Genomic DNA, 56,821 nt, shown 5'->3' on the forward strand with positions numbered 1-56,821 from the left:
CGGGCAGAGCGGTGAGGTGGTCCACCGCCCGCCGGGCACGGGCGGCGCTCGCGGGGCCGCCGTCCAGGTGGAGATCGCTCAGATGCGCCAGGACGGTCATGCCCCGGCCTTCTCCGCCACCCGGTCCGGCGCCTTCCCGTGCTCCGCCGCGGCCCGTGTGCCGGCCCGTCTGCCGGCATGCCAACGGGCCCAGGTGCCCACGCACATGGCGGCGGACAGCACCAGGATCCCGATGAGGGTGTGGTGCGACTGGTGCAGCCGCGGGTCGAGGAACTGGGCCGCGTAGGTGATCACCAGGTTGGTCCCGAACAGCATCGAGACGGTGATCGGCTCGGTCCGCACGATGCCCTGCTGGAGCAGGTACAGCGAGACGATCACCCCGAGGAAGCCGATCGCGAGGATCGCTCCGACGTTGCCCGGCGAGTACGCCCCGAAGCTGCCGCGGACGAGGAGAAGGACGAGCGACGCCACGATCAGGGCCACGAAGCGGGACGCCATCATCTGCGGCACCGACATGCCGGCGTCGCCCAGCCGCTTGGTGTAGTAGGTGACCCCCGACAGCGAGACCGAGGTGAGGACGCACACCACGGTGCCGAAGACCAGCTCGCCGGCCGGCAGGTCCCCGATGGCCGACGATCCGCCGGACGCCGTCGCCAGCAGGTAGCCCATGGCCGCCAGCATCGCCCCGGCCGCGGCCAGTTCCAGCGGCAGGGCCTTCGTCCCGGGGCGGAGCTTGAAGCCGAGCACGATCGTGATGGTGGGACCCAGGCCGATGATCATCGAGTTGGCCATGGCCGGCTCGAAGACGGTGAACGCGTACAGGACCGAGATCCAGCAGACCGCGGTGGAGAGGTTCAGCATGATCACCTCGGGAAGGCAGCGGCGCACCGCGGCCTTCAGCGCCTGCCTGTCGCGCAGGGCGAGGAAGTAGAAGGCCTGGGCGACGACGAAGGAGTTGAACGCGATGAACTCCGGCGACAGACCCTGGACGAGGGCACCCTCGAAGACCGACTTGGTGGAGTTGATGACGCAGTAGCCGAGGACCAGCAGCGGACCGGCGGCCACGGCGAGGCGGCGGCTAGACGACATCGTAGAAACCCTCGCCGTCCAGGTGGCGGGCGGTCATGTAGTCGTGGGTGACGGTCCCTTCGACCTCGTGGAGCAGGTGGACGAGCAGCGGATGGGTCAGGTCGTCGACCGTCCGGGACAGCTCCTCGCCCGGCTGCACCTTCACCAGTACGTCGTGGAAGCTCTCCAGGGCACGAAGGTCGGACAGCTTGGGGTAGCCGGCGAGTTTGCCGCCCTCGGGCGCGATCATGTTGACGCAGACCGCGTGCCGGGCGACCTCGTAGTCGCTGTGCCGGCGGGCCTCGAAGGCCTGCGGGTCGGTGTGGGCGAGCACCGTCCACTCGAGCTGGCTCTCGCCGATCGCCGCCCGCGTGAGCAGCGGCAGCATGGCGCCGCAGACCCGCGCCCCGGTCTCGACCAGCCGGGGACCCTGCGGGGTCAGCTTCAGTTCGGTGTGCGCCGGGCCGTTGCTGATCCCCAGAGCGTCGAGCACGGAGAAGGCGTAGCCGGTCAGCAGGTCCTGCTCCGGCCCCCGACGGGCCATCAGCGCCGAACCGCCGAGCAGGTCGCGGACCCCGTTGACCCCCAGGTGCTGGGCCTTCCACAGGTCGCACACGTAGTGCCTGCCGTCGAGGCTGACCGTGTTGACGTAGTACTCGGCCCCCACCAGGTACTCCTGGGCGACCACCGCGTCGTTGCGCAGTCCGAGCGCGCTGTCGGCGCCGACGAGCGATGCGAAGGCGGTACGGACCTGTGCGGCGGTGTCGCAGAAGAACACCCCGTCGCTGAGCGAGCTGCGGACCGGCTTGAGGACCACGGACCGGTCGGCGTCCCCGTACCAGGCCAGCAGGGTGTCGAGATCGGTGGCGAGGATCTGGTCGGCGGTCGGCACGCCGGCCGCCTTCACGGTCTCCACCATCTTGAACTTGTCCCGCCGGGCGGCGCTCAGCGCGGTCCCGTTGGTCCGCAGGCCCAGCGACTCGCTGAGCACATCGGCCAGTTCGACGCCGATCTCCGCGCCGGCCAGCAGTGCGACCGGGGCGTACGGCTCGAGGGCGGCCAGCGTCTGCGCCACGTCGCCGCGGTGGACGACGGTGGTGAGGAAGTCCTCGGGCCGGAAGGAGGCGCCGAAGACGGCGGGTGGTTCCTCCGTGCTCTGCACGTGCAGGCAGTCGTAGCCCTGGGCGTGGAAGAGCGGTGCGAGATGACTCGCGCTGGAGAACGCGTCGACGACGGCGACGACGGGACGACGGCCCTGAGGGGCGCTCATAGGAGTCTCCTTCATGACGGAGCGGGGAGAGGGGGGCGGGGCGGGAGGGGAGGGCGCCGGTGGTGCGCGCGGGCGGGGCGGCGGTGTTCAGCCGGTCAGGGCGTCCACGGGTTTCGCGGGCCGCCGGTCCGGCCGCGGGCCCGTGTCCCGGCCGTCCGCGACGGGGGCGAAGACACCGCGGGCCACGGCCCGCCCCAGCCACCAGCCGGCGATCTGCGAGGTGACGACGGCGGTGAGCACCAGGGTGGTGAACAGTGAGGCGTTGACGATCCCCGCGTCGAAGGAGACCGTGGCGAGCACGATGCCCGGACCGCCCCGCGCGTTCAGCGCGACCGAGAGGTCGAGGGACTCCGGCCCGGGCCGCCCGGCCAGCCGGGCCCCGCCGTACACGCTGACCGCCTTCGCGGCACAGGCCACCAGGATGAACCCCGCAGTGAAGACGGGGTCGAAGGAGTGGACCAGGTCGAGTTCGAGGCCGACGATCGCGAAGTACACCGGGACGAAGAACCCGGACGCGAATCCCCTGACGTGCCCGAGGGACTCGCTGCGCGACGTCTGCCCGGTCATGCCGGACAGCAGGCCCACGACGAACGCGCCGAACATCGGCGCGACCCCGAGGAAGACACAGGCGGCGGACGCCGCGAGAACGGCCGCCATCCGCACCGCGACCCGGCCCTGCGCGCTGCCCGCCGTCCCGGCCCCGGCACCCGGCCGGCGCCGCAGCGCCGCGGCCGCCAGCATCATCAGGCCGAAGAACGCCACCGACGCCACGAGGTGGTAGACGGCCGAGCCGTGGGCCGAGGTGACGCCCAGGGCGCCGGCCAGACCGAAGCCGTCCTCCCGGCCGCCCGCGACCATGCCCAACGCCACGGACAGGACCACGTTGAGGACGATGTCCTCGACGACCGCCACCGACAGCACGATCCGCGCGAACCGGGTCCGGACGATGCCCAGGTCCAGCATGATCCGCGAGATCACCGGGATGCTGGTGACCGCGACGGCACAGGCGACCACCAGGGTCAGCGCCGGCACGTCGGCCGCCGGACCCATGACGTCCGCGGTGTCGACGGCCCGGACCACGACCAGTCCCAGCACGAAGGGAACCGCCATGCCCGCCACCGCGATCACGGCCACGGACCGGCCGTCCCCGCGGGAGAAGACCGTACGCATCTCCATGCCCGCCGTGAACATCAGCAGCAGCATGCCGATCTGATGGACCAGCGTCAGACCCGAGGCCGCCGGCCCCGTCGCGGGAAAGAGCCAGCTCTGCACCTCGGGCAGCAGCAGGCCCAGCACCGTCGGACCGAGGAGCAGCCCGCCGAGGAGCTCACCGACCACCGGGGGCTGCCGGAACCGGGCGAAGAGCCGCCCTCCCAGATGGGCGGCCGCAACGAGCAGGGCCAGCGCCGCCAGAACGCGGAAGAGATCAGTCTGGGACACGGGCGTCCAGACTGAAACGGGAGGCCACGGCCGACGAGGAGCCCGTGTACTTGCCGTCGTAGCCGACCGCCTCGCCCTGCATCGACCAGAAGGCCAGCTTGCCGATCATCATGCCGGGATACACCCGCACCGGATGGGCGACCTTCATCTCCAGCGTCCAGGGGAACACCGCCCCGCTGTGTCCGAGCGGGGCGGAGAACTGGATCCAGATCCCCAGCGTCGAGGCGGACCGGCAGGCGTAGAGCGTGGCGGCGTAGTGCGGGCTGCCCATCGCCTCCATGGTGCCGCCCAGGTAGAAGCGCCCCGGTTCGAGGACCATCCCCTCGGGCCCCATCTTCACGTGCTCGGCCCTGGGCGGCTCGAAGCAGTCGATGACGTCCTGCTCGTACCAGAGGATGTCGTCGGCGAGCCGGAAGCCGTAGCTGTTCGGCTCGATGCGTTCCGCGTCGAAGTCGTCGATGTGGATGCGTCCGGCCCGTACCTCGGACAGGATCTCGGCACCGCTCAGAATCACAGCCAGCTCCCCAGCAGTTCGTCGACGGCACACCGGTACTCGTCCGGGCCCGCGCTGTTGTCGATCACGGCATCCGGCTCGATCAGGCCGATCTCCCGGGTCGAACGGTCCGCGCGCGACGGGTCGCCGCGGCCCGCGAGCCGCACCTGCCGCACCTGTTCGTCACAGGTGATCCGCACAACGCGGAACCCGTGGCCGCGCAGCGCCGGGGCGTCCACGTGCGGGTCGCGCAGGTCGTCGTTGACGACGACGTCCGCGTCGGCCGAGGAGAGCCGGGCGACGAAGTCGTCGGCGAGCGCCCGCGGCCGGATGCGGCGCATCGCGTCGGCGAGCGCCTCCATCAGGACCTGGTCCTGGGCGCCGTCGGGAAGACGGCCGCCCGCCGCGCGGTACACCTGCTCCTGGAGGTCGTACAGCGGCTTGGCGAGCTTGACCCGGGCGTGCGTCAGGCCCTTGGCGCGGGCGAACTCCTCGATGAGGGCGGCGCAGGTCGACTTCCCCGCACCGGCCAGGCCGACGACGGATATCCGCAGGCGGCGGGCCCCGGCCGTCGTCACCGGCCCTCCTGCTCACCGGCGGAGCCGGCGGGCCGGCGGCCGAGGACGGCGTCCACGTCGACGTCGAGGGTGCCGCGCAGCCGCACCATCTCCACCGGGTCCAAAGCGGTGCGCAGCGCGGACAGCGACCGGTAGAACTCCGCGTAGTCGGGGACCAGGTACGACTGCCAGGTGAAGAACGTCGTGTCGACCTGACGGTCCACGATCTTGTTCAGATACGCCCAGCGTTCGTTGCCGTCCGTCAGACGCCGGACGGTCAGCGGCTCCCCGGGCCTGACCTCGGGCAGCAGCAGCGCGGCCAGCCGCCTTGGTTCGGGCGTGAACTCCGTGCCGAGCCAGGACTCGAACACGTCGGGGTCCATGAGGATCTTGTGGCCGCTCCCGTAGGTGTCGAGCCGGTCGTCGACGCCGTCGCGGACGAGCTGCTCCAGACGGGCGTCGGCCCGGATCGTCCCCACACCCACGTACGGGTAGTCGCGCCACGGGTGGACGAGGACCCGGCCGTCCTCGACGGTGCAGAACAGCTTGTCGCCGGTGAAGTACCGCCAGCCGGGGCGGCGCAGGGCGGACAGCAGGGTGGTGGTCTTGCCCGCGCCCTTGGGCCCGGCGATGATCACCGCCTCGTCGCCCCGGTACAGCCCGGAGGCGTGCAGGACGACCGTGCCGAGGTTCTCCTCGTGCCGGATCACGAGATCGCGCACGAAGTCGAGGACCTGGACGGTGGACCCCTCGGTGAGGCGGACGGCGAAGGTGTTGTCCTCGGCGGTGTCCACGGGCGCGTCGAGGAGCGTCGCCCGGTTCACGTACCGGCGGCGGCCGCCGGCGTCCACGACGTGCGCGTCGAAGTTGAACTCGGCCGCGTTGCTGCGGCGCACGACGGACCGGGGCAGCTCCCACACCTCGGGGGCGACGTCCGCCTGCGGGTCGTAGGCGTGCACGTCGATCCGGAACGTCGCCTCACGGGCGGGCTCCGCGGAGATCAGATGCCGGAAGAACCGGCGCACCGGCTCGAAGACCGGCTCGGCGTCCGCGGCCACGTCGAAACGCACCGTGGTGTGCAGGAAGTTCAGATACAGACTCATGGCAGGTCGTTCTCTCTCGGTCATGCGGCACGGGCCGCGAGGGAGCGCAGCAGCGCGTCCGCATGGGCTTGGAACGACTGGGACCAGATCGGTTCGAGGAGGGGAGCCAGACCGTCGATGCCCAGCTCGAAGCCGATGGCGAGCGAGACCCGGACGCCGCCGGGCACGGCGTCGACCGCCCACTCGCCCGACAGCTCCTCCAGATCACCCGTCAGCTGCTCGAAACGCAGGCGCAGGCCCGGCCCGGCGGCCTCCCGCTGGACCCAGGTCACCTCGCTGCCGTTGAGCAGCACCTTCCACTCGTCGAACCGGAAGGCCCGCTCCCGCGCGGCCGGCCGGGGGCTCACGGCGACCACGTGCCCGGCCCGCGACGCGGTCCTCCCGCTGTCCTTGACGAGCGCCCACACCTCGTCGGCGGTCCGTCCCTCGAGCAGCGTCTCCGCCCGAATCTCGGGCATGTTCACCTCACCTCTCCGCGTCAGGCGGCCTTCATGAACGGGGCCAGGAATCCGATGTCGAGCCCGGCCGCGCGGGCGAGGCGGGCCCAGACCCGCAGGGTCAGCAGCATGTCCCGCTGCCCCTCGGCGACGAGCCGGTCCGGCAGCTGTCCCGGAAAGGCCTCCAGCAGCCGCTCCCACAGCACATGGACCTGCCCGACCGCACAGCTGTCGCCGCCGAACTCCTCGTGCAGGGCGAAGACCTCGGCCAGTTCGGGCCCGGTGGCGTCGACCACCTCACGCATCCCGTACTCCAGGGCGAGCGCCAGGCAGTGGGCGTCGTCCACCGCGACCCGGCCCGCCAGCCGCTGGTCGATGTCCAGCAGCTGCTCCAGGAAGCGCAGCTTCGCCGCCTGCTGCATCTGCGGCTGCTCCGTGCCCCCTTCGAGGTCCTCGACGTAGGCGCGCCCCTCGGCCAGCATCAGCCAGGCGGCCTGCACCCACGCCTCGACGGCCTGCGGGCCCGCCATGACGTGCCCGGCCCGCACCGAGGGGAACACCGCCAGGTCCGCGGCCGTCCGCGAGACGCCCGGCGTGCGATTGTCTGTCATGTGCTGCTCCTTGTCCGTGTACGAGGTCACCGGCCGGCCCGCGCACCGCGGTAGCCGATCCGCAGCCGGGCCGCGCCCGCGCGCAGGGCCCGCAGCAGCGACGCCGCGGCCTTCGGGTCCAGCCCGGACAGCTCCTCCAGGCCGACGGGGGAGCCGGTGAGCGCGAGGTCCCTCTCCGCGCCGACTGCGGGGAGCACCACCGCGGCGCGGGAGTCCAGCAGGAGCGACGCCCCGGGCAGGTAGGGCTGTACGGAGCCGGTGACCTCGGCGCCCACCGTGACCGACCGGGCGGTGCCCGTGGCTCGTACGGCGTCCAGGACGGCAGCGGTGAACGCCCCGGCCAGCGGCTCGCCCGCCGCGGCCGGTCCGAGGGCGGCGCCGATCCCCTTGCGCAGCCGTTCCACGTCGGAGGCGACCGCCTGGAGCCGCTCGTCGTGCCAGCCGCCCCCGGCCACCAGCCGGCTCCAGCGCAGCACGTACCACTTGCGGGTGGTGTAGACGTCGCCGTGGTGCGAGAGCAGCGCGTCCATCAGGTGCAGCAGCACGTTGTACGCGTAGCCGACCCGGCCTCGGCTCTCCCCGGCGGCCTCGGCGAGCACGGCGTGCACCGCCTGCTCGACGGCGGTCTGCAGGGAGGCCCGGCTCCAGACGCGGCTGAGCGCGGGCAGCCACGGCAGGAACGGCGCGGTGCCGTCCAGGGTGATGCCGTTGACGATGCGCTCGGTCTGCTTGCGGCGCGGCTCGCGCTGCTTGTCCCAGGCGCGGAAGCCCGCCACGGTCTCCTCGGCCGGCAGGCCGGCGAGCCGGTTCAACTCGTCGAGGCTGGAGGCGAGTTCGTTCCGGCCGAAGGAGACGACCTCCAGGTGGTGACCGTTCTCGAAGATCTTGGTGGCGATTCGGGGGCCGTCGATGCCGGCCTCCTGGACGCGGATGAAGTCGAGGTCGCTGGTGGAGTTGGCCAGCCCGTGGACGGGGGAGCTGGTCAGCAGCAGCAGACCCTCACCGACCTGGTCGCGCATCAGGGCGGACAGCCACGCGGGGTCCAGCCGGCGGCCCGCGAGGAAGGCGGTCACCTCCGCATGGCGCCGTGCGGTCAGCTCGTCGGGGGACAGGGCGTGGGGAAAGCCGGAAGGCATACCGTCACCTCTCGTCGGTCGGTTCGGACATGCCGGTGGTGCGCGGGCCCGCCGCGGCCCGGGCCACGCCGAGCCGGTCGAGGACCAGCGCCGCCGGCCAGGTGTTGTCGATGACGCCCGCGTCGACGCCGGCCGCAATGCCCGGCCCGACGGCCGCATGGACCGCGTGGAGCCTGCTGTCGCCGGTCGCGACGACGTGTGCCCCCGTCTTGGGGAGCGGCCGCACCACCGGCCCCTCGCCCAGCAGCCGGGCGGCCGGCTGGTAGTCGTCGGCCGGCACGACGTAGAGGACGGCGGGATCGGCGGCAAGGTCGGCCGGCCCGGTTCCGTTCCGGCCGAGGAAACCGGCCACCACGGGCCGGCCCGTGCCGGGGTCGGTGAGGGCACTCAGCACGGCGCAGGCCCGCTCCATGGCGGCACGGGCCTGCGCCGGGTCACCGGCCGGGCCCGGATTCGCCCACAGGGAACCGTTGTTCGCCGGGTGGTAGAACACCGCGGAACCGTCGGCGTCGAGGCTTCCGTCCGGGGCGGCGCGGGCCAGACCCGCGCGCACCAGCACGTCGTTCAGATGCACCGCACGGGTGGAGCCGACCATGCCGTGGTCCGCTCCCAGGACCACGCAGTCGTCGTCCCCGGCCCGCTCCAGAACCCGGCCCAGCACGGCGTCGGACCACTGGTAGCAGCGGCGGACGTACGACCACACGGCCTCGGCGATGTCCGGACGGTGGGCCGCGCTCCGCTCGTCGCACCAGCCCAGCAGCTCGTGGCCCACGTCGTCCGTCATCGGCAGGTAGACGACCACCAGATCCGCGTCGTGCGTCTCCAGTACGGCGTCGGCCGCGGCGCCGAACGAGCGGGCCACGCACTGGACCGAGGACAGGAACACCTCCTCGGCGAAGCCGTCACCGCCCTCCGCCAGCCGGGGACCGAAGACCCCCTCGCGGTAGAGCGGACCCACACCCTCCCCGGCGAACGGCGGGCACCGGTCGAGCCGGTGGAGCGTCTTGGGGTTGCGCCCGGCGGCACGGGGCGACCAGACACCGGTGTGCACCAGCAGCAGCCGTCCGCCGGCCGGGACGCAGGCGATCCAGGTGCCGTGCTCCCGGTCCAGCTCCAGCGGCTGCCACCCGGCCCCGGGGCCGAGCAGCAGCCCCTCGCCCTCCGCGCCGCCCACGACCCGCACCCGCACCCGCCGGGAGGACTCCGCCTCCACCGCGACCCGGAACGCGCCGATCTCCCAGTCCACGCTCCCGCCGCCGGGATCCAGCACCCGCACCGCGTGCCGGGCCGAGCGGCGGCTGTACGCCTCCACCGCCCCGTCGATGTGCGCACCGACCCGGCTGTCGTGCCCGAAGACCCACGGGGCGTGCACCAGAGCACTGCTCAGACCGTGTTCCGCCAGGGTCTCCCAGACCGGCGGCACCGCGGGGAAGTCCGGGGAGAAACCGCTGACATGACTGGCGAGGCCCTCGCCCGCCCCGGGCACCGTGTACCCCGTGACCTTGTGCTCGGCCGGCCAGGTCCCCGTGAACAGGGTCGCCAGCGACGGCGGGGTCTGGCAGTTGGGGAACGCGGGCCGGGCCGCCGCGAAGACGCCCCGCTCACGCATCCGGCTCAGCGCCGGCAGCGCACCCTCCCGCTCCAGCCGGTCCACGACCCAGTGCGCCCCGGCGTCCCACACCACCCAGTACACCGTCATGCGCCGACCAGCTCCCGTACCAGCGCGGGCAGTTCGGCCACCGAGCCGATCTCGTGCGCGGCCCGGCCGGTGAGCCCCTCCGCCCGCTGGTCCGCGTACTTTCCCGTGCGCACCTGCACGGTCCGCAGACCCGCGGCCAGACCGCCGGCGATGTCGGTCGTGGCGTCGTCGCCGACCACCACGCAGGATGCGGCCGGCACGTCCAGGGAACGGGCCGCGAGCTCGAAGAAGTCGGCGGCCGGCTTGCCCAGCACCCGGGCCGTGGCACCCGACGCGTACGCCACGGCCGCCACCACCGCCCCCGTGTCCAGATGGTCGCCGTCGGCCCGCTTGAAGTAGCGCCCCGTCTGGAGCGCGAGGAGCTCGGCCCCCTCCCGCACCGCGCGGAACGCGCCGTCGAGCGCCGCGTAGTCCAGCGAGTCCCGGCAGTCGCCGATCAGCACATGGCTGTACGGCGGTTCGGCGGCCAGCGTCGGCAGCACCGCCCGAAGCTCCCGCGAGACCAGCGGATACGTCCGCGCCCCGGCCGCGGAGAGCAGCCGCGCCGCCGCCACCACCGGCGTGAACAGCTCGTCGGCCGCCACGACCAGCCCGTAGCCCGCCAGTTCGGCCCGGATCCCCTCCGCCGGCCTGGAGTCGGTGTTGGTCAGGAACCGCAGCCCGACGCCGAGGCCGCGCAGGGCGGCCACCGCCTCCACCGCACCGTCGATCACGGCTCCCCGCGCGTACAGGGTGCCCTCCAGGTCGAGCAGGACCGCGCGCACCGCGACGCCCGTCATCGGCCCGCCTGCCACGCCAGCTCCGGACGGGCCGCCACGGCGTCCTGGAGGAACGTCCGCTTGGAGTAGAAGCCCCGCTCGTCGCTGAGACCGCGCGCCCGCAGGAACGCCTCCAGCCAGGCGGCGATCTCGCCCATCTCCGCCAGCACCTCGGCCTCGTCCGGCTCGACGGCGACACGGCTGCGCAGGTACTCCAGCTCGCACTGGTTGAGCGTCACCTCACGCGCCCCGACCAGGCTGCAGTGGTCGAAGAAGATCCCGTAGACGTGCCCGGTGCGCACCGACTCGAAGTTGATGTCGTAGCGGACCCGGCGGAAGGACGGCAGTCGCACGGCCCGGACCTTCAGCTCCTCCCGGATGTGCCGCTCGAACCCGCCGTCGTCCGCGAGGTCGAGGCCGTACGTGTGCGTCTCGCGGCGCTCGAAGGCGTCCTGCGCGTACCACTTGCGCTTGAGCAGGTGCCTGCCGTCGGTGGTGGGGATGAAGGAGGCGTAACCGCGTTCCTCCTCGGGGCCGGTGATCTCGAAGAGGTGGTTCAGGTAGTCCCACGCCTGGAACTCGTCCCGGTACTCGGGGACGTAGCCGGGCAGCGCATTGCCCAGCAGCTCCCGGTACAGCTCGACCGTCAGGGTCCAGGAGTCGACGGGCGGGGCGAGCGTGTACTTGTACTCCAGCTCCTTGCCGTCGAAGCACTTGCGGTAGCAGCGCTGGTGGTTGTTGAGGAAGAGGAACCGCTCGGCGTGCAGGCCGGCCGCGGCGGCCAGCCAGTCCAGCTCCTCGATCCCGGCGGCGGCCACCGGCTCGGGGGTGATCCGGATGAAGCAGGCGTCCTCGGCCAGGAAACGGATCTGGCTGTGCACATGGGCCTGTCCGCCGTCCGCCGTCACGTAGAACAGCGGCACCAGCGGGCCGTCCTCGACACCGGTGACCGCGGTCACCGCCGTGCGCAGCTCCGCGCCGGCGAGCATGCCGGGGAAGAGGTCGCGGCCCTCGGCCTTCGCGGTGTGCCGGCGGGTGCCGTCGACCGTGCGGGCCGACAGCTCCAGCGGGCCGAGCCGGTCCCAGCGCAGCACGACCGTGTTGCTGGGGAAGGGTTCTTCCACCGGGGCGTCGAGCTCCGCGAGGACGATCGCGTCGGAACCGGACAGGGGGGCCGTGCCGTTGAGCAGATGGAGCCCGCCCAGGACCAGCCAGGCGCGGCGTCCGGCGGCGTCCGTCACCGGCGCGGACTGCGCGGTCCGCTCGGACTGCGTGATCGGCGCGGACTGTGCGGGGGTGCGGGTCACGTTCATTCTCCCTTGCGGCCGGTCGTGGCGACCGTGCCGTCGCTGATCACTGCTTCGGCTCCGTCGATCCCGGCGGCCGTGACCGCGGGAACCCGGGCCTCGCGCAGCAGGATCGCCAGGTGCCCCAGCGCCGATCCCTGGTCGAAGACGAAACCGGCGACGTGCCCGATGAGCACCGAGAGCACGGCATAGGGCCGGGCGGCGCTGATGACGGGCTTCTCGTCGCAGGCGGCGACGAGGTCGAGGATCCGGGCCAGGCCCTCGTGCTCGCTGACGTCCTTCGACTTGTCGATGCTCACGGCCGGGCCGATGGAGAGCCGGCGCAGCAGGGCGTCGTCGTCCAGCCGCAGCAGCGGCCCGCGGGCCGTGCCGGGCGAGATGCAGACCTCGCCGTGGGAGACGGTGACGGTGTCGTCGCCGCCGAGCACCGAGTGGTCGACGAAGTAGAGGGTGCCCCGGTCGAGGACCCACTCCAGGGTCACCGGGCCGTGCTCGGCGTGCATCGCGGCGGTGAAGCGGGCGATCTCGTCGAGGTGCGGACGCAGCACGGTCGCGGCGGCAGGGAAGCGCACGTTGTCCGGGTCGTCGTAGCCGGCCGCCACGTCCTCGACGACGATCGTCTCGCCGCCGGCGGTGCCGCGGTTGAGGGCCATCAGACCCTCGTCCGTGTACTCGACGACCAGCCCCGACCCGCCCGCCCGGCGGGAGATCACCCCGAGCTCGCCGCGGATGAAGTCGCGTACGACCACACTGTGCAGAGCGGTGCCGTCCGCGGTGGCGCCGGTGGTGACGGCGAGCTGCCCGATCACCTCCTCCTTGGGCACCACGATCTGGCGCAGCGTGTCGCCGAAGTCGAGCACGCACTCGTCGCTGCCGCCGGACAGTGTCCGCCGCAGGGACGCGGCGCTCGCCTCACCGTGCAGGCCGCGGCCGTTGAAGCGGATGACCCAGCCGGCCCCGGTGGACACCCCGTGCTCGTGGGCCATCCGGTGGGCGGGACCGCGTTTGGCGGTGTAGCCGCTGTGGACGGCGGCCACCGCGCCGAGACCGAAGCCGGCGGGCAGCCCCTCGGTGTACAGGCCGTGCGCCTGGACGAGGGGCTGCGCACAGACGGCGCTGACCTCGCGGGCGGCGGTCAGCGGCCGGACCTGGACGAGGTGGACGCCGTCGGCGTCGGCCGCCCACTCGACGTCGACGTCGTGGCCCCGGCTCTCGCGCAGACGGCGGACCAGCGCGACGACCTCGGTGAGCACGGGGCGGTCCGCGGCGCCGGGGCCGGCCGGAGTGCGTTCCACCTCGGCCGAGTCGGTACGGCGGGGCACGGCGACACCGGCGACCAGTTCGTCGGCGAGCCCCTCGACGTACTCGACGACGACCCGCTCGTCGTCGGCGCCGTCGGATCCGGTGAAGGCGACACCGGCCAGCGCGGGCCGGATCAGCCGCTGCACGATCACCGCCAGACGCGGCGTCGCGGTGAAGTCGCCGGCCCGGACACGGGCGGCGACCGCCGGAGCCTCGTAGTACGAGCGCCAGCACTGCTCGACGGCGTCGATCACCGCGTCGGCACCCCGCACGCCCAGGACGGACTGGTGCACACCGGCCAGGCTGGAGCCCTCGGTGTCCTCGTCCAGGCCGGAGGAGCGGACCGCGAACTCCACGTCGCCGTCGCCGAACAGCTCGTGCAGACGGGCGGCCAGAAGTGTGCGGGCCTGCTCGGGGACACGGATCTCGCCGCCGATCTTCTGGATGCGCGAGACGGAATCGGTGAAGAAGGCGCCGACGGTGGCCTTGAGGTCGCCGAACGCGTCGGCGAGCGCGGCGTTCTGCCCGTCGGTGAGAGCGTCGGTGAACTCGCCCGCCGGCACGCAGAACGCGGTCGGCACCCTGAACGTCCGGCTGGAGCGGCTGAGCCCGGCGAACTTGGGGCCCACCTCGTTCGGCTCGAAGGTCGCGCCGAGTCCGGGGAAGCGCTGACGGGCGAACTGCCGGTCGAAGTCGACATGGATGTCGCTGGACCGGGGACCGACGGACCCCTGGTACTTGCCGTCGTAGAGGACGATCTCACCCTGCGGCCGCCACCACATCATCTGACCGATGCTGATGCCCGGATACACCCGCACCCGGTTCATGCTGTAGAGCTGGAGCGTCCACTGGCCCGTGTAGCCGATGTCGCCGAGGCTGGCCGACAGGTTGATGAACAGGCCGAGCCGGGCGACCGAGGAACGGGCCGCGAAGGTGGGAGCGTAGTGCTCGCTGCCGAGGGTCTCGACCGTGTGGGCCAGGTACAGCCGGCCGGGCTCCAGGACGTAACCGTCGTCCGGGATCTCGATCTCTTCGAAGTCGTTGGTGCGCCGCGCGTCGAGCGGCATGTCCTGGTAGACCCGCAGGGTCCTGCCGAGGCGGAAGTTGTAGCTGTTCGGATTGACCTGCTCGGGCGTGAACGGTTCGATCGTTATGCGACCGTTCGTGCGCTCGCGTTCGATCTCGGTCCCGGTGAGGATCATGGGCAGCCTGTTCGCTAGTTCCGGGCACGCCGGCAGAGCGCCGGGAGGACCGGCCGTCTGCGGAGGCGGACCCGGAGAGCCGGGTGAGGTGTGCAGTGCCTGCGGGCCGAGATCTCCGGGGACGGCGGCCTGCGACCACGCGGTGGCGCGGGCGGGGCGGCGAGGGGAGGTCCGGGAGGCGGAACGTGACGGCCACGGATGGTCAGGCGGTGGTCACCGCGGAGCTCGACACTGGGCCCCGGCAGGTGTCGTACAGAAGACGGCGCCCTATCCGGTGGCGGCCGTGGTGGCGGTCAGACCTGCGGGGTCCGGGCCCCAGTCGTCGTCGAACGGCCGGAAGGGGTCGGGGTCGGTGATCTCCTGCCGGGTCGTGCAGGAGGCCTCCACGCCTGCCAGTTGGCGCACATAGACGCGCTGGCTCTCGTCGAGGCGCAGGGTGCGGGCGATGGAGTCGAGGACTTCGCCGGAGACGTTCTCGGCCCGGCCCTGCTCGATCCACGTGTACCAGGACACGCTGACGCCGGCGAGGAGTGCCACCTCCTCCCTGCGCAGGCCGGGGGTACGGCGCACGCCGGTGTCCGGCAGGCCGACCTGGGCGGGGGTGACGTGGGCGCGCTGGGCGGCCAGGAAACGGCCGAGCTCGGCGTGCTGGGGCGAGGGGGGCTGGTTGCCGGGAGATCGGTCCTTCATGGCGGGGACGCTAGATGCGTGCGGGCGCAACGATCAACGCACTTGAGTCCCGCTCGTGTCCCGCCGGAGCCCGGCCGGATGCCGAAGCACACCTCCCGCACCCGCCAACTCGCTGCTGACCTGCTCTTTTCCCGCCGGTGCGGGGGGACTTGGCCAAGTGGTCGCCCCACCGCACGGCCGCGACTGTGGCAGGTCCCCGGGCAATTCTCGGCACTCCGCACAATCGCGGCAGGCCCGTGGCCACCGTGTGCCGCCACGGTGGTCACGGGCCTGCCGCGTCGCGTCGTCGCGGGACGCGTCCGGAGCCCGTGTCAGCCGTCGTCGCCGCCGTCGCCGGGAGCGTCGTTCGGCGTGGGCTCCTCAGCCGGTGCCGTGCCCTGTGCCGGTGCCGTGACCCAGTCGATCAGCGCGGGCCAGCGGTCCATCATCTGATTCATCGTCGTACTCCCTGGCCGGTGCGTTCGGTGTCGGTGTCGGTGTCGGTGTGTTGGGTGTGTTCGGCGGCGAGGCGGTCGACGGCGAGGCGGGCGTAGAGCGCGGCGCCGTCGGCCAGGACGGCTTCGTCGAAGACGGCGAGCGGGGAGTGGTTGTCCGGTGCGGTGTCCGGGTCGGCGCCCGGCGCTGTGGCGCCCAGGAAGACCATGGCTCCGGGGACCTCGTCGATCACGAGGGAGAAGTCCTCCGAGCCGGTCATGGGATGGGGCATGTGCTCGTAGCGCTCCTCGCCGTGGAGGTCGGCGACGGTGCGGCGGACGAAGTCCGTCTCGCGCGCGTCGTTGACGGTGACGGGGTACAGCTCGTCGAACCGCACGTCGACGTCCACTCCGTGGGCGGCGGCGACACCCCGGCAGACCTGGACGGTGCCGTCCTTGAGGCGTGCCTGGGCGGTGTGGGAGAACGCCCGGACCGTGGCCTCGAAGGTGGCGGTCTCGGGGATGATGTTCTGCTGTGTTCCCGCGTGGAAGGAACCCACCGACAGCACGACGGGGTCGAAGACGTCGAAGGCCCTGGTGATCCATGTCTGCAGCGCCATGACCGTCTCGCAGGCCACCTGTACCGGGTCCTTGGCGCGGTGGGGCGCCGATCCGTGTCCGCCTGCTCCGCGCACGGTGACGCTCAGGGTGTTCGCGGCGGCCATCAGCGGTCCCGAGCGGGCGGTGAAGCGGCCGCTGCGGTATTCGCTGGAGGTGACGTGGAGGGCGTACGCGGCGACGGGAAGGGTGCCGGTGGTCTGCAGGAGCCCCTCGTCGATCATGTGCCGGGCGCCGTGGAAGCCCTCCTCGCCGGGCTGGAACATGAACACCACGTCGCCGGCGAGGTGGTCGCGGTGCCGGGCGAGGAGCCGGGCCGCACCGCAGAGCATGGCGGTGTGCAGGTCGTGTCCGCAGGCGTGCATGGCGCCGTTGCCGGAGGCGTAGGGCAGGTTGGTGCGTTCGGTGACGGGCAGGGCGTCCATGTCGCCGCGCAGCAGGACGGTCGGTCCGGGGCGGGCGCCGCGCAGCACGGCGGTCACCGAGCTGAGGCCCTGCCCGGTGGTGATCTCGAGACCGAGGCCGTCGAGGCCGCTCAGCACGGTCTCCTGGGTGCGCGGCAGTCGCAGACCGGTCTCGGGTGCGGCGTGCAGGGTGCGCCGCAGCTCGACCAGGTCGCCCTGCAGGGCGTGCGCGTCCTCGCGGAGGTTCATGGTGGCCTGGCTCCTGTGGTGTGGGCCGGTGCGGTGGGCTTGCGGTGTGCCGTCCGGGCGTGGCGTTGTGGCGTTGTGGGCGCGGCGCTTGGGGCGGTGCGGTGCGCCGTGGTGCGGCACATGTGCCGCACGGGGGTCAGGAGCGGCCGGGCCGGGTGGTGCTGAGCGGCCGCCGGTCGCTGACGTGGGCGAGTGCCGGGTGCCGTGTCCGGGCCGGCGCCAGGGTGCGCCGGCCCGCGAGTGCGGGGGCCTGCTCGACGGCGGCGGGGGAACGCGCTCGGCCGTGCGGTTCAGCAGGACACCAGGTCGTCGTGGTGTGAACGGGCCCGGGAGATCTCGGCCTCGATGACCTTCGCCAGTGTGTGGACGCCCTGGCGGATGCGTTCGGGCGTGGGGTGCGAGAACGACAGGCGCAGGTGCTGGTTGCCGCCCAGTTCGAAGAACCCCGTACCCGGCACGTAGGCGACACCCTGGTCGACGGCGCGGGGCAGCATCGCCTTGGCGTCGAGGCCGTCGGGCAGGGTCAGCCACACGAAGAAGCCGCCTTGCGGGACGGTCCAGTGCACCCCGTGGGGCATCGCGCCGGTGAGGGCGAGGAGCATCGCGTCCCGCCGCTGCCGGTATGCGCCGCGGGCGTTCTCCAGGTGGGCCTCCCAGGACCGGGTCCGCAGGAAGTGGCTCACCGCCCGCTGGGCCAGCGCCGAGTGCGAGAGCATCGCGCTCTCCGCGGCGAGGACCAGCTTGTCCTTGACGGGGCGGGGGGCGAGCGCCCAGCCGACGCGCATGCCCGGCGCCAGGGTCTTGGAGAACGAGCCGAGATGGATGACCCCGTCGGCGTCGTCGGCGCGCAGCGCGCGCATCGGTGCGTCGCCGAAGTGCAGCAGACCGTACGGGTTGTCCTCCAGGACCAGGACCCCCGCCCGGCGGCAGATGTCGAGGACTTCGCGGCGGCGCGCGGCGCTCATCACGGTGCCGGTCGGGTTGTGGAACGTGGGCACGGTGTAGAAGAACTTGGCCGGGCGTCCTTCCGCGGCCAGCACCGCGAACGTCGCCTCCAACGACTGCGGTATCACTCCGTCGTGGTCCATGGAGACCTGGGCGATCCGGGCCTCGTGGGCGGCGAACGTGCTGAGCGCCGTGACGTAGGTCGGCGCCTCGGCGACGACGGTGTCGCCCGGGTCCACGAGGATGCGTGTGACCAGGTCCAGGGCCTGCTGGGAGCCGACCGTGACCATGACGTCGTCCGCGTCGGCGTCGATCCCTTCCACGGCCATCACCTCGCAGATCTGCTCCCGCAGCCGCACGTCGCCCTGCGCGGAGCCGTACTGCAGGGCCCCCGGCCCGTCGTGTGCGAGGACTTCCTGCAACACCTGTGCCATGACGTCGCCCGGCAGGACGTCCGGGTTGGGCATCCCGCCGGCCAGGGACACGACGTCGGGGCGGGCGGCCATCGAGAACAGGGCACGGGTCTCCGACGGCACCATCCGCCCGGTGCGGGCGGCGAAGGGCAGGAGCCTTTCGCCGCGGGCGGTGGGCGAGGACTGCGGGACGGGTGCGAAGAACTGCATCACGGCTCCTATGGCGCGACAGGGAACGGACTGGAAGAGGGACAAGAGGAGGGACAAGAGGACGGACTGGAGGACGGGCAGGGGGACGCCAGGGAGGGGCAGAGGTCACGCGGCGGACAACTGCTCGGCGGGCTCAGCGGCCGCGGCGGGTTCCGCGCGGGGCTTGAAACGCAGCGCGGCCCAGATGCCGCAGACGACGAACGGGGCGAGCGTCGCCGCCGTCGTCAGATACGCGGCGGGCAGGGAATGCCGTGTGGCGACGGCCAGGACCGGCATCAGACAGGCCGTTCCCGCCCCGATGGCCAGAAGGCGCAGCGACGCCATCTTGCCCTTGTCACGGGCGGCCGCATGCTGCTGCAGGGAGGTGAGCAGCCAGGTGATGCTGTTCAGGTTGGCGAAGCCGGCCAGGAAGTACGCCCCGAAGTGCACCGGGGCGGACGTGGCGAAGGCGAGCAGCACGGCCAGCCCGGCCTGCGAGGCGACCCACAGCGGCAGCAGGGCGCGGCGCACCGTGTACCGGGTGAAGAACGTCGCCGCGATCATGCCCGCCCCGAAGGTCGCCTCGAGCGCCGACACCGCCCACGACCGGCCCTCGTAGAACGTGCCGACCAGCGGCACCACCAGGGTGCTCAGACTGTACGAGAACACGAAGTCGCCCGCGCACATGACGACCATGGCGAACACGACCAGTTCCCCGCGGTGCCGGCGGAACAGCTCCCGCCAGTCGCCCAGCATGTCCGGCAGCGCGGTACGCAGCGAGCTCGTCCTCAGCCGCCCGGAGACCTCGGCGCCGCCCGTCCGCAGCCGCGCCACGACCGCGGCCACCGTCAGCGACATCGCCACGTCGACGAGCAGAGCCTGGGTCGGCGTACCGACCACCAGGACCAGGCCGAGCACGGCCATCCCGGCGAGCCGGCCGGTCTGCACCGCGATCCCGATCATGCTGTTGAACGCCACCGCCCGCTCGCCCTCGAAGCGGTGGGCGGTGAACTTGAAGAACGCCGTGCGCTGCACGTTGTCGAACACGGCGAGCAGCACCGCGGCCGTGCCGACGACCAGCATGAGGCTGCGGACACCCGACGCCAGGGCGGCCACGATGGCGGCGACGGTGAGGGCGCGCAGGACACTGCACAGCACGTAGATCCGCTTCGAGTCGAGCGCGTCCACCAGCGGCCCGCAGAAGGGCAGGACGGCGATCGCGCCGATGCCCTGCAACGAGAAGATCAGGGCGAAGGCCTGCGCGTCGCCCGTCCTGTGGAACAGGGTCTGCCCCAGTGCCAGCGTGTACAGGCCCATCCCGATGCTCGACAGCAGCATCGAGCCGAGCATCGTGCGCGCCGTGGAGTCGCCCCGGATCATGCGCGGCCCAGCCGTACCGTGGCCTTGCCGATGTTCTTGCCGCTCAGCATGCCCAGGAACGCCTCGACGATGCGGTCGAAACCCTCGGTGACCGTGTGCCGGTCGCTGATCTCGCCCGACTGCAGGTACGGGACGAGGAACCCCTCCAACTCCCCTTGGACGTCACGGTGGTTGCGCACCAGGAAGCCCTCGAGCCGGACGCTCTTCTCCACCAGGTCGAACAGATTGCGCGGAGCGGCCGGCGGCTCGGACGCGTTGTTGTACTGCCCGATCGCCCCGCACCAGGCGATCCGGCCGCCCTCGCGCATCGCACCGATGGCGGCCTCCAGATGCGTGCCGCCCACGTTGTCGACACAGACGTCGATCCCGCCGGGTGCCGCCTTCGCGAGCTGCTCGCCGAGCCCGCCGTCGCGGTGGTCGAAGGCCGCGTCGAAACCCAACTCCTCCACCAGCCACCGCACCTTGGCCGGCGATCCGGCGCTTCCGACCACCCGCCCCGCGCCGAGCAGCCGCGCGATCTGGCCCGCCGCACTGCCCACTCCTCCCGCGGCCGCCGTGATGAACACCGTCTCACCGGGCCTGATCCGCGCGATGCGGGTCAGCGCCACATAGGCGGTCAGACCGGTGCCCCCCAGGATTCCCAGGAACGCCTGCGGCTCGACGCCCTCGATACGCGGCAGCACCCGCACCTCGTCCTCACGGACCACCGCGTGGGTGCGCCAGCTGTGACGGTGGAACACCAGGTCGCCCACGGCGAGTCGGGGCGTTTCCGAGGAGACGACACGGCCGATGGAGCGGCCCTCGAGAGGAGAGTCCAGAGGCCAGACACCGTCCATGTTCTCGCGCATGTACGGGTCCACGGACAGCAGAACGTTCTCCACCAGGGCGGTGCCCGGGCCGGCGGTGGGCACGGCCTCCTCGACGAACGCGAACTCGGCCGGGGTGGGCACACCGGCCGGGCGGCGCACCTGGTGGACGTAACTGGCCTTGGGGGACATGAGGAGCTCCAAGAAAGCAGGGGTGGGAAACGTGGAGGGACGGGCCGGCGGCCGGCCTCAGGCGAGGCGGCGGTCGATCACGGTCTTGATCTTTCCGCTGACGGCGTTGCGTTCGAGCTGCCCCTCGGCATGACATTCGACGACGAGCTCGAAGACCTTGAGCCCGTCGTCGTAGGCCTGCAGATCACTCAGGACGGGGAACGCCTCGGTGAGGAACTTGCGCACCAGCTCGGCGTCCAGGACCTCGGGCGACTCGGTGCGCAGGATCAGCGTCTCCGTGCCGTCGAGGGTGATGAGCTCGGCCTGCAGCTGGGAGATCCTGAACTCCTCGAGCGCGCGGGCCAGATCGCCGTAGTGCACGGTCCAGGACTTGATCCGGATCTGGCCGTCGCTGCGCCCGAGGTACTCCAGGACACGACCGCTCTCCCCGCAGGCGCAGGTCTGACGGGTGATGCGGCCGACGTCGCCGATGCGGTAACGGATCAGCGGGCCCTCGAACTTCTGCATGGCGGTGATCAGCAGATGGCCGCTCTCGCCGGCCGGGACCGGCATGCCCGCGTCGTCGACGACCTCGATGAGGTTGTAGTCGTCGTTGACGTGGTGGAACGTGCCGCCCAGATGACCGCACTGGTAGCCGAGCTGGGCGCCGTCGTTGGCGGCCAGGATGCTGGAGATGCTGCGGGTGCCCAGCTCGTCACGCAGCCAGGTCTTGTCGGACTCCGTCATCGGCGTGCCGCCGTAGACGACCTTGTCGATCCGCAGGCCCGGATCGCGCTGCTTGGCCTCGCGCAGCAGCGGCAGGATCAGCGCGGGCATGCCCAGCAGGACGTTGGCGTCGAAACTGCGCACCAGCATCAGCAGCATGTCGACGGTGATCTGCTGCCCGGCCGAATAGGCCTCCACGGGCATCCGGGTCAGCTCGCTGCTGGTGGTGATCAGACCGCCGTACAACCCCCCGCCGAGCAGGGTGTTGACGACCCGGTCACCGTTGTCGATGCCCAGGGCGCGCATCAGCGGGACGGCCTCGCGGACCATGTTCTCCCAGTCGGTGCGCGAGTAGACGATGTAGCGGGGCTCCCCGCTGGACGCGCCGCTGCGCAGGACCTCACCGCTGGGCCGGGCACCGCTGGACATGGCGCGGGCGCGGGGCAGGGAGAAGTTCTCCAGGTCCTCCTTCTCCAGGATCGGCAGCCGGGACAGGTCCTTCACACCGGTGACCCGCGGCAGGCCGCGGTAGTGCGGAGTACGCCGGGCGCGGCCGACGAGGTAGCGCAGACGGGCGTCCAGCCGCGCCTGCCGTTCGTGGTCGCCGTCCCGGGCGGCGGCCAGCGTGGTCCCCGCCAGGTAGGTGTCGTCGAACAGCTGCCGGAACCAGGCGGAACGGCAGTCGACGGCGGCGACCGGCGCGCCCGATCCGGTGGCCCGGTCGGTGACGTGCACCCGGACGGCGGCCCGGCCCGGCCGGGGCCGGTCCACGTACAGCATGCCGTCGCCGAGGCTCACTTCACCGGCGGCCACCAGGTCGGGGACGTCGACGAGGCGTCCTTCGACCTCGGCCCCCGCGGTGACGGTCCGGGCACCGGGCAGCGGCAGGCCGCTGTCGCGGAGCACCGCGACGATCGCGTCCCACAGCTGCGGCCTGCCGGTGCGGATCACCACCTCGTTGCCCACGGCCCAGGCGAGCAGCAGACCGCGCAGGGTGTTGCCGGCGGCCGCGTCGTCGTCGAGGACGACCGTGCCGACGGGGGAGTAGGCCCACACGTCGTCGGTGTCGGTCAGCGGCCGGAACGGGAACTGCGAGAGGCCGCCCAGTGCCTCGTCCAGGGCGTCGGTCAGGGCCTCGCTGTCGAACAGCGGCGCCAGGCCGAGCAGATCGGCCTCGCGCAGCAGCGTGGACAGCGCCGATTCGGCGTCCCCGCTCAGGGACAGCTCGGCATGCTCGACGGCGAGCAGCAGATCGGTGGGGTAGAAACTCATGACGTCGTGCTCCCGGCAGGGCTGGCGGCGGATTCGGCGGCGGTCCGGACCGTGATCGTGGCGGCGCACTCCCGCAGGAACGCGCCGAGGACCTCGGGGTCGGTGTGCGAGGCCTCGATGAAGACGGGCACCTCCCACTCCTGGTAGGTGATGTGGTCGGGCAGCGCCTGGTCCGGCGCCAGCAGATGGATCCGGTCCACGCACGGATGCAGGCGCAGCCGGTCGGGAAGATCGACGGCGTGGCCGTCCGCGCCCGGCAGATGATGACCGGGAAAGGCGAGCCAGCCGTGGTGGCGTCCGCTCGGCTCGCTGGGCTCGGGCCGGTCGACACCCAGCCGCACCGCTATCTCGTGCGAGGGCAGATGGACTCCCGAGTGACGGGCGTGGGCGGTGACGACGCCGGCACCGCCCACCCGGTTGGCGATCTCCAGGAAGACCAGCTCGTCGTCCGCCGTGTGGAAGAGCTCCAGGTGGATACAGCCCTCGTCGATCTCGAGTGCCTCGACGACACGTTCGGTGATACCGCGGTGCGCGTCGCTCACCCGCACCTGGTGCGAACCCAGCGGCATCCCGTCCGCGTACTCCACGGGCTTGTTGACGTAGCGGCTGACCGACAGCTCGAGCAGACGCCCGTCACAAAGCAGCCCGTCGACGTGCAGGATGTCCCCGTCGATGTGCTCCTCGAGCTGGATGCCGTCCCGGTCCGGCAGCAGCGCGTACGCCGCCAGCGCGTCCCGCGCACTGTCGAAGATCATGACGCCCTGGCTGGACGCCCCCTGACGGGGCTTGAGAACGGTGCGCCCGCTCCACGGCAGCGCCTCGCCCTCGGCGACCGACGCGACGAACCGCGGGTAGCGGATACCGGACCCGGCCAGCGCCTGCTTCATGCGCACCTTGTCGCGGACCTTCTCGATCCGCTTTGCCGACGGGCCGGCGAGCCCCAGATGGTCGCGGATGTACGTGGCCTGAAGGATGCCGAACTCCGACAGGGACAGAACCTTGTCGTAGCCGTCACCCGGCGCGGTCCGCGCCGTGACCCCGGCGACCAGGTCCTCGCCGTCCCCGAGAGCGATACGGGTGCAGCGCAGGTCGTCGGGGACCTCGGCCAGGTCGGCGGCGCGACCGATGTAGGTCACCTCGTGCCGGTCGTGGTCGACGCCCAGGTGATACGAGATCTTCCGGTAGGGAACCTGGTGGACGACGAGGATCTTCATCCCGAGAACTCCAAAGCGGTGATGCCCCAGCTGAATCCCATGGAGCTGGTGGCCAGCAGAATCAGGTCGCCGCGGTGCAGCTTGCGCTGCTCGGCGAGGTCTTGCAGCGCGATGAGGGTGTCCGCGCCGCCCATGTGACCGAGACGGTCGTAGTTGAAGACGCTGCGCTCGGCACCGATGTCCAGCTCCTTGAGCATCCGCTCGTGCATCCGCCGGTCCCCGTGATTGATCAGGAAGTAGGAGACGTCGAACATGTCCCGGCCCAGGGCGCTCAGCGTCCGCTCGACAAGGCGCGTGAAGTTCTCCACGTACGCGTCGCCCAGACCGCGCCGGTGGGCACCGCGCCGGATGACGACCTTGTCGTCCCGGATCTCGCCCCGGTAGTAGTCCGACCAGCTCGGGTCGGTGCGCATCTCGGAGTGGAGGAGCCGGAAAGAGATGTCGTGATGTGCCAGCAGCACCGCCGCGCCCGCATCACCAAAATTGAACAGCTCCTTGGAGCTCGGATCACTGTAGTCAACCATCCTGCTCAGGCGGTCCCCCATGAGGACCAGCGCGTACTCGCCGGGGCGCAGCTGACTGCTCTCGGTGGCCAGCCACGCGGCGGTCAGCCCGGCATTGCAGAAATTGGTCACTTCGAAACAGTGCGCGTATCCGATGCCCAGCTCGTGGGCGACCTTCGCGGCCGGCGACCAGAACGGCGCGTCCCACTCGCCGGAACCGGCGTAGATGACCTGCCGGATGTCGTCGCGCTCCACCCCGGCCCGGTCCAGCAGCCTGGCCGCGGCCCGGTGAGCGAGCTGCCAGGCCTGCTCGCCGTCACCGAGCACCGGAATCGATTCGGTGTGCGTGATGGCCGCGAGGTCCGCGACGGCGACGCCGGAGGAGGCATGCATGCCCTGGACGTCGACCGTCGCGGACGGAAAGCACACGTCGAAGTCGACTATGCCGCCCACGCTTCCCTCTCGTCGATGCTGACACGGTGCACCAGACGGTCCACGCCCGGCTCGACCGCGGTGGCCGCGTGATAGGTGGTCTCCGTCTTCCAGATCACCAGGTCCCTCGGCGTCCACCGGTGGGTGTAGACGTGCGCGGGATCCTGGATGAGCTGGTCGAGCACCGCGAAGAACGCCTCGTTCTCGTTGGCGTCGAAGCCGACCACACGCTCCATGTACTCCGGCGCGCCGTACAGATAGCGCCGCCCCGTGCTCTTGTCGGTCTTCACGAGCGGGTGCTCCACCGGCGGGTACTCCTGCTCCACCAGCGCCTTGAACTCGGCTATGGACAGGCCCGCGTGGTCGGCCGAGATCCGCTGCCGCTTGCTGACGGTGTGCACCGCCGTGCGGCCCTCGACCTTCTCCTTCCACTCCTCGGGCAGCCGGTCGTACACGTCGCAGGCGTTCGCGTACAGGGTGTGGCCGCTCGTCCCGGGAACCTCGACACCGTGCAGCATCGTGTACGGCGCCACGTCCTTCATGTACGAGGAGTCCTGGTGCCAGAAGTTGCCGACGCGGGCGACACCGACCGCCTTGTTGTTCTTCTGTTTGTTCGAGGAGATCATGATCTCCTCGTGCTCCGGATGCCGGTACTTCGCCATCAGGAACGCCTTCGGCCTGCCGAGCCGGCCGGCCAGCTCGATCTGCTGCTCGGGCGTGATGTCCAGCGAACGGATCACCACCAGCTCCCGCTCGTGCAGCAGGGTCGCGACCTTCTCCCAGTTCTCCGGCCGGCCCAGGTCCTCGTACGTCACACCGGTCAGCTCGCTGCCGATGAACGGCGTGATGTCGTTGGTCTGCATGAATGTCTCCTTCAAGATGAAACAGGTCAGTTGTCGGCCGCGAGGCACTGCGCGAGCGCCTGCACGAACCGGTCGATCTGCGCCGGGGTGCGGAACGGCGCGACGGTCACCCGGAACCGCTCGCCCCCGCGCGCCACGGACGGGAAGTTGATCGGCTGCACGTAGATGCCGAACTCGTCGAGGAGCCGCTTCGAGATCCTCTTGACCCGGGCGCCGCCGGGCACCAGAACCGGCACCAGATGGGTCGGCGCCGCGACGAAACGGATCCCCGCCTCGCTCAGCCGGCGCCGCATCAGATCGGCGCCTGCCCGCAGGTTCCGGCGAAGTTCCACACCCCGCGGGCCCTGCAGCACACTCAGACTCATCAGCGTGGCGTCCAGACTGGAACGCGGGATCGTCGTGGTGAAGATGAAGCCCGGCGCGTGGGAGCGCACATAGTCCAGCGCCGTGTCCGGGCCCGCGACGTAACCGCCCGTGGTGCCCACGGCCTTGCCGAAGACGCCCTGGATGAACGTCACCCGGCTCTCGCCGATCTCCTCGCAGATACCGGCCCCGGTGGCGCCGTTGACACCGATGCCGTGCGTCTCGTCGAGGAACGTCCATGCGTTGTACCGCTCGGCGAGGTCGCAGATCTCCGAGATGGGGGCGATGTCGCCGTCCATGGAGTACACGGACTCGAACACGATCATCTTCGGACGGTCCAGCGGGTACGACGCCAGCGCCGCTTCGAGCTCGACCACGTCGTTGTGGGGGAAGATGTGCTTGGTGTTGCCGGCGCTGCGCACCCCCTCGATCAGGGAGCGGTGATTGAGCGCGTCCGAGAAGACCACCGTGTCCGGCTCGGCCTTCAGCAGCGTCGACAGCGTCTCCACATTGGCGACGTAGCCGCTGGTGAACACCAGCGCGCGCTCCTTGTCGTGCCAGGCCGCGAGACGCTGCTCCAGCTCGACGTGGGCCTCGCTGGTCCCCGCGATGTTGCGGGAGCCGCCGTTGCCCGTGCCGTGCCGCAGTGTCGAGGCGATCTGGGCCTGCATGACGTCCGGGTCCTGGCTCATCCCCAGGTAGTCGTTGGTGCACCAGACCTGAATGCGGCGACCCTGGTGCAGGGCGTGACCGCGGTCCTCCGCGAGGTAGGAGCACGCGACGAACTCGCGGTACAGACCGTCGGCCTTGAGCGTGTCCAGGTTCTTCTGCAGCCCCGCGAACGCATCCGGCGCTCGTACAGCGAGGGTTGGGGTCACCGCGTAAGTCCTCTCAACTCGGTGTTCGTTCCTGCGTCGTGACTTCACTCTGGGCCCGTCGACCACCCCCAACCAGTGCGTGGTCCCCATACGCGTGGCCCACATATGGGTGGCCCGCATATGAGTGCCACCACCACCCGGACAGCCGTGCGGCCCGAGCGCCGGGCGCGCATGCGCGGGGGAGAGGGGCCGGCGGGGCCGCGCCCCCCGCGGCACCCGGGAGCCGCGATTGTGCGGAGTGCCGAGAATTGCCCGGGGACCTGCCACAGTCGCGGCCGTGCGGTGGGGCGACCACTTGGCCAAGTCACCCCGCACCGGCGGGAAAAGAGCAGGTCAGCAGCGAGTTGGCGGGTGCGGGAGGTGTGCTTCGGCATCCGGCCGGGCTCCGGCGGGACACGAGCGGGACTCAAGTGCGTTGATCGTTGCGCCCGCACGCATCTAGCGTCCCGACCATGAAGGACCGTTCTCCCGGCAACCAGCCCCCCTCGCCCCAGCACGTCGAACTCGGCCGTTTCCTGGCCGCCCAGCGCGCCCATGTCACCCCCGCCCAGGTCGGCCTGCCGGACGCCGGCGTGCGCCGTACCCCCGGCCTGCGCAGGGAGGAGGTGGCACTCCTCGCCGGCGTCAGCGTGTCCTGGTACACGTGGATCGAGCAGGGCCGGGCCGAGAACGTCTCCGGCGAAGTCCTCGACTCCATCGCCCGCACCCTGCGCCTCGACGAGAGCCAGCGCGTCTATGTGCGCCAACTGGCAGGCGTGGAGGCCTCCTGCACGACCCGGCAGGAGATCACCGACCCGGACCCCTTCCGGCCGTTCGTCGACAACTGGGGCCCCTATCCCGCCTACATAGCCGACCGGTACTGGAACGTCCTGGTCGCCAACCACGCCGCCCGGACCCTCCTGGGCGTCGACGACGAGGACAACCTCCTGTGGCAGCTGTTCACCAGCGGCGACACCCCCGCCCGCCACCCGGGCTGGGAACAGGAGACCGCCCGCGAGACCGTCGCCCGTTTCCGCAGCCAGTCCGCCCACTTCGCGGACGACGCCCGCATGCGCCAGCTCCTGCGCCAACTGCACTCCGCAAGCCGTGAGTTCGCGCGCCTGTGGAACCTGCACGAGGTCACGGAGGACGCCTGCGGCCCGGCCCTCCTGCACCACCCCGAGACCGGGCCCCTGCAGTTCAAGCGCACCACCCTCGACTTCACCGACCGCATCGCCCTGCGCCTGACGGTGTACGTCCCCCAGCCCGGCACCGGCACCGCCCGGGCCGTCGAGAGCCTTTTCCGGCGCCTGCCGGGCACACCGTCACAGGACGACGGGCACGCCGGCGAGCCGCAGCGCCTTTCCGGCCTCGTCGAGACGGCCGCCTGATGCACACCGTCCCCGTCGCGCGGATGACCGGCCCTCGGGCACGCCGTCATCCGGGGACGGTGCGTGCAGGCGCAACGGCCCTCCCGCACGTTGAGGGACCGCCGCCACCGCGGCGCCCCGGGGCGACGCTCCCGCCTGCCGGCCCATGACCCCCCGGCCCATGACCCCGGGACCCGCCCCCGGACCCGGATCCCGGGCGGGCGATACCCGCCACCGTCGCCCGCGTGGACGGCGCCCCGCGAACACACGGCAACCAAGAGGGGAATCCCATGCGCACCGACACCCCCAGGTTCAGCGAGAAACCGGATCTCAAACTGGCGATATCGGGCACGTACTCGACCGGAAAGTCGACGACGACCGAAGCCCTGTCGATCGCGACCGGAATCCCGCGCACCCACGCGAAGACCTCCCGTGAGCTTCTCGTCGACCTCGTCCCCGGGAAGACCGTGATGGAACTCAACGCGATGGAGCTGGTCAAACTCGGCCTGCGCCGCTTCGAGGAACGCGTCCACAACGAGGCCGGCGACGGGGCGTTCATCTCCGACGGCGGTGTCTTCCACGAATGGGTGTACTTCGAGGCGCGGATGCGGGTCGGCATCAACCCCGGCGCCGGCTGGTGGTTCCAGGCCGTCAAGAAGGTCATGGGCCTGCCGGTCAAGCACTTCTACCAGCGCTACACCGACACCCTCGGCGAGATCACCCGCGCCCGGGCCAAGCGCGTCTACGACGCCTATGTCCACCTCCCCGTCGAGTTCGGCATGGAGGCGGACGGACACCGCCCGGTCTCGGAGAAGTTCCGCCGGCTCTCCGACGAACTGCTCGTCAAGACCCTCGACGACATGGAGATCCCGTACCACGTCGTCGGCGGAACGATCCCCGAGCGCATCGAGAGGATCGTCGAACTCTTCGGCCTTCCCGTCGTGGTCCCCGTCGAGGACGCCATCGCGCAGGCACGGGAACGGGTCAGGGCCGACCTCGAGGACCTCAGGGCCGACGCCCGCTTCCACGAGGCCCAGCGGCGCAAGTCCCTCGGCCGCCGGGTGGCGTACGCCCTGCGGTACTGACCGCCGCGCACCGGACACCGCGCCTCGCCCGGCCCCGGCGAACGGAAGGAGTGCCCCGGACGAAGCCCGGCGGCGTCCTTCCCAGCCCCGTACACACAGCCAGCCCGGAGGAACCACCGACATGCCCGTCACCGTCAGCAGACCGGACACCCTCGCCCTCGCCTCGGCCGACGACTTCCTGGGCGACCGCAGGACCCGCTTCCTCGGAGAGGGGTTCAAGCGCGTCACCCACGCGCTGACCGGCATCACCGTCATCCCCGCGGCAGCGGCCGAGGCCGGCGCGGCCGCAGGCACCACCGGCCGTATCGAGGCCACGGCCTCGATACGCGTGCCCGGCCTGTGGTCGCAGAAGGGCGGGTCCCGGCAGCGCCCCCACCTGTCCACCATCGACGCGATGGTCCTGGCCGCCCAGCTCACGGGCCTGTACGCCGCGCACACCCACGGCCTGACCCGCAAGGACCCCTTCACCGTGCGGTCCCTGTCGATCAGGGCGGGCTCCGCACCGGACGAGGACGGCATCCACCGCTTCGGCGTCGGCGCCACCCACCGTTCCACCCTCCCGGCCCCTGAGCCGGGACACGCCCGTACCACCATGGACTGCCACATCGGCTCCATGACGGTCCGCGTCGAGGCCGAGCACCCCGACACCGCCGCCCGCGACACCGGCGAAGGCTTCTACGCCGCCCGCGAGTTCCTGCCCGGGCCCTGGAACGACAACGCCTACGGCGTCAGTCACCGCACACGCCACCAGCTCCTGAGCGACATCAACGCCGACCCGGGCGCGCTGACCGCCGACGCGCGCCTCGACGTCACCGCCGACATCGAAGGCACCCGCCGGTCCCCGCGCCCGGCCACGATGATCGACCTGTTCACGGCAGCACTGCAGCTCGGCCAGATCCTGCTCTACCGCCTCGACGGGGTCGACCGCGCCGTGTCCAACACCCTCTGGATGCGCCGCACCTCCATCACCCCGGCACCGGCCGGCGAGGACGCCGGCGACGGACGGCTGCGCGTCCGGCTGGCCAGGCCCGCGGAACTGCCCACCGCCGACGGTGTCTGGCGCAGCGCGCGGATCACCGCCACCCACGCCGGTATGCACCTGGTCTGCCACGTCGCCCACCGGCTGCCCCGCCACGACCACGTTCCCGCCCTGGCTCTGTGAGGACCGCGAACCCATGCCACGCCCTCCCGAGGCACGCACCGCCGTCCTGGCCGGACTGGGCGGACATCTGCCGCCCCGGCGCGTCACCAACGACGAACTCGCCGAGCGGTTCGACACGTCCGACGAGTGGATCACCACCCGCACCGGGATCCGCGCCCGTCACTGGGCGGACCGCGGGACCTCCACCGGCGACCTCGCCGTCGAAGCGGGCCTGCGCGCCCTGAAGTCCGCCGGACTGGACGCCGCGCCGTCCGCCGTCGACCTGGTCGTCCTGGCCACGACCACCCCCGACCACCCGTGCCCGGCGACCGCCCCCGATGTCGCCGCACGGCTGGGACTGGGCCCGGTCGCCGCGTTCGACATCGCCGCGGTGTGCTCCGGGTTCGTCTACGCGCTGTCCGTGGCCCGCGCCCACATCGCCTCCGGGCAGGCCGAGCGGGTCCTGGTCATCGGCGCCGAGACCTACTCGACGGTCCTCGACCCGGACGACCGCGCGACGTCGGTCATCTTCGGGGACGGCGCCGGAGCGGTGGTCCTGACCGCGGGCCGCGCCGGCGACGAGGGAGCGGTCCTCGGCGTCCGGCTCGGCTCCGACGGCACCGGCAGGGACCTCATCACCATTCCCGGCGGCGGCTCACGCCGGCGCGCCGACGGCACCCGGCCCGCCCCGCGGGACGCCTACTTCACCATGCAGGGCAAGAAGGTCTTCGCCGCCGCCGTCACCCGTATGCACGACTCGGTCCGAGCCGTCCTCGACGACGTCGGCTGGGACACCCGGCAGATCGACCACCTGGTGGGACACCAGGCGAACATCCGCATCATCCACGCCCTCGCCAGGCGGCTGCGGGTCCCCAGGGAGCGGGCGGTCCTCAACATCGACCGTGTCGGCAACACCTCGGCCGCCTCCATCCCGCTGGCCCTCGCCGACGCCGCCGCCCAGGGCCGCTTCGCACCCGGCGACCGAGTCCTGCTCACCGCCTTCGGCGGCGGGCTCACCTGGGGTTCGGCCGCACTTACCTGGCCCGACATCGAACCCGTTTGATCCGGCCGGCCCACCGGCCCGTTCACCCCGTCAAGGAGACGACCATGAACGCAACGCTCACCACCGTGCCCCTGGCCGACCGGGTCCTCGACCTGCTGGTCGTCGAGTTCGACGCCCCGCCCGGCACGACGGCCGACACCCCCTACGACAGCCTCGGCTTCGACTCCCTCGTCCTCGTCGAGCTGGCGGTCGCCCTCGGCGCCGAGTACGGCGTCGAGATGACCGACGACGAGGTACGGGAAGCAGGCGACGTCACCCGGACCGTGGAGGTCCTGCGGTCCAAGGGCATCACCGCCTGAACTCCCCGCGTCCTGGTGGCGGCCGTCCCCCGAGCGCCACCAGGGCCCCACACTCCCAGGACTGACACCATGAGCCCCGCACGGACCGCGTTCCCCGACGCCCCCGTCCCCCCTGCCCCGGCCGCCGCCCCGCGGCCACCCGCCGGACCCGACACCGGACCCGACACCGGATCCGACACCGGATCCGACACCGGATCCGACACCGGATCCGACACCGGATCCGACACCGGACCCGACACCGGACCCGACGCCGGATCCGGCCGTCCGAGCCGCCCCGGACGCACGGCACCGGCCCGCGCCGACAGGACCGGCCCGCCGGAGGCCGAACGCCTGGCATCCGAGGAGGAGGTCGCCCGCTGGCAGGAGATGGAGGAACGGCGCAGCCGCTTCGAGCGGCGGATGAACCTGGAGATGAGCCGGCTCGGCCTGAGCCCCTCCGCCTACCTCGCCCTGGAGCAGCTCGCCCTGAGCCCGGGCGCCCTGCCCGTCAGCGAACTGGCCAGAAGGATCCGCCTCAGCCCGTCGTCCGCGTCCCGGGTCGTGGACCGCCTCACCGGCGACGGCCTGGCCGTCCGCACCGTGGGCACCGACGACCGGCGCAACGTCTTCGCCGGCATCACCGCACGCGGCCACGCCCTGTACGACGCGGCCCGTCCCCCCTACCGCAGGGCCCTCGCCCTCGCCCTGGACGCCTGCCTCGAGCACCCCGCCACCTGACCCGCACCCTCGGCCCCATCGCCGCCCGTGGGAGTCCTGCCCGCCCGCGCCGCCGAAGCCGTGTCCGGCGGTGTCCGGGCCGCGCTCCGCCTACGCCGCGGCGGGCAGCACGGCCGGCTGCGCCGCGCCGCTGCCCCGGGCGTACGCGTACGCGGCCGACACCAGCGTCATGTGGTGGTGCCAGCCGGGGTAGGAGCGGCCCTCGAAGGCCGTCATCCCGAAGTCCGCGGTGAGCTCGCCGACGGTCCGCGCGGTGCTGTCCGCGGCACCGGCCAGGGCGAGGAGCCGCTCGGTGCGCTCGTCGGTCAGGTTGGTGACCCATATCCGCCCCGGGCCGCGCCCGGCCGCGGGCCAGGGGGCGAACACCCGCCGGACGGCACGGCCGCGTCCCGCGCCGGGCAGCCGCACCAGACAGGTCGAGACCCGCACGATGCGGGTGCCGTCGCCGCCGCCGTCCTGCACGGAGGTCACCGTGCGCCCGTGCAGCGACAGCAGCCGCCTGACGTCCATGGCCTCCCCGCGCAGCGAGGCCACCGGCTGCGGGGCGGCCTCCTGCTCGAGCGGGATCACGGGCGTCCCGTGGGGGAGGGCGACGACGAAGTCGTGGCCCCGGTCGCTCAGGGCCCGCGCGAGCGTCCCCGCGTACCGGTCGTGGCTCATGTCGGCCACCAGGGGAGCGGGAAGAGCCGGCAGATCCTCCGCGAGCGCGTCGACCAGGCCCAGCACGAGGGCGGACACCGACTGCTCGCGGTTCTGCGCCGGGATGCGGGCACGCGACATCAGCTCGGTGTCCTGGCTCCAGCGTCCCGGCAGCAGCATCCGCCAGTCGACGGGCACGTTCGCGTGCGCGCCGGCCATGAAGAGCCCGACGCCCGCCTGGCAGTTCACGATCCGCCCGAGCTCGGGGACGAAGCGGCGGTGCACGCCGGCGGAGTGCCCCCCGCGCTTGGGCAGCACGGCCAGTCCGATGGTCAGCGCCTGCGCGGTGTCGCGTTCCTGGGTCCGGCGCAGGGTCGCCCGGCGCACCGGCTCCCAGTCCCAGGGACTGGAGTTGACGAACTGCTGGAGCGCCGAGGCCGCGTCCGGGATCCCGCACGCGGCGGCGACCTCGCGCAGGGACTTCTTGCCCGGCGCGTTCAGCAGCCCCCGCAGGTAGGCGTGGGCCCAGCGCCGCTGGTCGGAGCGGGGCAGGTCGGCGAAGAGATCCTGCGCGAACGAGTCAAAAGATTCCGAGGCCCGGGCCCCGAGCGTCGGTGTCACAACCTGCACAGCCATGGCGGCTCCCTCCCGTGAGCGATGAAAGAAAAATACATAACGTTCTCTATGTTTTCTAGTCGGGGGTGCCCGAAAATCGGCTGGCCGGTACGAACACCCCGCAGCCGCGCGCACCCTCGGCGAAGACCCCGGAAGGCACGCGGACGGCTGCGAAACCAGGCGCAGTTGTGGCAAGTCGCCCTAGGCGCCGCGCGCACACGGTCCGCATGCTGGAAGCCGTAGAGCGACGCCCGAGTCCAGGCGCGCTGAAACAGCTCAGTGACGAAAGACCAGAGAATGACGAAGCAGGATAGGGCGCTGAGAACCCGCACGGCCCTCATCCGTGCCGCGGCCACCGAGTTCGAACGCAGCGGCTACGCAGGCGCGTCGATGCACCAGATCACCAGAACCGCGGGGATGTCCACCGGCGCGCTCACCTTCCACTTCGACTCCAAGGGCGACGTCGCCGACGCCGTCGTGGAACGCGCCCGGGGCGTGGTCGGCGCGGTCCTCGACGACGTACGGACACGCACCGAGGACCGCCCCCCGATGGAGCGGCTCGGCGCACTCGTGGTCGCCCTGGCCCGCACCGTCTACGAGGACGTCGAAGTCCGGGGCGCCGCCCGCCTGGAGCAGGAGCGCCCGGACGAAGGACCGACCTGGTCCACCGACTGGTACCCGGCGGTCTGCCACCTCGCGGGCCAGGCCCACAGTGCCGGCGACACGCCCGCCACGGCACGGCCGGGTCTGGTGGCGGCGCTCGCGGCCCTGTTCATCCGCAGCGCCGACACCTACCGCCGGACACAGCACCCCGCGGCGGACGGCTCCCTCGAGGAGTTCGTCCTGCTGTGGGCCATGGCCCAGCGCGGGATCCTGGCCGCCGACCCGGGGCCGTGCGCCCACCCCTCCCGCGCCGCCAGGAACGCCTCCAGTGCCATGCCGGGCGTCGCGAGCCGGTGAACCCGCCGGGTCACAGCACTAGACCGCGGTCAGACCACCCTCCACCGACAGCGCTGAACCGGTGACGAAGGACGCCCGCTCACTGCACAGCCACAGCGCCGCCTGCGCGACCTCGGACGGATCGGCCATGCGCTTCTGGATCTGCCGGGCCACGAACACCTCCTCCAGCGCGGGCGTCTCGCGGATCACATCCTCCATCAGCTCCGTGCGTGTCGAGCCCACCACCAGCGCGTTGACCCGGATGCCGCGCTCGCCGTACTCGGCGGCCGCCGCCTTGGTCAGACCGATCACCGCGTGCTTGGCCGCCACGTAGGGGGCAGCCGCACCCGTGGCCACCTTGCCCGCCGTGCTGGAGGTGTTCACGATCGAGCCGGAGCCCGAGCGCAGCATCACGGGTATCTGATGGCGCAGACAGTTCCACACGCCCCGGACATTGACGTCCATGATCCTCTCGAAGACCGCGTCGTCCGTCTCGTGCAGGTCGGTGCCCGCCACGGCCCAACCGGCGTTGTTGAACGCCCCGTCGAGCCGGCCGAAGGCATCCACCACGCGGCCCACGGCCCGCTCGACGTCCTCGGACGACGTGACGTCGGCGGCCACCGGAAGCGCCCGGCCACCGGCCGCGACGATCTCCTCGGACAGCTCCTTGAGCCGGTCCTCGCGCCGGGCGACCGGCACGACCGTCGCACCCTCCGCCGCGAACAGCCGGGCCGCCGCAGCACCGATGCCGCTCGAAGCACCCGTGATCATGACGACCCTGCCCGCGAGCATCCCCGCCCCCGCGCCTTCACTGACCTGCATGTCCACCGTTTTCCCTTCGTCGAGTGGTCCCACCCTGCGGTGGCGGGAACGGCCGGGGCCGCCCCGTCGCGCGGGCGATCGCCCGCGCCTGGTGCACACGCGCCGCCGGCGCGTGATCCTCCCTCACGCGGAAGCCGCGCCGCTGAACTCCTCCTCGCGCCAGTTCGCCCCCGCGGCCGCCTCCGCGTCGACGGCGCGCAGCAGCGGCTCGTCGACGGCGTGCAGCGAGTCGACGAGGTGACGCACACCGGCCTCGCGCATCAGAGTGCGCTGATGGCTGTGCTCGAACGTGCTCGGATGCCCGATGAAGGCGACATCGAGCGAGCGGGCCGTCTCCGCGACCCGCGCCACGTCGTCGATGAACAGCACCTGGTCGAAACGCAGACCGAACACCTCGGTCGTGATCTCCCGGATACCCGGCCGGAAGTCGTTGGTGCAGACGTACCCGGGGCCGTCGAACAACTGGCGGTGCGCTCCGAGGAACCGGTCGAAGTGCGACTTGTCCAGACCGCCGTAGCAGACGGTGCTCAGACCCAGCCGCCGAAGCCGCCGCAGCAGTTCCACGGCTCCGTCGAGGACATGGACCGGGTTGTCCCGCACGTAGGCCGACCGCTCCTCGAAGTAGGCGCTCAGCGCCTCGGCACCGGTCATCGGGGTCGCCACGGCCTCGGCCATCCGCTCGCCGGCCACCTGCTGGGGCTGGGAGAAGATCCGCCGCTCCAGGTCCGCGCTGTACCGGCCGCCACGGCCGACGACGAACCGGTGGATGACGGGACTGAAGGTGTCGTTGAGCAGGACACCGTCGATGTTGACCGCGGCGAGCCGGAGCTGCCGGAGACGTTCGATCATGAATTCTCCGTGAATTCGGCCGGGCCTGGTACGGCCCGGACGGGTGGAACGCCGCCCCACGGCGGCGTGCTGCTCACGCCGCCGTGCGGCGTGTTCTTCGCGGGCTTCGCGGTTTGACGGGCTTCGCGTCCTGAGCGTCCTGAGCCGCCTGCGCGGCACAGGACGGGGGCGGGACCGCAGGACGCCCCCGCCCCCCGCCCCGGCCTGCCGGACGGTGAACGCCGGGACGGGCCCTCAACGGGCCAGTGCGCCGGCGCGCCGGGTGCTCGCCTTGACGGAATCGAGGGCCGGCGCGGTGGCGATGCCCGGCAGCAGGACCTGCCACATGGAGGCCGTGCGTTTCGGCAGGTCCTTGCGGCCGCTCACGATCCACGAGTACATCTGCATGCCGGTACAGGCCGCCACGACGAAGTCGGCCACGGCGTGCACATCGACGCCGTCGCGCAACTCACCCCTGTCACGCGCCTCCTTGAGGCACTCCTCCATGATCAGCGCCCACTCCTGGTAGGGGGAGGCGTCGTGCACGCCGAAGCTGTTCTGCTCGCTGGTGAGGCGCACACCCGCCCTCAACAGGGGATCCTTCTGCAACTGCCGCGACCACACCAGCGTGATGTCGACCAGCCGCTGCAGGCCCTGCGACCCCACGTGCGGGGTGATCGTGTCCGCCTGGGCGTGCATCACGGCGCGGGCGAGGTCTTCCTTCGAGTCGAAGTGGAAGTACATCGCGCCCTGCGTGAGACCGGACTGTTTCATGATCTTGCTGATGCTGGCCCCGGCGAATCCGAACTCGTCGAACACCTCGGCAGCCGCCCGCATGATGGTCTCGCGCGTCCGCAGCGCCCGCTCCTGCTGCATCCGCTTGTTGGTGTCCCCTGACTGGGCGTTCACTCCGGCACCTCTCGACAAAAAAAACGATCGTCCTTTATCTTACGGTGCACCGCGTTCGCCGCGACAACCCCTGCGGACACATGGCCGTCCACGCGTACACCGCGGACGGCAGCCGTCCGCTTCCGATGCTTGGGAGACGCCTTCGATGTCAGTCCTCACCACGCACCACACCACCGCCACCACGGTTCCCCGGCAGCTCGTGCACAAGGCGGCACAGAGCGAAGTCCTGCTCACCGGCTGGGAGTCCGTGGGCGAGAACACCTTCAGGATCACCGCGCAGTGGCCCAGAACCCACAGCTTCTACGACACCGCCGACGCCCGGCACGACCCACTCCTCATTGCCGAAACGGTTCGCCAGGCCGTCCCGCTCCTGAGCCACCTCGGATACCAGGTCCCCATCGGCCACCGCCAGATCTGGGACCACCTCACCTGGACCGTCAACCCCGACGCACTCCTGACCGAGGCCACCCCGGCAGAGATCGAGATGCGCATCGAGTGCTCCGACGTCGTCCGCCGCGGCACCCGACTCGCCGCGCTGAGCATGTCCGTCGACATCGTCCGCGACGGCATACCCCTGGGCACCGCCTCCACCCGCTTCGCCAACCAGGCACCCGCCGTCTACACCCGCCTGCGCGGCGTCTACGGAGACCTCACCTACGCCCAGTCCCGCGCCGTCGCCCCGCCGCCCCCCGTGACACCGCAGCAGGTGGGCCGCGACCGCTTCCGCGACGTCGTGCTCTCGCCCGGCACCGGGCCGCACCGCTTCCAACTGCGCGCCGACCTCAACCATCCCGCGCTCTTCGACCACCCCGTCGACCACGCCCCCGGCATGCTCATGCTGGAAGCGGCACGCCAGGCCGCCCACGCCGTCGCCCACCCCGAGTTCGCCGTCATCACCGGCATGGGCAGCGTGTTCAGCCGCTACGTCGAATTCGACGCCCCCTGCTGGATCGAGGCCGAAGTCCTGCCCTCCCAGCTGCCCACCCACGTCTCCTCCCGCGTCACGGCGGTCCAGCACGGCCGGACCGTGTTCAGCACCACCGTGACCGCCCTGCGCGGCCCCTCCGCCGCCGCCGCACTCCAGCACTTCTGACGGCGCACACGCACCGACGGCGCCCAGCCGGCGCCCTCAGGTCAACGCGCCGTGCGAGCACGGCCGATCGCCCCGGCACAGGAATCCTTTGTGAACAGGCGTCCCCCGCCGCCTGCCGGGAGAACGACGCGCCACCGCCCCTGACGGACACGCTCGACCGCCTCCCGCATCCCCGCGAAGCGATCGCCGCCGACGGCCCCGGCCACCGGCGCGAGAACCGCCCGGGAGCCGCCGGGCCTACGACCGGAAACCCGTACCGACCGCCGGGAACCGCACGCCAGGGATCCACCCCCGTCCGCGACAGCCATGGACCGCCGCCATGGCCGGCGCGGAACACCCCCGGGGACGCGACCCGGCACCACCGCACCAGGCAGTTCCCGCAGGGCCGGACGACTATCCGACGTCGCCATTGGACGGCCGGGCACGCACACCTAGCGTGCTGTACAAACCCGCCGGGCGTTCACCCCCACCGAACCCGCGCCAGGGCATCGGGCAGCAGATGCCCGACGCCCGGCAGACCCCGACCAGTTGTCGGCACGGACCCCACACGTGCCGCTCGGCACGGACGCACGCAGCGGAAGAAACACACGCGCGCCATCCCCACCCGCGCACCCGACCACCCACGACGCCGGAGCACACCGATGCCGAACCCGACCCTCGCGGCCCGTTCCGCGGACCTCGCGACCGACCTCTACACCAAGGAACTCGCCAGGCCACACAGCAGCCTCGCCGACATCGACCTGAACACCGACCGCTTCCCCTACCTGCAGTCACTCGGCTTCAAATACCTCAACCGCCCCGTCCTGCTGCAGCAAAGACAGGTCGACTCCTTCGGCGACGACCTCCTGCAACTGGCCGGCCTGCTCACCACCATCCACGAGCGGCTCTTCGACGGCGACCTCACCCTGCTGTGCCAGGACCTCGGCATCCCCGAGGCACACGCCCGCCTCATGTGCCGCACCGGAGCCCGGCGTTCCCCCCTCTTCGGCAGGGTCGACACCTACGACGACGGCGAATCCCTGAAAATCCTCGAGTTCAACGCCTCCAGCGACACCGGCGGCCTGCACTGGACCACCTCCGTGTCCGAAGCGCTCCTGGAATTCCCCCAGTTCCGCGCCTACGCCGACACCCACGGCCTGCGCCACATCGACACCCTCGGCCTGCTCGTCGACAACCTGCGCGACGCCGCCGCCCACGTCAGCACCGACCGCGACGACCCCGTGATCGCCATCATCGAAGGCCCCGGAGGACTCGAGGAGTACGGCCACCTCGCCTGGATCCCCCTCAACGAGAAGCTGCGCGAACGCGGACTGGACAGCCACGTCGGCGAGATCACCGACCTGCGCCTCCACCGCGGCAGGATCCACCTCGGCGACAGGCGCGTCGACCTCGTCTACCGCGTCTTCGAAATGGAACAGGTCGTCCACGACCCCGAGGCCCTGTCCCGCACCGAAGACCTCCTGAGCGCCTACGAAGAGGGCCACGTCGCCCTGTGGACCCCGCCGGAGACCGAGGCCTTCCGCAACAAACGCTGCATGACCTACCTCTCCGACCCCCTCATGCGCAGCCACCTGACGCCCGAGGAGGCCCGCATCATCGACCGCCGCCTGCCCTGGACACGGTCCCTGACCGGCCCCGCCTCCCTCACCGAGAGCGAATTCTCCGACCGCCTGCTCGAAGACCGCGAACACCTCATCCTCAAGCCCGACGACGGCTTCGACGGCCGCGGCATCGTCCGCGGATGGGAAACCGACGAGAACACCTGGCGCCAGGCCCTCCAGGAAGCCGCGGACCACGGCCGCGCCGTCGTCCAGAAACGCATCGTCCCCATCACCGAAGAAGCACTCGACCCCCTCACCGGCCACAACGTCGAGTGGCAGACCTGCTGGGGCTTCTACTACTTCCCCACCGGCTTCGGAGGCGGCCGCGGCCGCATGGTCCCCGTCGGCTCCCACTCGGACGTCTACTACAAAGAACCCCTGCTCGCCGGCCTGTTCACCCACCCCGGCCACCCCCAGCCCACCGAGGACCCCCGCCCGTGACCGCGCTCCAGACCAGCCCCGTCACCACACCCGAGAAACTGGGCCGGGACCACACCTTCCAACTCTCCGCCTACACCGTCCAGACACTGGGCGAGGGCGTCATCATCGCCGTCCTGCCCCTCCTGGCCGCGAAACTGACCTCCGACCCCAAACTGATCTCCTGGGTCAGCCTCGCCCACGAACTGCCCTGGCTGCTGCTCGCACTGCCCTGCGGCGTCCTCCTCGACCGCTACGACCGCCGCCGCCTCATGCTCAGGGTGCAAGCGGCCCAAGGCATCCTGCTGTTCGCCTTCGCCGTCGTCGCCTCCATGGGATGGGTCTCCCTGTGGATGGTCTACGCCCTCGCCTTCGCCCTCTGCACAGGAGACATCCTGTTCACCGGCGCCAGCCGGGCCATGATCCCGGGCATCGTCCCCGCCGCCAGACTCGAGACGGCCAACGGCCGCATGGTCACCGCGGAAACCATCGGCAAGCAGTTCGCCGGACCACCACTCGGCGCCGCACTCTTCGCCTTCGTACTGCCCCTGCCGTTCTGGCTGAACGCCGTGACCTACCTCGCCTCCCTCCTCCTGCTCTGCCGCATCAACGGCGCCGGCGGGCGCTTCGAACCCGCCAGGCGCCCCGCGACACCGCAGCAGACCACCCGGCGCACACCCCTGCTCGCCGAGGCCACCGAGGGCCTGCGCTGGCTGCTGCGCCACAACGTCCTGCGCATCACGATGCTCATGGCGGCCGTCTGCAACTTCACCGCCTTCATGGCCCTGTCGATCCAGGTCCTGTTCGCCAAGGAGGTCCTGGGCATCGGCGACAGCGGCTACGGCCTCCTGCTCGCCGCCATGGCCGTCGGCGGCGTGCTCGGCGCCATGGTCAGCCAGCGCGTCGTCACCCGCCTCGGCACCCGCAAGGTCGCGATCACCGTCCCCGTCGCCAGCGCCTCGAGCCTGCTGGCCATCGGACTGTTCGGCAGGCAACCGGCCGTCGTCGTCGTCCTGTTCGCCGTCTGGTCGGCCGGCCTCGCGATCTGGAACGTCATGTCCCAGTCCCTCAGCCAGCGCCTGACCCCCGACGACCTCCGCGGCCGGGCCGGCGCGGGCAGCCGCATGGTCGCCTTCGGCTCCCTGCCCCTGGGCGCCCTGGCCGGCGGCTTCGCCGCCGACAGCTACGGACTCGCCGCCCCCTGGATCATCGGCGGGGCCATCCACCTGGCGGTCGCCCTGCTCGTGATCCCCGTGGTCCTGCGCTGGCCCGCCGCACAGATCACGCCCGCACCGGCCGCAGCGGACACACCGTAGACGGGCGCCGCCCGTGCGCACGGACGAGGAGCCGCAGCGACAGCGGCTCCTCGTCACCGCCGCACCCCCGGCGAACCCGGCCCGGAACCACCGAACGGCCCGTACGCCCACGGCCGGCCGCGGACACCACCAGCCCGGCCCACCAGGCAGAGAGCCGGGGCCACCCCGCGTACCGCGAGGGCGCGTTCACACACCCCGCTGCCGTCCGACGCACACGCACACCGCGCAGCCGCCGCACCCCTCCGCGGCACACGGACGCCACCCCCCAAGCCGCCCGCTGAATCCTTTTACGGAGCCGGCGCCTCTTACAACTGTGCCGACGCCCGTCGGGACAGAACCTGGGAGCCGCCGTGATCATCGCAACCGCCGTCACCGCCGCACTGGTGCTGCTGTGCACCTGCACCTTCGCCGTCCTGCGCAAGCGAGGCCGCGCGCGTGACTGAGTCGCACTGGCCCGACGAACAACTGGTCACCGCCGCACAGCGCGGGGACATCACATCCCTCGCCGCGCTGATAGCCGGCTCGCACGCGAACGTGCGGCGATTCGCCCGCTCCCTGTGCGCCACGCCCGAGGACGCCGAGGACGCGGCACAGGAGGCGCTGATCATCCTGTACCGCAAGATCGGAATGCTGCGCGCCGCCGGCGCCCTCGGCGGCTGGATGTTCCGCATCGTGCGCAACGAGTGCCTGCGGCGCGCGCGGACACTGACACGGGACCACATGCCGCCCCAGGACTCCACCGTGCCCTCGGCGGAGCACGAGGCACTGCGGCGACTGGAGGCGGGCCGCGTGGCAGCGGCCATCGCCGCTCTGCCCGCGGACCAGCGCCACGTACTCGTCCTGCGGGACATCCAGGGCCGCAGCGGCCGGGAGACCGCAGACGCCCTGGGAATCGGAACAGCGGCGATGAAGTCGCGCCTGCACCGCGCGCGGACAGCGGTACGACACGCACTGAGCGCCGCGCCCGACCCGACACACGGAGAAGACCATGACGGCGACGAAAGCTGACCCCCCCGACTTCGCAAGCCCCACCCTCCTGCGGCACCTCGCCCGGGGCGCGGTGGGCTTCGGCGCGCTGACCGGCTCCTTCGCTCTCATACCGGCGTTCGGAGCACCGAGCCTGCTGCTCCTGCCGCTCGGCGTCCTCGCCCTGCGCGGGTGTCCCGTGTGCTGGTCCATCGGACTGGCGCAGACCCTCTCCAGGGGCCGGCTGCAGCGCTCCTGCGAGGACGGCCGGTGCGAACTGACCGTCGCGGGCCGCCAGGAGCACTCCCGCCGAGACACCCCGTGAAGCACGGAGCACAACGCCCGGGGCGTGCGGGCGGCCCCGCGGCCCGCGTCCCGCCTGACCTGGAACGGCGGGGCGCACCCATGGGCGCACTGCCCACGGCCGCCGGCCGCCGGCCGCGGCGGCGCCTTCCCGAAGCGGCCCCAAGGCCTCCACGGTCCTGCGCGTCGCGTCCTGCGCGTACCCGCGTCCCGCTCACCGCCGGACAAGCCCGGTCAGATGTCCGCCGGCACGGTGCTGTCGTGGGGCTCCGCACCGACGATGAGCTCCCCCTGCCCCGCCCCGGACGCCAGCGACGCCTTCCAGATCCGTTCCTCCCACTCCGGCGGCCACCTGGTGGACGCGTCCCACCGGATGCCCTCGAGACCGACACCGTTCAATGCGACACAGCGCAGATCCGCCCCGCGGAAATCTCTGCTGGCCTCCTCGACCGCGGCGACAGCCTCGGACAGGGCCACGGCTTCCCGATGGGCCAGATCGAGATCGTCCGCCAGATCCTGCGACACCTCGAGCATGCCCAGCCAGGACACCCCGGGCGCACCGACGTAGGGGAGCAGCTCACTGTCAAGCAGCTGCTTGGAACTACGGGCCTGCGCCACCAGCCGAGTCGCACAGCTCGACAGGTGGTCCTCCACCTCGTCCAGATAGTCGTAACCGCCCAGCGCCGACGGCAGCTGCGCGGACCGAGGCAGGGCGAGCACGCGGCCCACCTCGCGGCTCAGCCGCAAAAGCCTGTCGCACACGCCGTCCGCCAGCACCTCCTCCTCGAGGCCGATGATGAGTTCCCGCACGGTCTCGACCGCACCCCCCGTCACCTGAACCGCGTCCAGCGGCCAGTACCGCCGAGCGCAACCCATCGCCTGCTCCCGGTACTTGAGCCGGACCGGCGCCGACCGCCGCATCAGCAGCCCCTCGGCCCGCGCGGCCCCACCCCCCACCGCCCGTCCGGCCAGGCCCCTCCCGTACCGGCGGGCCACACGCCCCGCCACCGCATCTCCCGTGCGGCGGTGCGCCGTCGCCAGCAGACGGCCCAGCACCTGATCGGGATCGCGCAGTTCCGGTGGCCCGCCGCCGCCCATCAGACCGTCGTAGACGGCGATCCCCAACTGCTCGTGCGCACGATCCAGCAGATCCTCGAGACGGCCGGCCGGCCGATCGCTGCTCATCGCTCCTCCTCCACGTACCTGTCGCCCGACCCCTCGAGCCCCAGCTGAGCCTTGAGCGTCGCCCGCGCCCGGGACAGGTTCTGACGAGCGGCCTCCGCCGTGATCCCCATCGCCTCGGCACTCTCCTGCGCCGTGAACTCGTCCAGCGTCCAGGCCATCACGGCCCGCTGCTTGGCCGGTAACAGCAGCAACAGCTCGATCACACGCCGCTCTTCGGCCCCGAGCTCCGCGGCGTGTGCGGGGGACTGCCAATGCGCCGTCGGCGCGTCCGGGATCTCCGCGCACGGCTCCTCGCACACCTGCTGCCGCAACCAGGAACGCCACGCCACCGTACGCAGCCAGGCCTTGGGACAGCGGATGCTCGCCCCCGGCCGGCACATCTGCGTGAACGCGTCCTGCGCCGCGTCCTGGGCCTCGTTCCACGCGGCGCCGTGCAGCAGCAGGAAACGCACCAGGCCCGGATACTCGACATGATGCAGTTCCTCGGCCAGGTCCCGGCCCTGCGGGCCTGCGGGGTGCCGCTGTTGCAGTGGGTCGCTGACCCGGAGCTCAGCGCTCGCCGCGTCCTCCATGACGGCTCACCCCGGTTCCCGCCCGGCAGACGTTTCCGCACCCCGCGGAACGTGACAGCAGGCCGCTGTGGGCCTGCTCGGAGAGCAGACGGGACACATGGCGCCCCACCTCGTGCTCCAGCCGCTTCCGAGCGAACCGCAGGGCGCTGCTGACAGCCCCCACGCATACGATCGCCACGCTCGCGATCACCACCGGATCCACCGTTCGTCCTCCTGTCTGCTCATGCCTGGCGATGCGTCGAACCCGACATCGCCTTCCTTAGTGCGGCCGGGTGCGAAGAACGTGACATGCCGCCCGCCCGGTCCGACGCCCCCGACGATCACTGAGCCGATTTGCCACGGGACGACGTCCCGATCTTTGTGGCTTCCGCCAGTGAGGCGGTGTGCCGGGGCCGCGCAAGACTGCCCGCCACAGGCCACGACGTGTCCCGGCGACGGGCCCCCCGGGGCCAGGGACACGACCGAGCACAGGGGAGGACGGCACGATGAGCGTGCAGCAGTACGACGGGATCGGCGAGACGTTCGAGGGCTTCAAGTCCCTGCCGCTGATGCGCTACGGGGAGGTTCCGAGCTTCCTGCGCATGGTGGGGGACGTGCGCGGCAGGTCGGTCCTCGACCTGGCCTGCGGCACCGGCTTCTACAGCAGGCAGTTCAAGCGGCGCGGCGCCACGGACGTCCTCGGTGTCGACATCTCCGTGGAGATGATCGCTGCCGCGCGGGGGATCGAGCAGCGTGACCCGCTGGGTGTGCACTACGAGGTCGGTGACGTGGCCGGACTGCGGCCCGTGGAGCGGCGCTTCGACATCGCGTTGGGGGTGCAGTGCCTCAACTACGCCGAGGACATCGCCGAGATGGAGCGGATGTGCCGCAACATCCACCGGAGCCTGGTGCCGGGCGGTGAGTTCTTCGTCCTCGCCCAGAAGCCCGACTACCGGTTCGACTGCGCGTCCCTGGACCGGTACGGGTTTCGCTGCGAACCGACCGGCGAGGAGAGCGAGACGGGTCCGCGGGTGCGGGTCACGGCTCTCCTCGAGCCGCGGCCGATCAGCATCGTCGCCGCGGCCCCGCGCCGCGAGGTCTACGAGAAGTGCCTGCGGGCGGCCGGATTCGGCGAGCCGGTCTGGGTCCCGCTGGAGGTGTCCGACGCCGGCCTGCGCAGGTTCGGCGCCGACTTCTGGGCGGACCTGCTCGCCTGCCCCCCGCTGGAGATGCTGCGCTGCCGCGCCTGACGGCCGGCCGATCACCCGCCCCCTCCACCCCGAGGGGGCGTCCCAGCGGCCGACGGCGGAGGCGGCCCCATGCCGTCACCCCACGGGCGTGAGGACTCATCGGCATCCGCATCCCGCCCGCCGCAGCCGGCAGCACCCCGCTCGAAGCGCACCCCGGGACGGCAGAGCCCGACCGACACGCCGATCACCGCGCACACAACACTCCGGCGGAGCACACCGGGATCCGTATCCCTGGGCCAGGCGGGTGGCATCCGCGGCCGGCTCCCATCCGCGGCAGCAAGGGCGCCGAATCCCGCTCAGAGCCTCCGGCCCCCTCTGGTCCGGGGCACCCGACCCGGGAGTGAAAATTGCGTAACCGAACCGCCGCGACCGCCGGCGTCGTTCTCGCCGCCCTGTGCGCCGCCCCCGCACTCGCGGCCGCTCACACGACGGCTTCGACCCCGCACCGGGGCCTGACCGCCGTCGGCCTGACCGCCGATCAGCGTCTGGTCGAGTTCGACGTCCACCAGCCGGAAAGGGCCCGGGCGCTGGGCAGGGTCTTCGGACTGGCAGGGGACACCGAGCTCGTGGGCATCGACTTCCGCGTCCAGGACGAGAAACTGTACGGCGTCGGCGACAAGGGCGGCATCTACACCCTGAACACGACCGACGCGAGAGCGACGAAGGTCTCCCGGCTGACCGTCGCACTGGCCGGCACCACGTTCGGTGTGGACTTCAACCCGGCCGCGAACCGGCTGCGGGTCGTCTCCGACACCGGGCAGAACCTGCGGCACAACATCGACGACGCCGCCGCACCGCGAACGACCACCGTCGACGGCACACTCACCAACCCGACCACCCCGCCGTCCACCGCGAGGGGCGTCACCGGCGCCGCCTACACCAACAACGACCTCGACGCCGCGACCGCGACGACCCTGTTCGACCTCGACACGACGGCCGACCGGATCTCCCTGCAGTCCCCGGCCAACGCCGGCACCCTCGCCCCCACCGGGAACCTCGGCGTCGACGCGTCCTTGGACGCCGGCTTCGACATCCACCACAACACGGCCACCGGCACCAACCACGGCTTCGCCACCATCGGCCACGCCGGCGCCCACCGGCTGTACGCGATCGACGTGCTCAACGGCAGGGCCACCGACAAGGGAGCCTTCCCGAACAGGTTCAAGGTCACCGACCTGGCACTGCCCATCGACCAGACGTAGCGCATCCCGGCGACGCGGAACGGCCCTGGGACCCGCTCCCGCAGGCCGTTCCGCCTCGCCCACCCGGCACCATCTCCCGGCGGACGCTGAACGCCGCCGGTCAGCCGTCCCCGTGCCGTCGTCGTCCGCCGACCGCCTGCGCACCGAATCGGGCCCGCCCAGCAGCAGGTCGAACACGGCGTCGCCGGCCTCGGCGCCCCCGGGGCCACACGCAGCAGGTGACGTACCAGCCCGCCGGGAACGTCCGGCCCTCCCACGGGCCGAGACCGGCCTCCGTCCCGGCCCCGCCCCGGCCCTGACCGGGTTCTGCGCCCGGTGGATCCGCCGGGTGACCCGACCCACGCCGGCGCCACGGGAGCAACCGTCAGGGGCAGCCGGGAACCAGCTGCCCCTGACGGCGTCCACAGAGCCCCGGCTCCGCCAGGGTCCCCGGGGCTCAGACGAGGTCGAACCGGTCGAGGTTCATCACCTTGTCCCACGCCGCCACGAAGTCACGCACGAACTTCCCGCCCGCGTCCCGGGACGCGTAGACCTCCGAGAGGGCACGGAGCTGGGAGTGCGCACCGAAGACGAGATCGACGGCGGTCGCCGTCCACCTGACCTCGCCGGTGGCACGGTCCCGGCCCTCGAACACGTTCTCCGCCGAGGCCGACGCCTTCCACTGCGTGCCCATGTCGAGCAGGTTGACGAAGAAGTCGTTGGTCAACGTCTCCGGCCGGTGGGTCAGCACGCCGTGCGGGGATCCCCTGAAGCCGGTGTTCAGCGCCCGCATGCCGCCGACCAGCACCGTCATCTCGGGAGCGGTCAGTGTCAGCAGGTTGGCGCGGTCCAGCAGGAGGGTCTCCGGCGACAACTTCTCTCCCGCCCGGAGGTAGTTGCGGAACGCGTCCGCCGGGGGCTCGAGAACGGCGAACGACTCCGTGTCGGTCTGCTCCTGCGAGGCGTCCGTGCGCCCCGGTGCGAACGGGACGGTGATGTCGTACCCGGCGTTCCCCGCCGCCCGCTCCACGGCCGCGCACCCGCCCAGGACGATCAGGTCGGCGAGCGAAACCTTCGTCCCACCGGCCTGCGAGGCGTTGAAGTCCTGCTGGATCTGCTCGAGGGTGCGTACCACCTCCGCCACCTCGGGCAGGTCGTTGACCTCCCAGTCCTTCTGCGGCGCGAGCCGGATCCGCGCCCCGTTGGCGCCACCGCGCTTGTCGGTGCCACGGAAGCTGGCCGCCGACGCCCAGGCGGTCGCGACCAGTTGGGACACGGAAAGTCCCGAGGCGAGGATCCTGCCCTTGAGAGCGGCGACGTCCCCGTCGGCGACCAGCTCGTGATCCACCGAGGGGACGGGGTCCTGCCACAGCTGCGGCTCGGCGATCCACGGGCCGAGGTAACGCGAGAGGGGCCCCATGTCGCGGTGCAGCAGCTTGTACCACGCCTTGGCGAACGCCACCGCGAGCCTGTCCGGGTTCTCGTGGAAGCTCTTCACGATCGGCCCGTAGACCGGGTCCAGCTTCAGCGCGAGGTCCGTCGTCAGCATCATGGGAGCGTGCCTCTTCGACGGATCATGGGCATCCGGCACCGTGCCGCGCGCCGCAGGATCCCTGGGAGTCCACTGCTTCGCACCGGCGGGGCTCGTCGTCAACTCCCACTCGTACCCGAACAGATTCTCCAGGTAGCCGTTGTCCCACCTCGTCGGCTCGGACGTCCACGCCCCCTCGAGCCCGCTGGTGAGCGTGTCGGCGCCCTTGCCGCTGCCGTACGTGTTCCGCCAGCCGAGGCCCTGCTGCTCGACCGGACCCGCCTCGGGCTCCGGACCGATGTACGAGGGGTCCACCGCACCATGACACTTGCCGAACGTGTGGCCGCCGACAATGAGCGCAGCTGTCTCCTCGTCGTTCATCGCCATACGCCCGAACGTCTCGCGAATGTCCCGGGCGGCAGCCAACGGATCCGGATTGCCGTTGGGCCCCTCCGGGTTGACGTAGATCAGCCCCATCTGAACGGCGCCGAAAGGACCGGAAAGCGCCCTGTCGCCGCTGTAGCGCTCATCCCCGAGCCACGTGTCCTCGGGCCCCCAGAAGATTTCCTCCGGCTCCCAGATGTCCTCCCGCCCGAAACCGAAGCCGAACGTCTTGAACCCCATCGATTCCATGGCACAGTTTCCGGCGAAAACCAGAAGGTCGGCCCACGAGACCTTCCGGCCGTACTTCTGCTTGACCGGCCAGAGCAAACGGCGCGCCTTGTCGAGGCTCGCATTGTCCGGCCAGCTGTTGAGGGGGGCGAAACGCTGCGCGCCGGACCCGCCGCCACCCCGGCCGTCGGCGATGCGGTACGTTCCCGCGGCGTGCCAGCTCATCCGGATGAAGAGCGGCCCGTAATGGCCGTAGTCGGCAGGCCACCAGTCCTGCGACGTCGTCATCACCTCGAAGACGTCCCGCTTCAGCGCGTCGACGTCGAGGTCCGCGAACTCCGCCGCGTAGTCGAATTCCTCACCCATCGGATTGGACCGGGGCGAGTGCTGGTGGAGAACCTGCAGGTCCAGCTGATTCGGCCACCAGTCCCGGTTCGTCCTCGGCCGGGTCGGCGCGGGGGCCGGGGAGGGGATTGCCGGGTTCTCGCTCTCGCTGCCGGACACGTCCGTCCTTCTTCCTGTCTCGGTTCTTCCCGCCCGCCATGGAGACCGCCGGCCGGAAACGCTGTGTAGGCGTCCGTATGGTCGCGCACCGCGCACCGCACCGTCACGAGAACACGCAGAGCACCGTTCCCATTCAGCGAGCAGGAATGGATTTCGGACCCATTCCTGTGCGGAACACCCCCGAACAGCTGGGGTGTCCTGGTCGCCCGCGCTCACGCCGCGCCCGGTGACACATGACAAACACTCGCGTCCACAAACCCGTTCGGCCCCGAACACAACGCTCGACACCGCTCTCCCGGCCGCGAGGAAACGAGAAAAGAGAGAATTCATCCGAACATCAGGAACACCCACTGACACAAAAACCGGAAATCACACACCTGCCGCTGCGCCGGACCGGACGGGGGATCCCCTGAAAACATCCCCCCGGGGAACAGACCCCCCGATCCGCTCCGGCGGAACCCGGACATCTGCCGGTAAACTCCATGCGCCCCCGAGCCCGAACAGGTGAACCGACATGAGCGACCTGCTGGAACGCCTGCGAGGCTGGCGGGTGACCTCCCAGCGGCGTGCCGTCGCGGAAGTCCCCTCCTGCACCCCCGGCCCGCCCCACACGTGACCCCGCCCGCCGACGACAAGCGGCCTGCTCCGGCGGCGCTCCTGATCACCTGCACAGCGACGTCCGGCGACACCCCGGCACCGGTGTCCGCACCGCGTACCGGGCGGCCCGCTGCGCCGCACGGTGGGCACCCCGACCCCACTCCACGCCGCGACGACAAGGCCCCCGGGACCCGCCCGGGGGCCCTTTGAAACCTCAGCCCATCAGCAGGAGCCGCGTGTGCGGGACGAGCTTGCGGTTCACACTCGTGCTCTGCACGAAAATCGTGAAGCCGTCGTTGTGGTCCGGCTTGACGCGCACCTCCGCGTCCGGCAGACCCAGAAGGGCCCGGGCCTCCGGCCCGCTGTACACCCGGTCCGTCTTCTTCTCCAGCACCGCGATCTGCTTCCGCGCCTGTATCTTCTCCGACTTGCTCAGCTGATAGAACGCACAACCGGTCCGGTAGGTGTGCCCGCACTCGGTGACCCAGTCCCGGATCGCCACGTCACGCGTCACCGGAACCAGCTGGTACCCGGACGGATCCACCGGCGTCAGACCGGCCGCCTCGATCGTCTCCTTGTTGACCGTCTCCGCACCCGTGGAGAACACCGCCCGCGAACCCCGGATGCCCTTGGAACGGCCCACCATGAACTTCTCGGTGGCCTGCTGGATGACCTGCCCGGCCTCCTCCAGCCCCTGCGTGCTCGTGGCATCCCAGATGGCGATGTTGTCCTTCGGGAAACCGCACCGCATGGCCTCCCGCTTGCCCATCTGATCCGGCACGAGGACCGCCAGCGTCCAGTTGTCCTCCTGCGTCCCGATCAACCGGGCCACAGCATCGACCAGTTCACGCGGCTCCCTGGAGGGAGCACCCGGACAGCGATGACTCGCGTTCTCCTGCCCGTCGGTCAGCACGAACGTCAGAAAACTGTGATCGCCGTACAGCTGAGCCGTCTGCGCCAGCTCCCCCTGCGACTTCAACGCCGCAGCCAGCAGAGCCGTCATCCCACCGACCCGGTACAACTGCTTCAAGGACGGCATCCGCAGCACGTCCTTGTCGTAGATCACGCACTCCACCGTGTCCGCGAAGACATACACCGTGACCCGGGTCTCCTGGTCCAGCTCCCGCGAACGACGGGCCAGATACTCGATCTGCTGGTCGGCGACCTCGACGACCTTGCTGCTCAGACGCGACATGGACGAACTGGCATCCAGCACAAGAGCAACGTGATTGATGTAATTCTGGGTTCCGGACATAACAGCTCCCCCTCCAACCGGCTCGATGCTTCTACCTTCCCACCCACCACTGACAATCGATCCCGACCCACGGACCGGACGAAGAGAACCCGCCCACCAGCGGTCCACGACCGCGCCCCGGCAGGCGAACCCGCGCCGACCTCGACGCCGGCCCTCAGTCGGATCGCTCGGCCATGACGACCACACCCGGCCCGCTGTACTCCTCCGGAGCAAGCCGCAGTTCGGCCACCGGCCGCAGCCCCGCCTGCTCGATCAGACCCACGAACTGCTCCGGCCGCCACTTGTGGGTCGTCCAGCGAACGGGCACACCGCCGTAGGCCTCGGTGCGCGCCACGTCCTCGTCGCCGACGTGAGTGGCGGCGATGAAATGCCCGCCCGGCTTCAACGCGCGCGCGAACAGGGCCAGAACCTGCGGAAGGACGTCACGGGGAAGATTGAAAAGCGACCACCACCCGAGCACACCGCCGAGGGACGCCTCGGCGAGGTCGAGGTCGGTGGCAGAAGCGACATCGAAACGGCACTGCGGATGAAGACGACGAGCGTTCTCGATCATCCGAGGAGAAAGATCCACCCCCGACACGTCGAGCCCCCGCTCGGCAAGGTAGGCGGTCACCGTTCCGGGCCCGCAACCGACATCGAGCACCGGCCCGAGCCCCCTCACCGTGTCGGCGAAGGCATCGATCGACGCCTTGAGCCAGGGATGCGTACGGATGTCACCGACCCCCGTCGTCACCACCATGTGGGCATAGTTGTCGGCCACCCGGTCATAGGACTCACGGACCACGTCGAGATCGGCTGGACGGTCGATACGGTGTGCGCGCATCGACCAACGATAAAGCCGCGCACCGCCCTTGGTGACCAGCGGCGAACCCGGCCAGACCGGCCGGAACCAGCACGGGCTCCCCGGGCCCCCGGCACAACTGCCGCCCGGGAGCGCAGGCACACGTCCATGGCGGCCGGCACCCTCGCAGGAATTCGCGGCTCGGGTCACAGATCAACTGAGGCCTGGAACTCACCGGTCCCACGAGGGCGGCGGATCCCCGGACTGTCACTCGTCTTCGGCATCGAAGCCGAAGGCAGGAATGGTCCATCGCATCACCATCTCACCGGCCTGGCCGGCTTCGAGCGTGACCGGATAGACCTGACCGCCGTCCCGCTCACCGCGGTGCCTGATCGAGTGGTCGCCCTGGTCCCAGCCGATGCCGAGCACCTGGCAGCCGCCGACCTCGATCGCACCGACGTGGAGCGGATGGTGCCATCCGGCCCGCCGGAAGCGGTGGAAATCAGTGTGCCCGTCGATCGAGACCACGAGACCTCTGCCATGGAGGCGGTCACACCAGGCGGTGAGTTCGGCCGCCCGTGCGGCCGCCTCCGCCATCGGGAGGTCCAGCCAGCCGTACGGCCCGTCGATGCCGCGCTGCGCGATGCGCTCACCGCCGAACTGCGCTTGTGCGTCGTCCTCGTACCGGCCCCAATAGAAGACATCGGCGAGCTTGTCGGCCGGCTCGTCGCACATTCCCGTCCACGCGTCCAGCCCTGCGGCGTCGCCGACAACCATGCCGCACCGGTCGACGGGCAGGTCCCCGAGCCGGACCGGCCCCGACCGGTCCGCGGTCCCGGGCCATGGGAGCCCGAGGCCGATCTCCAGGGTCGCGATCGTCGGTTCCCCGTCGAACGGAGACGCAGAGGTGCTCGCCCGCACCCCCAACGGCCGGCCGGCGGCCGCCGGGACCGCGACCGCCTCGCACAACCACTCACGAAGATGCCCCCCTCCCGCGGCCGCAGCCGCCCTGGCGCGCTCGGACAGGGGTCGACCCAGCTGTCGCCACTGGTCGATCCCCCTGGCCATGCCGAGCACCAGCACGCCAGACGGAGCATGTACGTTTCCCAGGTCGACGAAGGTCTCAGGCATGCGCCGATTGTGCCTCCCGGCCGGACAGGGGCCCGCGCAAGGCCGATGCCCCCCGCCGGTTCAACCCCACCGAGTCGAACCGCGGATCAAGGCGCGTCCTCCCCGCCCGGCACGCGGCCGGCCAAGGCGCTGGGGGAGCCGCCCGCTGCTGTGGTCCTCGGCTGGATCGGGCCGGCATGTGGAGGCCCGGCACGAGGAATGCCGGCTGGTTGGTGCGTACCGGCATGGTTCCGGCCGGCACCGCACGGAAGCCCTACCCGGAAGTGCCGCTACCCGAGGGATCCTCTTCGGGTGAAAGCGTCGGACATGACCGATTCCGGCTATATTACCCGCTGTCAAATATAAGGAACAAACGCCACCTTGGGGGCGCACAATGCGGCGAACCGGACGAGTATGGGCAACGGTGCTCGCGCTCGCGAGCCTCACCCTGGGTTCGGCGGCCCTTCCCGCCCAGACCGCGCGGGCCCGTACCGGCACGGTCTGCCCCACCGGGTGGGGCGCTTTCGCCAAGACCCGTTCCGTCTACACCGCAACGCCGCTGGTGAACGTCAGGACCGGTCGGCGGGACTGCTTCGACCGGATGGTCGTTGAGGTCGCCGGAGCCGACGGTAGTGAACTCGGCTACTCCGTGAGGTACGTCGACGGCCTCTACCAGCACGGATCGGGAGACTTTATCCCCGTTTCAGGCGGAGCGATCATCGAGATCGTGGTCCACGCTCCCGCCTACGACACCAGTACCGGCACGCCCACGTACTCCGCTCTGCCTGGTCGCAGTCTGCCAGGTGTGAACCTCGCGGGATACCGCACCTTCCGGGATGCCAGGTTCGCAGGGAGCTTGGAGGGGCGGGCGCAGTTCGGGCTCGGCGTCCGGGCGCGGTTGCCGTTCCGTGTGCTGGCGCTGGACGATCGCGTCGTCGTTGACGTAGCCCACACCTGGAGGGTGGCAGAAGCAGGTACCCGGTGATCAGTGGGAGCTCCTGACGGGCCGTGACGAAGGGCCGGCCGGGCCTGCCTGCGACGTCGCCGGGCCGGTGTCACGCGAAGGCGCGGGCGCACCGTCGCGTGATGGTGCGGAGCCCCGCCCCTCGGGGCCGCTCGGCCGGGGGCGGGCACTGTTGCTGGATCGGCGTGGAGGGTCATCGGGCGGCCTGGATCGCTGGCACCCGCGTGCCCGAGAACCTTCAGCTCCCTCAGAACGCTGAAAGCATTCCTGCATCATTGATAGTGAAAAGCCAACTTCGATGCGAAAGTTGCATGATCCAGGTAAGATGACGGCATGGAATTGCGCTTGGAGGAGTCGCTGCGGCTGACGGTGGCCGCGTTGATGCAGGTAACGGGCGAATCGCAGCGATCGGTCGCGGAGGCGCTGGGACTGACGCAGACACAGGTGTCGCGCAGGCAGTCGGGCGCCATCTCCTGGAGCCTGCGCGACGTCGACGTCCTGGCCGAGCACTACGGCATCGGCGCGCTCGACCTACTGGCGGGTCCGACCAGAGCATGCGAGGCTCTGCCCGCCGACAGGCGCCGTTCCGTCCGGACCGAAGCGAGGGGGACGGGCCGGTGAGCGACTTCGACGCGATCGACTCGCTGCTCGACGATGTAGGCCCCCAGGCCGAACTCCCGCCCTGTCACGTGCGCCGCGAGCTGCGAGAGCGGGCACGGCTGTCGAAGGCGCAGGTGGCACGCGCGCTCGGCGTGAGCCCGTCCACCCTCAGCGGATGGGAAAGCGGCCGGGACCCGGCCGGCGAGATCCGCACCAAATACGCCTACCTGCTGGACGGGCTGAGCGCCAAGCTCGCCACCGGGTCCGAGACCGAGACGGCGCCGGCCGCGGAGCAGCCCGTCACGTCAGACACGGCCGCGACTGTCACCCCTTTGTCTTCGCCCGACCTCGGCCAGGACGAGGACGGGGACGACGTAGAGCCGCTCGACCTACCCGAGCCGTGTGTGCTGTGCGGCCGTCCCGCCGGACAACGCGTTGCCGGGTTCGCTCAGCACCTGGCCCCGGCCGACTGCCGGCCCACCGCCACCAAAGCCCCCGCTGCCGCGCCTGCCCCGCCAGCCGAACAGCCCACCGCACAAACCCCGAAAGCACCGCTGCACACGACACGTCCGGCGCGTGCCACAGAACGTTCCAAAGGCCCGGCCCGCCACACGTTCCACAAGCCGTCCGGCCCGGTCGACCTGATCCGCGAGGCCGTGCAGGACGCGCTCGCCGAACACCGGGGCGACACCGACGCAGCCACCGCGGCACTGCTGAAACGGGCCATCCCGGACGCGATGCGCCTCCTGGACGAAACCCGCAAAGGCGCCCGCTACGACGTGATCGCACACCCCTGGATCCCCGACATCCTCAAGAAACAGACCGCGCGCGGCACCGACCAGATCTGGGAAGCCCGCCCCAAATGGACCCGTCACGAACTCCCGCCCGGCCCGCATCAGGTGACCGCGCTCGACATCAACGGCGCCTACCTCTCAGCCCTCAAGACGCACCTCCCCCTGGGCCAGCTCGAGCACACCACCGGCCTGGCCCACGATCGCCGCCGCTCCGGAGTCCACCTGATCACCCCACCCGAGTGGGAACACGAAGCGGTGCTGCCCAACCCGATCGGCCAGAGGGACGAACCCGGCCCCCTGTGGATCACCGAGCCGACACTCCGCCTCCTGCTGCGCCTGTCCGGCCCCAAACACCAACTGTGCACGCCTCCTCAGATCCACGAGTCCTACACCTCCGGGGCCACGGAGAACCTGCTGGAGAAGTTCCGCATCGCGTTGAAAGACGCCCGCGACACAGCGATCGAGCAGGGCGATACGCTGACACTGGAGTACGTGAAGGCGATGTACTCGAAGTTCGTCTCCACGATGGGGGAATCGAACTACAACCGGGAGCTCTACCGCCCGGACTGGATGCACCTCATCCGCAGCCAGGCCTTCGCCAACCTCTGGCTCAAGGCGCTCAAGGCCCACGCCGAGGGCTTGGCCGTCGTCCGGGCCATGGGCACCGACGAACTCCACGTCATCGGCGACTGGCGCCGCGTCTTCGCCGAAGGCCGCGGTGTCACCGAGGTCAAGATCAAGGACACGTACACCGCCGGAACCGACGCCGGTCAGCACGCAGGCGAGGGGGAGTAGTGCCCGAGAAGAACATCGACTTCGGACGGTTCGGCGCCCAGGGCATCAAAGGAAGCGACGCCGTCGCGCGCAAGCTGGACGAACTCGCGGGCGGCAT

The 56,821-nt window shown here is 71.2% G+C and carries 53 protein-coding genes (2 of these 53 cut by a window edge); 18 read left to right on the forward strand and 35 right to left on the reverse strand.

Going from position 1 to position 56,821, the window contains the following annotated elements; translation table 11 throughout:
* From ACFYV1_RS31650 to hemA, 25 genes are all read right to left on the reverse strand, one after another.
* Positions 1-100, reverse strand: the start of a protein-coding gene (locus ACFYV1_RS31650; protein WP_389399073.1) for a metallophosphoesterase. The gene continues 650 nt to the left of window position 1, outside the view; the window shows 100 of its 750 coding nt (coding positions 1-100); it begins with the start codon at positions 98-100; the stop codon falls past the left edge of the window.
* Positions 97-1,089: an EamA/RhaT family transporter gene (locus ACFYV1_RS31655; RefSeq protein ID WP_389399074.1), complete on the reverse strand. Its 993-nt coding sequence runs from the start codon at positions 1,087-1,089 to the stop codon at positions 97-99. The genes ACFYV1_RS31650 and ACFYV1_RS31655 overlap by 4 nt, the downstream gene beginning before the upstream one ends.
* A complete protein-coding gene (locus ACFYV1_RS31660; RefSeq protein WP_389399075.1) occupies positions 1,079-2,338 on the reverse strand; it encodes an ATP-grasp domain-containing protein in 1,260 nt (419 codons plus the stop codon). The genes ACFYV1_RS31655 and ACFYV1_RS31660 overlap by 11 nt, the downstream gene beginning before the upstream one ends.
* An 87-nt stretch (positions 2,339-2,425) precedes the next feature.
* On the reverse strand, positions 2,426-3,778 hold the full coding sequence (locus tag ACFYV1_RS31665; protein WP_389399076.1) for a cation:proton antiporter: 1,353 nt from the start codon (positions 3,776-3,778) through the stop codon (positions 2,426-2,428).
* Positions 3,765-4,292 carry a deoxycytidine triphosphate deaminase gene (locus ACFYV1_RS31670; RefSeq protein ID WP_389399077.1) on the reverse strand — a complete coding sequence of 176 codons (528 nt, stop codon included), beginning with the start codon at positions 4,290-4,292 and terminating at the stop codon, positions 3,765-3,767. The genes ACFYV1_RS31665 and ACFYV1_RS31670 overlap by 14 nt, the downstream gene beginning before the upstream one ends.
* Complete coding sequence (locus tag ACFYV1_RS31675) at positions 4,289-4,849, reverse strand: AAA family ATPase (protein ID WP_389399078.1); 561 nt, start codon at positions 4,847-4,849, stop codon at positions 4,289-4,291. Before ACFYV1_RS31675 ends, ACFYV1_RS31670 begins: the two co-directional genes overlap by 4 nt.
* On the reverse strand, positions 4,846-5,931 hold the full coding sequence (locus ACFYV1_RS31680; protein ID WP_389399079.1) for a hypothetical protein: 1,086 nt from the start codon (positions 5,929-5,931) through the stop codon (positions 4,846-4,848). The genes ACFYV1_RS31675 and ACFYV1_RS31680 overlap by 4 nt, the downstream gene beginning before the upstream one ends.
* 20 nt (positions 5,932-5,951) lie before the next feature.
* Positions 5,952-6,389, reverse strand: coding sequence for an SRPBCC family protein (locus tag ACFYV1_RS31685; RefSeq protein WP_389399080.1), 438 nt, complete (start codon positions 6,387-6,389; stop codon positions 5,952-5,954).
* A 20-nt stretch (positions 6,390-6,409) separates the two neighbouring features.
* Positions 6,410-6,979, reverse strand: a complete 570-nt coding sequence (locus ACFYV1_RS31690; protein ID WP_389399081.1) for a DUF6031 family protein — start codon at positions 6,977-6,979, stop codon at positions 6,410-6,412.
* 26 nt (positions 6,980-7,005) lie between these two features.
* Complete coding sequence (locus ACFYV1_RS31695; RefSeq protein ID WP_389399082.1) at positions 7,006-8,115, reverse strand: DUF6001 family protein; 1,110 nt, start codon at positions 8,113-8,115, stop codon at positions 7,006-7,008.
* A 4-nt stretch (positions 8,116-8,119) separates the two neighbouring features.
* Complete coding sequence (locus ACFYV1_RS31700; RefSeq protein ID WP_389399083.1) at positions 8,120-9,814, reverse strand: alkaline phosphatase family protein; 1,695 nt, start codon at positions 9,812-9,814, stop codon at positions 8,120-8,122.
* Entirely contained in the window at positions 9,811-10,608 is a 798-nt protein-coding gene (locus ACFYV1_RS31705) for an HAD-IIA family hydrolase (protein ID WP_389399084.1), read from the reverse strand. The genes ACFYV1_RS31700 and ACFYV1_RS31705 overlap by 4 nt, the downstream gene beginning before the upstream one ends.
* Positions 10,590-11,879 (reverse strand): hypothetical protein, encoded by a 1,290-nt coding sequence (locus ACFYV1_RS31710; protein WP_389399085.1) that lies wholly within the window; start codon positions 11,877-11,879, stop codon positions 10,590-10,592. The genes ACFYV1_RS31705 and ACFYV1_RS31710 overlap by 19 nt, the downstream gene beginning before the upstream one ends.
* Before the next feature lie 2 nt (positions 11,880-11,881).
* Positions 11,882-14,383, reverse strand: a complete 2,502-nt coding sequence (locus tag ACFYV1_RS31715; protein WP_389399086.1) for a PEP/pyruvate-binding domain-containing protein — start codon at positions 14,381-14,383, stop codon at positions 11,882-11,884.
* A 267-nt stretch (positions 14,384-14,650) separates the two neighbouring features.
* The gene (locus tag ACFYV1_RS31720; RefSeq protein WP_389399087.1) at positions 14,651-15,073 is read right to left on the reverse strand and encodes a helix-turn-helix domain-containing protein; all 423 of its coding nucleotides are present in this window, start codon (positions 15,071-15,073) and stop codon (positions 14,651-14,653) included.
* Positions 15,074-15,384: 311 nt separating this feature from the next.
* Entirely contained in the window at positions 15,385-15,510 is a 126-nt protein-coding gene (locus ACFYV1_RS31725) for a hypothetical protein (RefSeq protein ID WP_389399088.1), read from the reverse strand.
* Positions 15,507-16,757 carry a M20 family metallopeptidase gene (locus ACFYV1_RS31730; RefSeq protein ID WP_389399089.1) on the reverse strand — a complete coding sequence of 417 codons (1,251 nt, stop codon included), beginning with the start codon at positions 16,755-16,757 and terminating at the stop codon, positions 15,507-15,509. The genes ACFYV1_RS31725 and ACFYV1_RS31730 overlap by 4 nt, the downstream gene beginning before the upstream one ends.
* Before the next feature lie 290 nt (positions 16,758-17,047).
* Positions 17,048-18,325 carry a PLP-dependent aminotransferase family protein gene (locus ACFYV1_RS31735; protein ID WP_389399090.1) on the reverse strand — a complete coding sequence of 426 codons (1,278 nt, stop codon included), beginning with the start codon at positions 18,323-18,325 and terminating at the stop codon, positions 17,048-17,050.
* Positions 18,326-18,430: 105 nt separating this feature from the next.
* On the reverse strand, positions 18,431-19,684 hold the full coding sequence (locus ACFYV1_RS31740; RefSeq protein ID WP_389399091.1) for an MFS transporter: 1,254 nt from the start codon (positions 19,682-19,684) through the stop codon (positions 18,431-18,433).
* Positions 19,681-20,682 carry an NADP-dependent oxidoreductase gene (locus ACFYV1_RS31745; RefSeq protein ID WP_389399092.1) on the reverse strand — a complete coding sequence of 334 codons (1,002 nt, stop codon included), beginning with the start codon at positions 20,680-20,682 and terminating at the stop codon, positions 19,681-19,683. Before ACFYV1_RS31745 ends, ACFYV1_RS31740 begins: the two co-directional genes overlap by 4 nt.
* A gap of 57 nt (positions 20,683-20,739) precedes the next feature.
* Positions 20,740-22,659, reverse strand: a complete 1,920-nt coding sequence (locus tag ACFYV1_RS31750; protein ID WP_389399093.1) for a phenylacetate--CoA ligase family protein — start codon at positions 22,657-22,659, stop codon at positions 20,740-20,742.
* Positions 22,656-23,873, reverse strand: coding sequence for an acetyl-CoA carboxylase biotin carboxylase subunit family protein (locus ACFYV1_RS31755; RefSeq protein ID WP_389399094.1), 1,218 nt, complete (start codon positions 23,871-23,873; stop codon positions 22,656-22,658). Before ACFYV1_RS31755 ends, ACFYV1_RS31750 begins: the two co-directional genes overlap by 4 nt.
* Positions 23,870-24,829, reverse strand: coding sequence for a 3-oxoacyl-ACP synthase III family protein (locus ACFYV1_RS31760; protein ID WP_389399095.1), 960 nt, complete (start codon positions 24,827-24,829; stop codon positions 23,870-23,872). The genes ACFYV1_RS31755 and ACFYV1_RS31760 overlap by 4 nt, the downstream gene beginning before the upstream one ends.
* Entirely contained in the window at positions 24,817-25,671 is an 855-nt protein-coding gene (locus tag ACFYV1_RS31765; RefSeq protein ID WP_389399096.1) for a TauD/TfdA dioxygenase family protein, read from the reverse strand. Before ACFYV1_RS31765 ends, ACFYV1_RS31760 begins: the two co-directional genes overlap by 13 nt.
* Before the next feature lie 26 nt (positions 25,672-25,697).
* A complete protein-coding gene (gene hemA / locus ACFYV1_RS31770; RefSeq protein WP_389399097.1) occupies positions 25,698-26,912 on the reverse strand; it encodes a 5-aminolevulinate synthase in 1,215 nt (404 codons plus the stop codon).
* A gap of 452 nt (positions 26,913-27,364) precedes the next feature.
* On the opposite strand from hemA, the gene ACFYV1_RS31775 reads away from it, so the two are divergent.
* The 6 genes from ACFYV1_RS31775 (at position 27,365) to ACFYV1_RS31800 (ending at position 32,566) form a co-directional block, all read left to right on the forward strand.
* Positions 27,365-28,282: a helix-turn-helix transcriptional regulator gene (locus ACFYV1_RS31775; RefSeq protein WP_389399098.1), complete on the forward strand. Its 918-nt coding sequence runs from the start codon at positions 27,365-27,367 to the stop codon at positions 28,280-28,282.
* A 269-nt stretch (positions 28,283-28,551) separates the two neighbouring features.
* Positions 28,552-29,346 carry an AAA family ATPase gene (locus ACFYV1_RS31780; protein WP_389399099.1) on the forward strand — a complete coding sequence of 265 codons (795 nt, stop codon included), beginning with the start codon at positions 28,552-28,554 and terminating at the stop codon, positions 29,344-29,346.
* 121 nt (positions 29,347-29,467) lie between these two features.
* Positions 29,468-30,508 (forward strand): AvrD family protein, encoded by a 1,041-nt coding sequence (locus ACFYV1_RS31785; RefSeq protein ID WP_389399100.1) that lies wholly within the window; start codon positions 29,468-29,470, stop codon positions 30,506-30,508.
* Positions 30,509-30,521: 13 nt separating this feature from the next.
* Positions 30,522-31,550: a beta-ketoacyl-ACP synthase III gene (locus ACFYV1_RS31790; RefSeq protein WP_389399101.1), complete on the forward strand. Its 1,029-nt coding sequence runs from the start codon at positions 30,522-30,524 to the stop codon at positions 31,548-31,550.
* 44 nt (positions 31,551-31,594) lie between these two features.
* A complete protein-coding gene (locus tag ACFYV1_RS31795) occupies positions 31,595-31,849 on the forward strand; it encodes an acyl carrier protein (RefSeq protein ID WP_389399102.1) in 255 nt (84 codons plus the stop codon).
* 69 nt (positions 31,850-31,918) lie between these two features.
* A complete protein-coding gene (locus ACFYV1_RS31800; protein ID WP_389399103.1) occupies positions 31,919-32,566 on the forward strand; it encodes a MarR family transcriptional regulator in 648 nt (215 codons plus the stop codon).
* 90 nt (positions 32,567-32,656) lie between these two features.
* Here ACFYV1_RS31800 and ACFYV1_RS31805 read toward each other — a convergent pair whose 3' ends face one another.
* Positions 32,657-33,841, reverse strand: coding sequence for an IS701 family transposase (locus ACFYV1_RS31805; protein WP_389399104.1), 1,185 nt, complete (start codon positions 33,839-33,841; stop codon positions 32,657-32,659).
* Between the two features lie 276 nt (positions 33,842-34,117).
* Between ACFYV1_RS31805 and ACFYV1_RS31810 the strand changes: the two genes are divergently transcribed.
* Entirely contained in the window at positions 34,118-34,780 is a 663-nt protein-coding gene (locus ACFYV1_RS31810; protein WP_389399105.1) for a TetR family transcriptional regulator, read from the forward strand.
* A gap of 18 nt (positions 34,781-34,798) precedes the next feature.
* Here ACFYV1_RS31810 and ACFYV1_RS31815 read toward each other — a convergent pair whose 3' ends face one another.
* The 3 genes from ACFYV1_RS31815 to ACFYV1_RS31825 form a co-directional block, all read right to left on the reverse strand.
* A complete protein-coding gene (locus ACFYV1_RS31815) occupies positions 34,799-35,581 on the reverse strand; it encodes an SDR family NAD(P)-dependent oxidoreductase (RefSeq protein ID WP_389399106.1) in 783 nt (260 codons plus the stop codon).
* A gap of 123 nt (positions 35,582-35,704) precedes the next feature.
* Positions 35,705-36,430, reverse strand: coding sequence for an HAD family phosphatase (locus ACFYV1_RS31820; protein WP_389399107.1), 726 nt, complete (start codon positions 36,428-36,430; stop codon positions 35,705-35,707).
* 234 nt (positions 36,431-36,664) lie between these two features.
* Positions 36,665-37,285 carry a ScbR family autoregulator-binding transcription factor gene (locus ACFYV1_RS31825; protein ID WP_389399131.1) on the reverse strand — a complete coding sequence of 207 codons (621 nt, stop codon included), beginning with the start codon at positions 37,283-37,285 and terminating at the stop codon, positions 36,665-36,667.
* A 178-nt stretch (positions 37,286-37,463) separates the two neighbouring features.
* On the opposite strand from ACFYV1_RS31825, the gene ACFYV1_RS31830 reads away from it, so the two are divergent.
* The 5 genes from ACFYV1_RS31830 (at position 37,464) to ACFYV1_RS31850 (ending at position 43,036) form a co-directional block, all read left to right on the forward strand.
* Complete coding sequence (locus ACFYV1_RS31830; RefSeq protein ID WP_389399108.1) at positions 37,464-38,411, forward strand: ScbA/BarX family gamma-butyrolactone biosynthesis protein; 948 nt, start codon at positions 37,464-37,466, stop codon at positions 38,409-38,411.
* Positions 38,412-39,052: 641 nt separating this feature from the next.
* Complete coding sequence (locus ACFYV1_RS31835) at positions 39,053-40,453, forward strand: glutathionylspermidine synthase family protein (RefSeq protein WP_389399109.1); 1,401 nt, start codon at positions 39,053-39,055, stop codon at positions 40,451-40,453.
* Positions 40,450-41,745, forward strand: a complete 1,296-nt coding sequence (locus ACFYV1_RS31840; protein ID WP_389399110.1) for an MFS transporter — start codon at positions 40,450-40,452, stop codon at positions 41,743-41,745. Before ACFYV1_RS31835 ends, ACFYV1_RS31840 begins: the two co-directional genes overlap by 4 nt.
* 435 nt (positions 41,746-42,180) lie before the next feature.
* Positions 42,181-42,753 (forward strand): RNA polymerase sigma factor, encoded by a 573-nt coding sequence (locus ACFYV1_RS31845; protein WP_389399111.1) that lies wholly within the window; start codon positions 42,181-42,183, stop codon positions 42,751-42,753.
* Complete coding sequence (locus tag ACFYV1_RS31850) at positions 42,734-43,036, forward strand: hypothetical protein (protein ID WP_389399112.1); 303 nt, start codon at positions 42,734-42,736, stop codon at positions 43,034-43,036. Before ACFYV1_RS31845 ends, ACFYV1_RS31850 begins: the two co-directional genes overlap by 20 nt.
* A 212-nt stretch (positions 43,037-43,248) precedes the next feature.
* Here the strand turns inward: ACFYV1_RS31850 and ACFYV1_RS31855 are convergent, their stop codons facing one another.
* Together ACFYV1_RS31855 and ACFYV1_RS31860 are read right to left on the reverse strand one after the other, a co-directional pair.
* The gene (locus tag ACFYV1_RS31855; protein WP_389399113.1) at positions 43,249-44,199 is read right to left on the reverse strand and encodes a hypothetical protein; all 951 of its coding nucleotides are present in this window, start codon (positions 44,197-44,199) and stop codon (positions 43,249-43,251) included.
* Positions 44,196-44,771, reverse strand: a complete 576-nt coding sequence (locus ACFYV1_RS31860; protein WP_389399114.1) for an RNA polymerase sigma factor — start codon at positions 44,769-44,771, stop codon at positions 44,196-44,198. The genes ACFYV1_RS31855 and ACFYV1_RS31860 overlap by 4 nt, the downstream gene beginning before the upstream one ends.
* Before the next feature lie 485 nt (positions 44,772-45,256).
* Here ACFYV1_RS31860 and ACFYV1_RS31865 point away from each other — a divergent pair, with 485 nt between their 5' ends.
* Together ACFYV1_RS31865 and ACFYV1_RS31870 are read left to right on the forward strand one after the other, a co-directional pair.
* Complete coding sequence (locus ACFYV1_RS31865) at positions 45,257-46,000, forward strand: class I SAM-dependent methyltransferase (RefSeq protein ID WP_389399115.1); 744 nt, start codon at positions 45,257-45,259, stop codon at positions 45,998-46,000.
* Positions 46,001-46,347: 347 nt separating this feature from the next.
* Positions 46,348-47,202, forward strand: a complete 855-nt coding sequence (locus tag ACFYV1_RS31870) for a DUF4394 domain-containing protein (RefSeq protein WP_389399116.1) — start codon at positions 46,348-46,350, stop codon at positions 47,200-47,202.
* A gap of 436 nt (positions 47,203-47,638) precedes the next feature.
* On the opposite strand, the gene katG is transcribed toward ACFYV1_RS31870, so the two are convergent.
* The 4 genes from katG to ACFYV1_RS31890 all read right to left on the reverse strand — a co-directional run bounded on the left by katG (position 47,639) and on the right by ACFYV1_RS31890 (position 53,592).
* Entirely contained in the window at positions 47,639-49,828 is a 2,190-nt protein-coding gene (gene katG / locus ACFYV1_RS31875) for a catalase/peroxidase HPI (RefSeq protein WP_389399117.1), read from the reverse strand.
* Positions 49,829-50,639: 811 nt separating this feature from the next.
* On the reverse strand, positions 50,640-51,680 hold the full coding sequence (locus ACFYV1_RS31880) for a VWA domain-containing protein (protein WP_389399118.1): 1,041 nt from the start codon (positions 51,678-51,680) through the stop codon (positions 50,640-50,642).
* A 154-nt stretch (positions 51,681-51,834) separates the two neighbouring features.
* Positions 51,835-52,503: a methyltransferase domain-containing protein gene (locus tag ACFYV1_RS31885; RefSeq protein ID WP_389399119.1), complete on the reverse strand. Its 669-nt coding sequence runs from the start codon at positions 52,501-52,503 to the stop codon at positions 51,835-51,837.
* A 225-nt stretch (positions 52,504-52,728) separates the two neighbouring features.
* Positions 52,729-53,592, reverse strand: a complete 864-nt coding sequence (locus ACFYV1_RS31890; protein WP_389399120.1) for a hypothetical protein — start codon at positions 53,590-53,592, stop codon at positions 52,729-52,731.
* A 373-nt stretch (positions 53,593-53,965) separates the two neighbouring features.
* Between ACFYV1_RS31890 and ACFYV1_RS31895 the strand changes: the two genes are divergently transcribed.
* The 4 genes from ACFYV1_RS31895 to ACFYV1_RS31910 all read left to right on the forward strand — a co-directional run.
* Complete coding sequence (locus ACFYV1_RS31895) at positions 53,966-54,556, forward strand: hypothetical protein (protein WP_389399121.1); 591 nt, start codon at positions 53,966-53,968, stop codon at positions 54,554-54,556.
* Between the two features lie 312 nt (positions 54,557-54,868).
* Complete coding sequence (locus ACFYV1_RS31900; RefSeq protein ID WP_389399122.1) at positions 54,869-55,156, forward strand: helix-turn-helix domain-containing protein; 288 nt, start codon at positions 54,869-54,871, stop codon at positions 55,154-55,156.
* Positions 55,153-56,724: a helix-turn-helix domain-containing protein gene (locus tag ACFYV1_RS31905; RefSeq protein WP_389399123.1), complete on the forward strand. Its 1,572-nt coding sequence runs from the start codon at positions 55,153-55,155 to the stop codon at positions 56,722-56,724. Before ACFYV1_RS31900 ends, ACFYV1_RS31905 begins: the two co-directional genes overlap by 4 nt.
* Positions 56,724-56,821, forward strand: the 5' end (the start) of a protein-coding gene (locus tag ACFYV1_RS31910; RefSeq protein ID WP_389399124.1) for a transcriptional regulator. 475 nt of this gene lie beyond the right edge of the window; 98 of the gene's 573 nt are visible here — the first part of the coding sequence; the start codon lies at positions 56,724-56,726; the stop codon falls past the right edge of the window. Before ACFYV1_RS31905 ends, ACFYV1_RS31910 begins: the two co-directional genes overlap by 1 nt.

This window comes from Streptomyces sp. NPDC003023 (genome assembly GCF_042888225.1).
Classification (GTDB): Bacteria; Actinomycetota; Actinomycetes; order Streptomycetales; family Streptomycetaceae; genus Streptomyces.

Excerpts from the sequence above, each read along its gene's own strand:
- ACFYV1_RS31715 (WP_389399086.1), bottom strand. The coding sequence starts at position 14,383 with ATGATCCTCACCGGGACCGAGATCGAACGCGAGCGCACGAACGGTCGC.
- ACFYV1_RS31690 (WP_389399081.1), bottom strand. The coding sequence starts at position 6,979 with ATGACAGACAATCGCACGCCGGGCGTCTCGCGGACGGCCGCGGACCTG.
- ACFYV1_RS31720 (WP_389399087.1), bottom strand. The coding sequence starts at position 15,073 with ATGAAGGACCGATCTCCCGGCAACCAGCCCCCCTCGCCCCAGCACGCC.
- ACFYV1_RS31895 (WP_389399121.1), top strand. The coding sequence starts at position 53,966 with ATGCGGCGAACCGGACGAGTATGGGCAACGGTGCTCGCGCTCGCGAGC.
- ACFYV1_RS31745 (WP_389399092.1), bottom strand. The coding sequence starts at position 20,682 with ATGTCCCCCAAGGCCAGTTACGTCCACCAGGTGCGCCGCCCGGCCGGT.
- ACFYV1_RS31835 (WP_389399109.1), top strand. The coding sequence starts at position 39,053 with ATGCCGAACCCGACCCTCGCGGCCCGTTCCGCGGACCTCGCGACCGAC.
- ACFYV1_RS31700 (WP_389399083.1), bottom strand. The coding sequence starts at position 9,814 with ATGACGGTGTACTGGGTGGTGTGGGACGCCGGGGCGCACTGGGTCGTG.
- ACFYV1_RS31765 (WP_389399096.1), bottom strand. The coding sequence starts at position 25,671 with ATGCAGACCAACGACATCACGCCGTTCATCGGCAGCGAGCTGACCGGT.
- ACFYV1_RS31790 (WP_389399101.1), top strand. The coding sequence starts at position 30,522 with ATGCCACGCCCTCCCGAGGCACGCACCGCCGTCCTGGCCGGACTGGGC.
- ACFYV1_RS31730 (WP_389399089.1), bottom strand. The coding sequence starts at position 16,757 with ATGAACCTCCGCGAGGACGCGCACGCCCTGCAGGGCGACCTGGTCGAG.
- ACFYV1_RS31750 (WP_389399093.1), bottom strand. The coding sequence starts at position 22,659 with ATGAGTTTCTACCCCACCGATCTGCTGCTCGCCGTCGAGCATGCCGAG.
- ACFYV1_RS31810 (WP_389399105.1), top strand. The coding sequence starts at position 34,118 with ATGACGAAGCAGGATAGGGCGCTGAGAACCCGCACGGCCCTCATCCGT.
- ACFYV1_RS31885 (WP_389399119.1), bottom strand. The coding sequence starts at position 52,503 with ATGCGCGCACACCGTATCGACCGTCCAGCCGATCTCGACGTGGTCCGT.
- ACFYV1_RS31755 (WP_389399094.1), bottom strand. The coding sequence starts at position 23,873 with ATGAAGATCCTCGTCGTCCACCAGGTTCCCTACCGGAAGATCTCGTAT.
- ACFYV1_RS31680 (WP_389399079.1), bottom strand. The coding sequence starts at position 5,931 with ATGAGTCTGTATCTGAACTTCCTGCACACCACGGTGCGTTTCGACGTG.
- ACFYV1_RS31805 (WP_389399104.1), bottom strand. The coding sequence starts at position 33,841 with ATGGCTGTGCAGGTTGTGACACCGACGCTCGGGGCCCGGGCCTCGGAA.
- ACFYV1_RS31850 (WP_389399112.1), top strand. The coding sequence starts at position 42,734 with ATGACGGCGACGAAAGCTGACCCCCCCGACTTCGCAAGCCCCACCCTC.
- ACFYV1_RS31815 (WP_389399106.1), bottom strand. The coding sequence starts at position 35,581 with ATGCAGGTCAGTGAAGGCGCGGGGGCGGGGATGCTCGCGGGCAGGGTC.
- ACFYV1_RS31655 (WP_389399074.1), bottom strand. The coding sequence starts at position 1,089 with ATGTCGTCTAGCCGCCGCCTCGCCGTGGCCGCCGGTCCGCTGCTGGTC.
- ACFYV1_RS31820 (WP_389399107.1), bottom strand. The coding sequence starts at position 36,430 with ATGATCGAACGTCTCCGGCAGCTCCGGCTCGCCGCGGTCAACATCGAC.
- ACFYV1_RS31830 (WP_389399108.1), top strand. The coding sequence starts at position 37,464 with ATGTCAGTCCTCACCACGCACCACACCACCGCCACCACGGTTCCCCGG.
- ACFYV1_RS31695 (WP_389399082.1), bottom strand. The coding sequence starts at position 8,115 with ATGCCTTCCGGCTTTCCCCACGCCCTGTCCCCCGACGAGCTGACCGCA.
- ACFYV1_RS31880 (WP_389399118.1), bottom strand. The coding sequence starts at position 51,680 with ATGTCCGGAACCCAGAATTACATCAATCACGTTGCTCTTGTGCTGGAT.
- ACFYV1_RS31740 (WP_389399091.1), bottom strand. The coding sequence starts at position 19,684 with ATGATCCGGGGCGACTCCACGGCGCGCACGATGCTCGGCTCGATGCTG.
- ACFYV1_RS31725 (WP_389399088.1), bottom strand. The coding sequence starts at position 15,510 with ATGAATCAGATGATGGACCGCTGGCCCGCGCTGATCGACTGGGTCACG.
- ACFYV1_RS31825 (WP_389399131.1), bottom strand. The coding sequence starts at position 37,285 with ATGCAGCAGGAGCGGGCGCTGCGGACGCGCGAGACCATCATGCGGGCG.
- ACFYV1_RS31785 (WP_389399100.1), top strand. The coding sequence starts at position 29,468 with ATGCCCGTCACCGTCAGCAGACCGGACACCCTCGCCCTCGCCTCGGCC.
- ACFYV1_RS31855 (WP_389399113.1), bottom strand. The coding sequence starts at position 44,199 with ATGAGCAGCGATCGGCCGGCCGGCCGTCTCGAGGATCTGCTGGATCGT.
- ACFYV1_RS31795 (WP_389399102.1), top strand. The coding sequence starts at position 31,595 with ATGAACGCAACGCTCACCACCGTGCCCCTGGCCGACCGGGTCCTCGAC.
- ACFYV1_RS31890 (WP_389399120.1), bottom strand. The coding sequence starts at position 53,592 with ATGCCTGAGACCTTCGTCGACCTGGGAAACGTACATGCTCCGTCTGGC.
- ACFYV1_RS31800 (WP_389399103.1), top strand. The coding sequence starts at position 31,919 with ATGAGCCCCGCACGGACCGCGTTCCCCGACGCCCCCGTCCCCCCTGCC.
- ACFYV1_RS31860 (WP_389399114.1), bottom strand. The coding sequence starts at position 44,771 with ATGGAGGACGCGGCGAGCGCTGAGCTCCGGGTCAGCGACCCACTGCAA.
- ACFYV1_RS31780 (WP_389399099.1), top strand. The coding sequence starts at position 28,552 with ATGCGCACCGACACCCCCAGGTTCAGCGAGAAACCGGATCTCAAACTG.
- ACFYV1_RS31685 (WP_389399080.1), bottom strand. The coding sequence starts at position 6,389 with ATGCCCGAGATTCGGGCGGAGACGCTGCTCGAGGGACGGACCGCCGAC.
- ACFYV1_RS31865 (WP_389399115.1), top strand. The coding sequence starts at position 45,257 with ATGAGCGTGCAGCAGTACGACGGGATCGGCGAGACGTTCGAGGGCTTC.
- ACFYV1_RS31735 (WP_389399090.1), bottom strand. The coding sequence starts at position 18,325 with ATGCAGTTCTTCGCACCCGTCCCGCAGTCCTCGCCCACCGCCCGCGGC.
- ACFYV1_RS31900 (WP_389399122.1), top strand. The coding sequence starts at position 54,869 with ATGGAATTGCGCTTGGAGGAGTCGCTGCGGCTGACGGTGGCCGCGTTG.
- ACFYV1_RS31775 (WP_389399098.1), top strand. The coding sequence starts at position 27,365 with ATGAAGGACCGTTCTCCCGGCAACCAGCCCCCCTCGCCCCAGCACGTC.
- ACFYV1_RS31660 (WP_389399075.1), bottom strand. The coding sequence starts at position 2,338 with ATGAGCGCCCCTCAGGGCCGTCGTCCCGTCGTCGCCGTCGTCGACGCG.